This is a genomic window from Massilia scottii, from assembly GCF_030846495.1.
Taxonomy (GTDB): domain Bacteria; phylum Pseudomonadota; class Gammaproteobacteria; order Burkholderiales; family Burkholderiaceae_D; genus Telluria_A; species Telluria_A violaceinigra.
Window position 1 is genome coordinate 1 of the sequence record NZ_JAVCWM010000027.1, and the last position, 57,671, is coordinate 57,671.

The 57,671-nt window shown below is 65.4% G+C and carries 45 protein-coding genes (1 of these 45 running past the window's edge); 23 read left to right on the forward strand and 22 right to left on the reverse strand.

Going from position 1 to position 57,671, the window contains the following annotated elements; translation table 11 throughout:
• On the reverse strand, nucleotides 1-1,561 hold a 1,561-nt coding region (aceB, locus tag RBA41_RS26930; RefSeq protein WP_306627434.1), incomplete at its 3' end, for a malate synthase A.
• Between the two features lie 164 nt (nucleotides 1,562-1,725).
• Between aceB and RBA41_RS26935 the strand changes: the two genes are divergently transcribed.
• Nucleotides 1,726-2,628 carry a LysR family transcriptional regulator gene (locus RBA41_RS26935; RefSeq protein ID WP_306627436.1) on the forward strand — a complete coding sequence of 301 codons (903 nt, stop codon included), beginning with the start codon at nucleotides 1,726-1,728 and terminating at the stop codon, nucleotides 2,626-2,628.
• 101 nt (nucleotides 2,629-2,729) lie between these two features.
• On the opposite strand, the gene RBA41_RS26940 is transcribed toward RBA41_RS26935, so the two are convergent.
• The 4 genes from RBA41_RS26940 to RBA41_RS26955 all read right to left on the reverse strand — a co-directional run bounded on the left by RBA41_RS26940 (nucleotide 2,730) and on the right by RBA41_RS26955 (nucleotide 6,201).
• Nucleotides 2,730-2,933: a cold-shock protein gene (locus RBA41_RS26940; RefSeq protein WP_010398811.1), complete on the reverse strand. Its 204-nt coding sequence runs from the start codon at nucleotides 2,931-2,933 to the stop codon at nucleotides 2,730-2,732.
• A gap of 457 nt (nucleotides 2,934-3,390) precedes the next feature.
• Complete coding sequence (locus RBA41_RS26945) at nucleotides 3,391-3,762, reverse strand: Hpt domain-containing protein (protein ID WP_306627437.1); 372 nt, start codon at nucleotides 3,760-3,762, stop codon at nucleotides 3,391-3,393.
• A gap of 10 nt (nucleotides 3,763-3,772) precedes the next feature.
• Nucleotides 3,773-4,423 carry a uracil phosphoribosyltransferase gene (gene upp, locus RBA41_RS26950; RefSeq protein WP_054267939.1) on the reverse strand — a complete coding sequence of 217 codons (651 nt, stop codon included), beginning with the start codon at nucleotides 4,421-4,423 and terminating at the stop codon, nucleotides 3,773-3,775.
• A 98-nt stretch (nucleotides 4,424-4,521) separates the two neighbouring features.
• Complete coding sequence (locus RBA41_RS26955; protein ID WP_306627439.1) at nucleotides 4,522-6,201, reverse strand: isovaleryl-CoA dehydrogenase; 1,680 nt, start codon at nucleotides 6,199-6,201, stop codon at nucleotides 4,522-4,524.
• Between the two features lie 354 nt (nucleotides 6,202-6,555).
• Here RBA41_RS26955 and RBA41_RS26960 point away from each other — a divergent pair, with 354 nt between their 5' ends.
• Nucleotides 6,556-8,280, forward strand: a complete 1,725-nt coding sequence (locus tag RBA41_RS26960) for a putative bifunctional diguanylate cyclase/phosphodiesterase (RefSeq protein ID WP_306627441.1) — start codon at nucleotides 6,556-6,558, stop codon at nucleotides 8,278-8,280.
• Nucleotides 8,277-9,791 carry an HDOD domain-containing protein gene (locus RBA41_RS26965; RefSeq protein ID WP_306627443.1) on the forward strand — a complete coding sequence of 505 codons (1,515 nt, stop codon included), beginning with the start codon at nucleotides 8,277-8,279 and terminating at the stop codon, nucleotides 9,789-9,791. Before RBA41_RS26960 ends, RBA41_RS26965 begins: the two co-directional genes overlap by 4 nt.
• Here the strand turns inward: RBA41_RS26965 and RBA41_RS26970 are convergent, their stop codons facing one another.
• The 5 genes from RBA41_RS26970 to ggpS are packed head-to-tail and all read right to left on the reverse strand — an operon-like array spanning nucleotide 9,792 to nucleotide 16,158.
• Nucleotides 9,792-10,844, reverse strand: coding sequence for a mechanosensitive ion channel family protein (locus RBA41_RS26970; RefSeq protein ID WP_306627444.1), 1,053 nt, complete (start codon nucleotides 10,842-10,844; stop codon nucleotides 9,792-9,794). It abuts the gene before it with no gap.
• Nucleotides 10,831-11,703 (reverse strand): PIG-L deacetylase family protein, encoded by an 873-nt coding sequence (locus tag RBA41_RS26975; protein WP_306627445.1) that lies wholly within the window; start codon nucleotides 11,701-11,703, stop codon nucleotides 10,831-10,833. The genes RBA41_RS26970 and RBA41_RS26975 overlap by 14 nt, the downstream gene beginning before the upstream one ends.
• On the reverse strand, nucleotides 11,700-12,977 hold the full coding sequence (locus RBA41_RS26980; RefSeq protein WP_306627446.1) for a family 4 glycosyl hydrolase: 1,278 nt from the start codon (nucleotides 12,975-12,977) through the stop codon (nucleotides 11,700-11,702). Before RBA41_RS26980 ends, RBA41_RS26975 begins: the two co-directional genes overlap by 4 nt.
• Nucleotides 12,974-13,843, reverse strand: coding sequence for a carbohydrate kinase family protein (locus tag RBA41_RS26985; protein WP_306627447.1), 870 nt, complete (start codon nucleotides 13,841-13,843; stop codon nucleotides 12,974-12,976). The genes RBA41_RS26980 and RBA41_RS26985 overlap by 4 nt, the downstream gene beginning before the upstream one ends.
• Nucleotides 13,840-16,158, reverse strand: a complete 2,319-nt coding sequence (gene ggpS / locus RBA41_RS26990) for a glucosylglycerol-phosphate synthase (protein ID WP_306627449.1) — start codon at nucleotides 16,156-16,158, stop codon at nucleotides 13,840-13,842. Before ggpS ends, RBA41_RS26985 begins: the two co-directional genes overlap by 4 nt.
• Before the next feature lie 316 nt (nucleotides 16,159-16,474).
• On the opposite strand from ggpS, the gene RBA41_RS26995 reads away from it, so the two are divergent.
• The gene (locus RBA41_RS26995) at nucleotides 16,475-17,038 is read left to right on the forward strand and encodes a hypothetical protein (protein ID WP_306627451.1); all 564 of its coding nucleotides are present in this window, start codon (nucleotides 16,475-16,477) and stop codon (nucleotides 17,036-17,038) included.
• Between the two features lie 73 nt (nucleotides 17,039-17,111).
• Here the strand turns inward: RBA41_RS26995 and aroC are convergent, their stop codons facing one another.
• Nucleotides 17,112-18,206, reverse strand: a complete 1,095-nt coding sequence (aroC, locus tag RBA41_RS27000; protein ID WP_306627453.1) for a chorismate synthase — start codon at nucleotides 18,204-18,206, stop codon at nucleotides 17,112-17,114.
• Between the two features lie 305 nt (nucleotides 18,207-18,511).
• Here aroC and RBA41_RS27005 point away from each other — a divergent pair, with 305 nt between their 5' ends.
• The 3 genes from RBA41_RS27005 to RBA41_RS27015 all read left to right on the forward strand — a co-directional run bounded on the left by RBA41_RS27005 (nucleotide 18,512) and on the right by RBA41_RS27015 (nucleotide 24,578).
• On the forward strand, nucleotides 18,512-20,773 hold the full coding sequence (locus tag RBA41_RS27005) for an EAL domain-containing response regulator (RefSeq protein WP_306627455.1): 2,262 nt from the start codon (nucleotides 18,512-18,514) through the stop codon (nucleotides 20,771-20,773).
• Entirely contained in the window at nucleotides 20,770-21,270 is a 501-nt protein-coding gene (locus tag RBA41_RS27010) for a YcxB family protein (RefSeq protein WP_306627457.1), read from the forward strand. The genes RBA41_RS27005 and RBA41_RS27010 overlap by 4 nt, the downstream gene beginning before the upstream one ends.
• 176 nt (nucleotides 21,271-21,446) lie before the next feature.
• Nucleotides 21,447-24,578: a ligand-binding sensor domain-containing diguanylate cyclase gene (locus RBA41_RS27015; RefSeq protein ID WP_306627459.1), complete on the forward strand. Its 3,132-nt coding sequence runs from the start codon at nucleotides 21,447-21,449 to the stop codon at nucleotides 24,576-24,578.
• A gap of 46 nt (nucleotides 24,579-24,624) precedes the next feature.
• Here the strand turns inward: RBA41_RS27015 and RBA41_RS27020 are convergent, their stop codons facing one another.
• Nucleotides 24,625-25,512, reverse strand: coding sequence for an MBL fold metallo-hydrolase (locus RBA41_RS27020; protein WP_306627461.1), 888 nt, complete (start codon nucleotides 25,510-25,512; stop codon nucleotides 24,625-24,627).
• 36 nt (nucleotides 25,513-25,548) lie between these two features.
• Between RBA41_RS27020 and RBA41_RS27025 the strand changes: the two genes are divergently transcribed.
• On the forward strand, nucleotides 25,549-26,607 hold the full coding sequence (locus RBA41_RS27025) for a GlxA family transcriptional regulator (RefSeq protein WP_306627463.1): 1,059 nt from the start codon (nucleotides 25,549-25,551) through the stop codon (nucleotides 26,605-26,607).
• A gap of 51 nt (nucleotides 26,608-26,658) precedes the next feature.
• Here the strand turns inward: RBA41_RS27025 and RBA41_RS27030 are convergent, their stop codons facing one another.
• The 4 genes from RBA41_RS27030 to RBA41_RS27045 all read right to left on the reverse strand — a co-directional run bounded on the left by RBA41_RS27030 (nucleotide 26,659) and on the right by RBA41_RS27045 (nucleotide 30,063).
• The gene (locus RBA41_RS27030) at nucleotides 26,659-27,516 is read right to left on the reverse strand and encodes a PEP-CTERM sorting domain-containing protein (protein ID WP_306627464.1); all 858 of its coding nucleotides are present in this window, start codon (nucleotides 27,514-27,516) and stop codon (nucleotides 26,659-26,661) included.
• 119 nt (nucleotides 27,517-27,635) lie between these two features.
• Nucleotides 27,636-28,511: a PEP-CTERM sorting domain-containing protein gene (locus tag RBA41_RS27035; RefSeq protein WP_306627466.1), complete on the reverse strand. Its 876-nt coding sequence runs from the start codon at nucleotides 28,509-28,511 to the stop codon at nucleotides 27,636-27,638.
• Nucleotides 28,512-28,718: 207 nt separating this feature from the next.
• Nucleotides 28,719-29,609: a PhzF family protein gene (locus tag RBA41_RS27040; protein WP_306627467.1), complete on the reverse strand. Its 891-nt coding sequence runs from the start codon at nucleotides 29,607-29,609 to the stop codon at nucleotides 28,719-28,721.
• A gap of 1 nt (nucleotide 29,610) precedes the next feature.
• Nucleotides 29,611-30,063, reverse strand: coding sequence for a CBS domain-containing protein (locus RBA41_RS27045; RefSeq protein WP_099879471.1), 453 nt, complete (start codon nucleotides 30,061-30,063; stop codon nucleotides 29,611-29,613).
• Between the two features lie 221 nt (nucleotides 30,064-30,284).
• On the opposite strand from RBA41_RS27045, the gene RBA41_RS27050 reads away from it, so the two are divergent.
• Genes RBA41_RS27050 through RBA41_RS27060 form a run of 3 tightly spaced genes read left to right on the forward strand, consistent with a single transcriptional unit; the run spans nucleotide 30,285 to nucleotide 32,730 of the window.
• Nucleotides 30,285-31,595 carry an O-acetylhomoserine aminocarboxypropyltransferase gene (locus RBA41_RS27050; protein WP_306627469.1) on the forward strand — a complete coding sequence of 437 codons (1,311 nt, stop codon included), beginning with the start codon at nucleotides 30,285-30,287 and terminating at the stop codon, nucleotides 31,593-31,595.
• 1 nt (nucleotide 31,596) lies between these two features.
• Entirely contained in the window at nucleotides 31,597-32,406 is an 810-nt protein-coding gene (locus RBA41_RS27055) for an alpha/beta fold hydrolase (RefSeq protein WP_306627470.1), read from the forward strand.
• Between the two features lie 18 nt (nucleotides 32,407-32,424).
• Nucleotides 32,425-32,730, forward strand: a complete 306-nt coding sequence (locus RBA41_RS27060) for an Mpo1-like protein (RefSeq protein WP_306627471.1) — start codon at nucleotides 32,425-32,427, stop codon at nucleotides 32,728-32,730.
• A gap of 240 nt (nucleotides 32,731-32,970) precedes the next feature.
• Here RBA41_RS27060 and RBA41_RS27065 read toward each other — a convergent pair whose 3' ends face one another.
• Nucleotides 32,971-33,255 carry a CopG family ribbon-helix-helix protein gene (locus tag RBA41_RS27065; RefSeq protein WP_306627473.1) on the reverse strand — a complete coding sequence of 95 codons (285 nt, stop codon included), beginning with the start codon at nucleotides 33,253-33,255 and terminating at the stop codon, nucleotides 32,971-32,973.
• Between the two features lie 222 nt (nucleotides 33,256-33,477).
• Nucleotides 33,478-34,833 carry a YihY family inner membrane protein gene (locus RBA41_RS27070; RefSeq protein ID WP_306627475.1) on the reverse strand — a complete coding sequence of 452 codons (1,356 nt, stop codon included), beginning with the start codon at nucleotides 34,831-34,833 and terminating at the stop codon, nucleotides 33,478-33,480.
• 119 nt (nucleotides 34,834-34,952) lie between these two features.
• On the opposite strand from RBA41_RS27070, the gene wrbA reads away from it, so the two are divergent.
• The 9 genes from wrbA to thyA all read left to right on the forward strand — a co-directional run bounded on the left by wrbA (nucleotide 34,953) and on the right by thyA (nucleotide 45,527).
• Nucleotides 34,953-35,564 (forward strand): NAD(P)H:quinone oxidoreductase, encoded by a 612-nt coding sequence (wrbA, locus tag RBA41_RS27075; RefSeq protein WP_306627477.1) that lies wholly within the window; start codon nucleotides 34,953-34,955, stop codon nucleotides 35,562-35,564.
• Nucleotides 35,564-35,968 carry a DUF2069 domain-containing protein gene (locus RBA41_RS27080; RefSeq protein WP_306627479.1) on the forward strand — a complete coding sequence of 135 codons (405 nt, stop codon included), beginning with the start codon at nucleotides 35,564-35,566 and terminating at the stop codon, nucleotides 35,966-35,968. The genes wrbA and RBA41_RS27080 overlap by 1 nt, the downstream gene beginning before the upstream one ends.
• Nucleotides 35,965-37,398 carry an FAD-binding oxidoreductase gene (locus RBA41_RS27085; RefSeq protein WP_374709611.1) on the forward strand — a complete coding sequence of 478 codons (1,434 nt, stop codon included), beginning with the start codon at nucleotides 35,965-35,967 and terminating at the stop codon, nucleotides 37,396-37,398. The genes RBA41_RS27080 and RBA41_RS27085 overlap by 4 nt, the downstream gene beginning before the upstream one ends.
• Before the next feature lie 17 nt (nucleotides 37,399-37,415).
• Nucleotides 37,416-37,868 carry a DUF4124 domain-containing protein gene (locus RBA41_RS27090; RefSeq protein WP_306627481.1) on the forward strand — a complete coding sequence of 151 codons (453 nt, stop codon included), beginning with the start codon at nucleotides 37,416-37,418 and terminating at the stop codon, nucleotides 37,866-37,868.
• Nucleotides 37,865-40,405, forward strand: coding sequence for an FtsX-like permease family protein (locus RBA41_RS27095; protein ID WP_306627483.1), 2,541 nt, complete (start codon nucleotides 37,865-37,867; stop codon nucleotides 40,403-40,405). The genes RBA41_RS27090 and RBA41_RS27095 overlap by 4 nt, the downstream gene beginning before the upstream one ends.
• Nucleotides 40,402-41,472 (forward strand): lipocalin-like domain-containing protein, encoded by a 1,071-nt coding sequence (locus RBA41_RS27100; protein WP_306627485.1) that lies wholly within the window; start codon nucleotides 40,402-40,404, stop codon nucleotides 41,470-41,472. Before RBA41_RS27095 ends, RBA41_RS27100 begins: the two co-directional genes overlap by 4 nt.
• A 26-nt stretch (nucleotides 41,473-41,498) precedes the next feature.
• Complete coding sequence (locus tag RBA41_RS27105) at nucleotides 41,499-43,337, forward strand: ABC transporter transmembrane domain-containing protein (RefSeq protein ID WP_306627487.1); 1,839 nt, start codon at nucleotides 41,499-41,501, stop codon at nucleotides 43,335-43,337.
• Nucleotides 43,338-43,618: 281 nt separating this feature from the next.
• Complete coding sequence (locus RBA41_RS27110; protein WP_306627488.1) at nucleotides 43,619-44,707, forward strand: threonine aldolase family protein; 1,089 nt, start codon at nucleotides 43,619-43,621, stop codon at nucleotides 44,705-44,707.
• Between the two features lie 25 nt (nucleotides 44,708-44,732).
• On the forward strand, nucleotides 44,733-45,527 hold the full coding sequence (gene thyA / locus RBA41_RS27115; protein WP_306627490.1) for a thymidylate synthase: 795 nt from the start codon (nucleotides 44,733-44,735) through the stop codon (nucleotides 45,525-45,527).
• Between the two features lie 49 nt (nucleotides 45,528-45,576).
• Here the strand turns inward: thyA and RBA41_RS27120 are convergent, their stop codons facing one another.
• Genes RBA41_RS27120 through carA form a run of 3 tightly spaced genes read right to left on the reverse strand, consistent with a single transcriptional unit; the run spans nucleotide 45,577 to nucleotide 52,324 of the window.
• Entirely contained in the window at nucleotides 45,577-47,319 is a 1,743-nt protein-coding gene (locus RBA41_RS27120; RefSeq protein WP_306627491.1) for a methyl-accepting chemotaxis protein, read from the reverse strand.
• Between the two features lie 18 nt (nucleotides 47,320-47,337).
• Nucleotides 47,338-51,174, reverse strand: coding sequence for a carbamoyl-phosphate synthase large subunit (gene carB / locus RBA41_RS27125; RefSeq protein ID WP_306627493.1), 3,837 nt, complete (start codon nucleotides 51,172-51,174; stop codon nucleotides 47,338-47,340).
• Nucleotides 51,167-52,324 carry a glutamine-hydrolyzing carbamoyl-phosphate synthase small subunit gene (gene carA / locus RBA41_RS27130; RefSeq protein ID WP_306627494.1) on the reverse strand — a complete coding sequence of 386 codons (1,158 nt, stop codon included), beginning with the start codon at nucleotides 52,322-52,324 and terminating at the stop codon, nucleotides 51,167-51,169. Before carA ends, carB begins: the two co-directional genes overlap by 8 nt.
• Before the next feature lie 370 nt (nucleotides 52,325-52,694).
• On the opposite strand from carA, the gene RBA41_RS27135 reads away from it, so the two are divergent.
• From RBA41_RS27135 to RBA41_RS27145, 3 genes are all read left to right on the forward strand, one after another.
• Complete coding sequence (locus RBA41_RS27135; RefSeq protein WP_306627496.1) at nucleotides 52,695-53,192, forward strand: dihydrofolate reductase; 498 nt, start codon at nucleotides 52,695-52,697, stop codon at nucleotides 53,190-53,192.
• A 248-nt stretch (nucleotides 53,193-53,440) separates the two neighbouring features.
• A complete protein-coding gene (locus RBA41_RS27140) occupies nucleotides 53,441-55,693 on the forward strand; it encodes an arginine/lysine/ornithine decarboxylase (RefSeq protein WP_099882760.1) in 2,253 nt (750 codons plus the stop codon).
• 146 nt (nucleotides 55,694-55,839) lie between these two features.
• Entirely contained in the window at nucleotides 55,840-57,234 is a 1,395-nt protein-coding gene (locus tag RBA41_RS27145) for a hypothetical protein (protein WP_306627498.1), read from the forward strand.
• 13 nt (nucleotides 57,235-57,247) lie between these two features.
• On the opposite strand, the gene dcd is transcribed toward RBA41_RS27145, so the two are convergent.
• Nucleotides 57,248-57,671 carry the 3' portion of a dCTP deaminase gene (gene dcd / locus RBA41_RS27150; protein ID WP_099879511.1) on the reverse strand. Its footprint extends 146 nt past the window's final position, so 424 of the gene's 570 nt are visible here — the last part of the coding sequence; its start codon lies off the right edge, out of view — the gene reads right to left on this strand; its stop codon occupies nucleotides 57,248-57,250.

Consider the following 57,671-nt stretch of genomic DNA (forward strand, 5'->3'; position numbering starts at 1 on the left):
AGAACTCCGCAAACGATTCCGACGTCGACATCTCTTCAAATATCACCGCCGCGCGCACATAGGTCGGGTTGTCGCCATTCGGCGCGACTTCCTTCACCTTGGCCAGCTCCTCCGGAATCATCGCACGCACCATATCGGCGGTGACCTTGCGGCCGTCGTCGAGCACACCCTTGGTCGAGCGAATCCACTGCCACACCTGCGAGCGGCTGATCTCCGCCGTCGCTGCGTCTTCCATCAGGTTATGAATCGGCACGCAGCCATTGCCGGCCAGCCAGCTGCCCAGGTAATGAATACCCACGTTGATGTTATAGCGCAGGCCCGCTTCCGTGATCGGCGCTTCCGGCTTGAAGTCCAGCAGTTCGGCCGCCGTCACCGCGATATCGGGACGCTGCTTGTCGATCTGGTTTGGTTTGTCGCCCAGGACCTTCTTGAATTCGCCCATCGCCAGTTCCACCAGGCCCGGATGCGCAACCCAGCCGCCGTCGTAGCCGTCGGTCGCATCGCGCGCCTTGTCGTTGCGCACGCCGCCCATGGCGATCTCGTTTTTCTCCGGATCGTTCTTGATCGGGATCAGCGCCGCCATGCCGCCGATCGCCGGGGCGCCGCGCTTGTGGCAGGTTTTCAGCAGCAGCAAGGCATAGGCGCGCATGAACGGCGACGTCATCGTCACTTTCGGACGGTCGGCCAGGCAGAAGTCCTTATCGAGCTTGAATTTCTTGATGCACGAGAAGATGTAATCCCAGCGGCCCGCATTCAGGCCGGCGCTGTGTTCGCGCAGCTCGTACAGGATTTCATCCATCTCGAAGGCGGCCAGGATCGTTTCGATCAGCACGGTCGCCTTGATGGTCCCCTGCGGCAGTCCCAGTTCCTGCTGCGTCATGACGAAAATATCGTTCCACAGGCGCGCTTCGAGGTGCGATTCCATCTTCGGCAGGTAGAAATACGGACCGGCGCCGCGCGCCAGCTGCTCTTTGGCGTTGTGGATCATGAACAGCGCGAAGTCGAAAATACCGCCGGAGACGCGCTTGCCGTCGACCAGCACGTGCTTTTCATCGAGGTGCCAGCCGCGCGGACGCACGACCAGGGTCGCGATCTTGTCGTTGAGCTTGTACACCTTGCCGTTCTGCTCGAGCGAGATCGTGCGGCGCACGGCGTCGCGCATATTGATCTGGCCCGTGATCTGGTTGTCCCAGTTCGGCGTGTTCGAGTCTTCGAAGTCGGTCATGTAGCTGTCGGCGCCCGAGTTGAAGGCGTTGATGACCATCTTGCGCTCGACCGGACCGGTGATTTCGACGCGGCGGCATTCGAGTGCCGGGGGAATCGGTGCGATTTTCCAGTCGCCGGCGCGAATCTGCGCGGTTTCAGGCAAAAAGTCGGGACGCTCGCCGGCGTCGAGCCGCTTGGCGCGCGCCACGCGCGCAGCGAGCAGTTCCTGGCGACGCGGTTCGAACGCGCGCGTCAGGCGCGCCACCAGGGCCAGCGCTTCCGGCGTCAGGATCTGGTCGTAGCCAGGCTTGATCTCGGCGCTGATTTCCATGCCGGCGGGGATATTGATACTCATGCGTGCTCCTGTAGAAGTAAAGAATGCAAAAAAATCGGCTGCGGCCAGTATAGGCGACCGTTGGCGTTTCATCTGTCATCCAGTATATTCACTAACTGGTAGCTAAACGAGACAAAAAATACATTCATCTGTGCGTTTTTGTCACAGATGAAAGGGAGTAGCACGTGGGGCAGTTCCGTCAGATTTCCACCTTCGTCGACGTCGTCGCGCGCGGCAGCCTGTCGGCGGCGGCGCGCGCCGAGGGCATCGCACCGGCCATGATCGGGCGCCGCCTCGATGCGCTCGAAGCGCGCCTGGGCGTCAAGCTCCTGCAGCGCACCACGCGCAAACTGGCGCTCACCGACGAAGGCGCGGCCTTTCTGGAGGACTGCCAGCGCATCCTGGGCGAACTCGAAGAAGCCGAATCGGCGGTCGCCGAACGCAGCGCGCGCGCCAGCGGCCACCTGCTGGTGTCGGCGCCGGCCGGCTTCGGGCGCCAGCACGTCGCACCCCTGCTGCCCTCGTTCCTGGCCGAGCACCAGGATGTCACGCTCAACCTGAACCTGAACGACCGCGTGGTCGATGTGGTCGGCGAAGGGGTCGATGTGGCGATCCGCATCGCCAGCCTGTCCGATTCGAGCCTGATCGGCGTCAAGCTGGCCGACAACCAGCGCGTGCTGGTGGCCTCCCCCGCCTACCTGAAACGCCACGGCATACCGGAAACGCTGGCCGACCTGGCGCGCCACAACTGCCTGGCGATCAGCAGCGAAGGCAGCCAGCGTGGCTGGACCTTCCGCGACAACGGCAAGCTGGTGACCCTGAAAGTGGCGGGGAACATGGTCTGCAACGACGGCGAAGTGCTGCACGACTGGGCACTGGCCGGCAAGGGACTGGCGTGGCGCTCGATGTGGGAAGTGGGAACGGAGATCGAAGCGGGCACCCTGTGCAAGGTGCTGGACCGCTTTGCGGCGCCCGGCAACGACATTTACGCGGTGTTCGCGCAGCGCCGCCACCTGCCCTTGCGCATCCGCGCCTTCGTGGACTTCCTGCGCCGCACCTACGCGCAGCCCGATTACTGGCGCACCTAGGCAACCCCAGGAACGCCATCGGCCCGCGCGAGGCGGGCCGACGAAAATCCGGACAAAAAAAATCCCCGGAAACCGAGGATTTTTTGTCGTTGACTCAGCGATTAGATTGGCTGAATGTTCGAAGCTTGCTTGCCTTTAGGGCCAGCGGTTACTTCGAAAGAGACGCGTTGGTTCTCTTGCAAAGATTTGAAGCCGTTCGACTGAATCGCCGAGAAGTGAGCGAACAGATCTTCGCCGCCTTCATCAGGAGTGATAAAGCCAAAACCCTTCGAATCATTGAACCATTTTACGATGCCAGTTGCCATTACAATTTCCTATTTCAGTTAAGTTGGGCTTACGCCCGTTTTAGATCGTTTGACGAAGCAAGAAAGAAATGACAGACAGACTGCACAACTACCTCGAATCACAACGATCCCGCATTATACCGAATAAAACACAAAAAACACGTCCTCTGCAAAATAAACTTCCCGGAAGCCGTAAAAATTCAGAATATCAACTTTTACGGCACCGGATTTGCAGCGGCAGTACGACGAATATAGAACATCGACACCGCCGAAGTTTGCGTTAGATCAAACGATACGCCCACTTGACCTTGCATGCGCGCACAATTGGCAAAAAAATACGTGCGCTGTCGTTTTCTTGCGGTTTCACAGAAATATCGACAAACGGTAGCTATCCAGGCCAGTGCCGTCGCCAGGGGCAGCCGCAGGCCGCTATGGCCAGCATGACAGGGGCACAGCGGCCGCGTTGCCGGCGTTCGCCTTACTCAGGCTGGCCCGGGTAGACAGCCGCCTTGGGGTCAAGCCGCGCCCACGCGATGTATTCGTCGAGCGCGTGCAGCCAGTCGTTCCAGTCCTTGGGCGCGATCAGCTCGAAGGCCATCAGCACGCGCAGGCGCTGCTCGAGCTGGCGCGCCTGGGCGCCGAACACGCGGAACCCGAACGTCGCCGCCGAGCCGGCGATGGTATGCAGGCTCTGATGCAGCTCCTTGACCAGGGCCGCATCGGCGGCGGCCGGGTCGAACCTGGCGCGCAGCTCCTCCAGGCGCGCCAGCGTGGCCGGCACGCTGGCGGCGAACTTCTCGTTGAGCGCGTGCAGGCGCGCAAAGAACTCCTGGTCGATCAGCGTGGCCATCGCGCGCGGCTTACTTGGTGCCGAAGATGCGGTCGCCCGCGTCGCCCAGGCCCGGCACGATGTAGGCATGCTCGTTGAGGTGCGAATCGAGCGAGGCCACATACAGCTTCACGTTCGGATGCGCATCCTGCACCACCTGCACGCCTTCCGGCGCGGCCACCAGGGCCAGGAAGATGATCTGTTCGTCGGTCACGCCGCGCTTTTTCAGCACGTCGATCGCATGCACCGCCGAATTGCCGGTGGCGACCATCGGGTCGCACAGGATGAAGATGCGGTCGGTGGTGTCGGGCAGGCGCACCAGGTACTCGACCGGCTTGTGCGTTTCCGGGTCGCGGAACACGCCGACGTGGCCCACGCGCGCCGACGGCACCAGTTCCAGCAAGCCGTCGCTCATGCCGATACCGGCGCGCAGGATCGGCACGATCGCCAGTTTTTTACCGGCGATGACGGGTGCGTCGATGGTCACCAGCGGGGTTTCGATCTGGCGCGTGGTCAGCGGCAGGTCGCGCGTGATCTCGTAACCCATCAGCAGCGTGATTTCCTTGAGCAGCTCGCGGAACGTGCGCGTGGACGTGTCGCGTTCGCGCATGTGACTGAGCTTGTGCTGGATCAGCGGGTGGTTGAGGATGAACAGGTTGGGAAAGCGAGGATCTTGTTTCATGGAGTTCGATTCGGTTATCGTTGTTGTGGCTTGTACCCGTATTATCCCGCAAACCGAGCGCTTGTCCGCATTTCGCGGGAATATTGTCGGGCCAGGTGTCAGAGCGGCAGCGCGCGCGCCAGGATCGCCGCGCAATCGACGCCGTCCGGCAGGCGCCCGAAAGCCCCGCCCACATCGAGCGCCACGCGCGAAGCGACGAAGGCCGCGCTCACAAAACCCGGCGCGTGGCGCAGCAGCAGCGCGGCCTGCACCGCGATCACGATGCGTTCGGCCAGGCGGCGCGCGCCATACTCGTCGCCCTGGGCGCCATCGAGGCCGGCCAGCAGGCGTTCGGTGAAAGCGTTGAATGCCGCGTTGGCGCTGCCGGCCAGCGCCAGCTCCCCCGCCAGCGCCGCGCGCGCCGCCGGCGTCTTGCCGAAGGCGCGCAGCAGGTCCAGGCACATCACGTTGCCGGAGCCTTCCCAGATCGAATTGACGGGAAACTCGCGGTACAGGCGCGCCAGCGGACCGTCTTCCACGTAGCCGTTGCCGCCCATGACTTCCATCGCCTCGGCGCCGAATGCGGGGCCGCGCTTGCACAGCCAGTATTTGCCGGCCGGGGTCAGGATGCGGCCCAGCAGCGCTTCGGCCGGATCGGCGGCGTTGTCGAAACAGCGCGCCAGGCGCAGCGCGAACGCGGTGGCCGCTTCCGATTCGAGGGCCAGGTCGGCCAGCACGTTCTGCATCAGCGGCTGCCCGGCCAGCGGGCGCCCGAAAACGGCGCGTTCGCGCGCGTGATGCAGGGCGTGCGTGAGGGCCGCGCGCATGATGCCGGCGCTGCCGATCACGCAATCGAGCCGGGTGTGCCCGCCCATCTCCAGAATCGTCGGAATGCCGCGTCCCACCTTCCCCACCGGCCAGCCGACGGCGTCGCAGAATTCGACTTCGGACGAGGCGTTCGAGCGGTTACCCAGCTTGTCCTTGAGGCGCTGCACGCGGATCGCATTGCGGCTGCCGTCGGGCAGGTAGCGCGGGACAAAGAAACAGGTCAGGCCGGCGCTGCCCGCGTCGTCGGTCCGGGCCAGGATCAGGTGGGCGTCCGACTGCGGCGCCGAAAAGAACCATTTATGGCCGACGATGCGCCAGGCGTCCGCGCCCTCCTCCCCGAAACGCGCGCGCGCCTCGCCCGCATCGAGCAAGGTGGCGCGGGTGGTGTTGGCGCGCACGTCGGTGCCGCCCTGCTTCTCGGTCATGCCCATGCCGATCAGGGCGCCGCTCTTTTGTTCGATCGGCAGCGAGCGCGGATCGTACTGGCGCGACAGGATCTTGGGCAGCCATTTGGCGCCGATGGCGCCGGCCTGGCGCAGCGCCGGCACCGAGGCGTAGGTCATCGTGACCGGGCACTGGGCGCCGTTTTCGACCTGCCCGAACAGCATATACTGGGCCGCGCGCGCCACCTGCGCGCCGGGCCGCGCCGCCTCCCACGGCGTGGCGTGCACGCCGGCCCCGATCATCAGCGCCATCAACTGGTGCCAGGACGGATGGAACTCGACTTCATCGATCCTGCGCCCGCTGCGGTCGACATGATGCAGCACGGGTTTATTCACATTGGCCTGGCGCGCCAGGTCGAGCACCTCGGCCCGCCCCAGCTGTCCGCCCAGCGCGTGCAGGGCATCGCCCGCCCACGCCGCCCCTTCGCGCACAAGCGCTTCCTGCAGCGCCGGATCGCAGCCGTACAGGTTGATATTCTCGAATGCGCTTGCCTGATTGAAAATGTCGTGGGTATCGTAGGGGTTCATGGTTCTCAACGGGTGCGGGCCCCGAAAATATTGCGCAAAAGCAGCATAATCCAAGTGCGCGCACCCCCGAAAAGCTCAGGGTGAGCGACAATAGCAATCCGGGCCGGAAAAACGGCGGCGTGTCGCGCTACAGCCTAGCCCAAAGGCGAAAACGGGGCAAGAGTTGCTTTCCCGCCCGTCTGGCACCCCGCTATTTGCGTTCGCTCAAGCAACATTAAATGATGCACCGCACCGGCGATTTTTGATGCATCCTAGAATCTTTCCGTGCCACATTGGATAGCGATTTGTTAAACTAGACCAGGCCGGCACCCGGCCACCGGCGGCAAGCCACACTACGAAGGTAACGATTTCACAATGCGCTCCAGTGCCCCATCAGTTCTCCACGGCGATACGGCCACCGAGCTTGACCAGTTCATGGAAGCGGCCGGCGACATCGTGTTCCGGCTCGACGCGGCGGGCCGGATCGTCTCGGCCAGCGAGCGCACCCGGTCCCTGTTCGCGCTGCAGGGCGCCGCTGCCACGCTGCTGTCGCTGGCGCCCGAAGTCGACCGGGCCGCGCTGCGCGCCGCACTGCTCGATGCCGGCGCCGCGGCCCAGCCCACCCGGCTCGACGTGCGCCTGCACGCCGGCAGCAAGGATGTCTGGTTCGAGCTGCGCCTGGGCCGCCTGCAACGATGCGGCGACGCCGCCCTGCTGGTGGTGGGGCGCGATATCTCGGCCCAGCGCGACACCGAGGAACGCCTGCGCCACCTGGCCACCCACGACTCGCTGACCGAACTGCCCAACCGCCTGCTGCTGTCGGACCGGATCCGCATGGTGATCGCCCACGCGCGCCGCTCGGGCCAGAATTTTTCGGTCGCCACGATCGGCCTCGATGGCTTCAAGAAGGTCAACGATGGCCTGGGCCACCCGGTCGGCGACGCCGTGCTGCGCATCGCCGCGGCGCGCCTGCGCAAGACCCTGCGCGACAGCGACACGCTGGCGCGCATCGGCGGCGACGAGTTTGTCGCGGTCCTGCCGGGCACCTGCACCGAGGCCCAGATCAAGCTGGTCACGGGGCGCCTGCTGGCCACCCTGCAGGCGCCGTTCGAGGTCGACAAGCACACCATCTACATCGGCGCCTCGATCGGCCTGGCGCTGTTTCCCGAGCACGCCGAAGATGAAGTGCAGCTGGTCGCACTGGCCGACGCCGCCATGTCGCGCGCCAAGGAAACCGGCAAGGCGCGCTGCCTGGTCTACAGCCCGCGCACCAGCGGCCCGCCGGAACACGACATTTCGCTCGAAGCAGCCATGTTCCAGGCCGTGCGCGAAGGCGAATTTTTGCTCTACTACCAGCCCATCGTCGACGCCCCCACGCGCCGCATCCAGGGCTTCGAGACCCTGATGCGCTGGAAGCACCCGACCCTGGGCATGGTGCCGCCGGTGCGCTTCATCCCCATCGCCGAGACCAATGGCCTGATCAACCTGCTCGGTGCCTGGGCCCTGAAGGCGGCCTGCGTGCAGCTCAAGCAGTTCGAGGAAGTGGCCAAGCGACCGCTGTACATCTCGGTCAACATCAGCCCGCGCCAGTTTCGCAACGATAAATTCCTCGAGGTGCTGGACCATGCGCTCGCCTTTTCCGGCATGAGCGGCAGCCAGCTGGTCCTCGAAATCACCGAAGGAACCCTGATGATCGACCCCGTGCACGCAGAATCGATCCTCGTCAAGATGGCCGAGCGACAGGCGCGCATCGCCATCGACGATTTCGGCACCGGCTATTCCTCGCTGGCGTACCTGAAACGCTTCCCCATCTCGGTGCTGAAAATCGACCGCGCCTTCGTCAAGGACTTGCCCGACGCGCCCAAGGATGGCGCGATCTGCAACGCGGTGCTCGACCTGGCCAAGCACCTGGGCCTGTCGGTGGTGGCCGAAGGCGTGGAAACCGAGGCGCAGCTCGACTACCTCGACCAGCGCGGCTGCCAGTACATCCAGGGCTACCTGACCGGCAAACCGATGCCGGCCCACGCGGCCATGGCCGCCCTCAGGGAAGACCTGTACGCGTCCCTGATGCCGATCGAACCGCAGGCGGGGATACGATGACTGCCGGCGCACTGCTCCATCCCGCTGCGCCCGGCCCGGCCAGCGCCGACGCCACCCTGAACCAGTTGTGGGAACGGGTGCGCCGGCGCGGCGACATGCCCGGCTTCGCCAAGGCCATCAGTTCCATTCTCGGCGCCATGCGCGGCGAGGACGAGCATCAGTTCAGCATGGCGCAAACGGTGCTGTCGGACCCGGTCCTGACCCAGAAGGTTCTGCGCCTGGCCAACAGCGGCATGTATTCGGCCTTCGGCCAGCGCATCAACACCGTCACCAAGGCGGTGCTGGTGCTCGGCACCGAAGCGATCGGCCACCTGGCGCTGGGCCTGAAGCTGATCGAGGAACTGACGCGCGCCTCGCCCGATTCGGCCATCGCCCACGTGGAGATGGAAAAGGCGGTGCTGGCCGGGATGGTGGCGCAGCAGGTCGCCGCCAGCGCCGCCGCGCGCGACTCCGAAGAAGCGGTGGTGTGCTCGATGCTGCACACGCTCGGGCGCATGATGATCACCTTTTACATGCCGGAACGCTGGACCGCGCTGCAGGCGGTCGGCGGCACCGGCGGCGAAGACGCCGCCGCGCCGCCGGTGCTCGGCCTGACGATGGAAGCGATCGGGCGCGCCGCCGCCGAACACTGGGGCTTGCCGAAAAATCTGATCAACGGCATGCGCCGGGTCGAGCCGGCCGAGCGCGGCGACGCGTTCACGCACGAAGACTGGCTGGCCGCGGTGTCGACCATGTCGTCGCAATGCGCCAGCTCCCTGTGGAACGACGACGAAGCGGGCGCCGCCAACGTGCGCGCGCTGGCCAGCAGTTTCTCGTCGATGCTGGGGGTCGCGCCGGACCATCTGATGAGCGCCATCGAAAAAGCCAAGGAGACGGCCGCAAGCGACCTGTCGATCGCGCCGCTGGCCAAGCCGGCCGAGAAGCGCGAAGCCGACATCGCCACGCGCCGCATGCGCGCCGAGGGCAACAAGGTGCTCCTGTCGGGCGTGTCCGACATGCGCGACGTCGTCGCCACGGCCAACCCGGGCCAGATGATGTCGATGGCGCTCGAGACGGTGTACCAGGGCCTGACCTTTTCGCGCGCCGTGGCCTTCCTGCGCAACCGCCGCGAGAACAGGTACGTCGCCAAGATGGGACTGGGCGACGGCGTCAAGGACCTGATCGGCGGCCTCGGTTTCGACGATACCTACAGCGCCAACGTGTTCCATGCCTCGCTCGGCAGCGACCGCGTGATCTTTGTCGAAAACGCGCACGACACCAAGTTCGCGGCCAAGCTGCCGCAGTGGTGGAAGGATGCGCTGTCGGGCGGGCGCAGTTTCGTGATCCTGCCGCTGTCGTCGAATGGCCAGCCGGTCGGCTTCATCTACGGCGACTGGGACGACAGCTTCCCGGCCATCCACCTGAGCCAGACCGAATTCGCATTGCTCAACGACCTGCGCGCGCTGATCGTCAAGACCGTGGTGCGCCGCCAGCAGGTGGAAACGGCCGCCGCGGCAGCCAAGCCGCGCTGATCAGGCCGCCTGCCTGCGCGCCAGGTGCAGGGTCTGGGTCGGGTAGGCGAACTCGATTCCCTCCTGGGCGAAGCGCCGGAACAAGGCCAGGTTGATGCCCTGCTGGATATCCATGTAGGCATCGTAATCGGCGCTCAGCACGTAGTACACGATTTCATAGATCAGCGCCGAGTCGCCGAACTCCTTGAAATGGGCGCGGTCGAAACGGGCCTCGGCCTGGGCCCCGACGGCATCCTCGACGATCTTCGGAATCGCCTGCACCTGCTGCTCGGTGCTCTGGTACGTCACCCCGATGGAAAAGGCGATCCTGCGCGTCTGCATGCGCTTGTAGTTGTGGATCCGGGCCTTGAGCAGGTCGCTGTTGGAAAAAATGATCTGCTCGCCGCCCAGGCTGCGCAGGCGGGTGGTCTTCAGGCCCACGTATTCGACCGTCCCGGCGCTGCCGTCGACGATGATGAAGTCGCCGATCACGAACGGCTTGTCGAGTACGATCGAGAGCGAGGAAAACAGGTCGCCCAGGATATTTTGCAGCGCCAGGGCCACGGCGATGCCGCCGATGCCCAGACTGGCGATCAGGGTGGTGATGTTCACGCCCAGGTTATCGAGGATCATCAGGGCGATCACCAGCCACAGGGCGGTGCGCGCGATGAAGCCCAGCGCCGCGGTCGAGGTGGTGGCCGCCACGTCGTCGCCGCTGCGGCGCTGGCGGTAATGCTCGAGCCACTCGCGCACCCCGGTGTCGCCCCAGCGCGCGATCTGCAGCAGCAGCACCACCACCGCCGCATGCGAGACGATCGTGATGGCGCGCGGCGGCAGCGCCAGGGTCAGGCTGCCCAGGTACAGGCCGGCCAGGATCAGGAACACGGGGTGGGTCGCGGCCAGCACGGCCACGGCCACGTCGTCGAGATAGGTGGCGGTGCGTACCGCGATCGCGCCCAGGCGGCGCACGAGCAGCGCCTTGAGCGCGCCCAGCAGGGTCGCCGCCAGCGCCGCCACTGCCAGCGCAATGCCCCAGGCCATCAGGCCAATGCCCCAAAAACTAATTGTCAACATGCATCGATTCCTTTCCCTGAATTGCCGTTTGCAAGGCGCGCTTGCGCGCCGGCGCGGGGCGCCAGTAGAATTCGCACGGCTGGCCCTGGTACTGGTGGCCGACGATGGCCGCGCGCATGCGCTCGTCGTCGCCGAACAGCACCGGCACCTGCGAGGTGTAGTGGCGCAGCAGGCGCAGCTTGCCTTCGACGTCGACCGGCACCGAGAAGCGCTCGGCCGGTGCCAGCTGCAGGCGCGCCATGGCCGCCTGCGGGCCGTCGGCGTCGCCGCGCCCCATGGCCGGATCGGCCACGTAGGGGAAATCTTCGTAGAACAGCAGGCCGGCCCCGGCCGCCGCCAGGCGCAGCGCCACGCGCGCCGTGATCTGGTGGTCGACATGGTCGCCGATGCCCAGCGGACTGACCAGCAGGATCGGCCCCAGGTCCAGGCAGATGCGGCGCAGCAGCAGATACAGTTCCTCGATATAGGCGGCGTCGTCGGTGTGCGGCGCGATCCAGCGCTCGCGCGCGCTGCGGTAGATCAGCTTGTTGGTGTGCGCGCTGCGCCGGTAGATCGAGTCCGGAAAGCTCAGGTGCACGAATTCGGCCCGGATCGAATGCATCGCGGCGATATCCTCGCTGCGGCGGATGCGCGGGCTGACGTGGCCGCGCCGCGCCGGCACCTTGCTGACGCTGCCATCAGGCGCAACCGGCGCCGGCGGGTTGCCGCTGCAGATGGTCACCACCAGGGTCGAGACCCCCTGCAGCGCGTGCAGCAAGCCGCCGCAGCTCAGGGCCGCATCGTCGAGGTGGGGCGAGAGGATCACCACGCGTTCGTAGGCATCGAAGTCGAGGCCGTCGAGCAAGGCGCGCGCGCTCATGCTTCCCACCCGATCAGGTCGCCGTAACTGGTGCGCGCACGCGCCAGCATGCGCGCCGCCAGCGCGGCGTCGCCCACCAGCGGATTGGCGGCCAGCGCGGCGATGCGCGGTGCCAGGGCCGCGCTGGCGGCGGCGCCGGCGGACAGGCGCTGGTAGCGTTCGAGCGCGCCCATCAGCGGCGCCAGCGAGGCCGGCATGGCCGGCACCGGCGTGCGCGCGATGCCGTCCTTCGACAGGCGCACCCGGGTCTCGATCACGGTGTCGTCGGCGAACTGGGCGGTGGCGCCGCGGTTGGGCAGGTTCAGCACCAGTTCCAGCGGTTCGGCCGCGAAGAGCGCACGCATGACCTTGACCGCCATGTCGCCGAAGCCGGCCGAGCCGCGGTAAAAACGCAGCTGCGGCCGGGCCGCTTCGGCCTCTTCGGCGAAGTGCGCGTAGTAGCGGCCCAGCGAGGCGGCCACCACGTCGCTGCGCGGGCCGACCCGGCGCGCCTGTTCGACGAACGCCTGCGGGTACAGGTAATACGGCAGGTAGGAGTTGGGCCAGCCCCGCCCTTCGGCGCGCGCCATCTCGAGCGCGTACGTAAAGCGCAGCTGGTGTTCCTCGTCCAGTCCGGGCGGGGCGGCCAGGCCGGGCCCCAGCGCGCCACATGGTTCGGCGCCGAAGCCGACGTCCTGGTACCAGGTGGCGTGATTCAAGCCGTTGCAGGCAAAGCCCGGCGTGCCGGCGGCGCCGAGCGCGTGGCCGAGCGCTTCGAGGTCTTCGTCGGACTGGTCGCACATGCCGATCACCGGCACCAGCGCCTGGTCGGCCAGGGCCTGGGTGACGATGTTGCTCGGATTGGTATAGTTGAGCAGGATCGCGCCGGGCGCCAGGCGCGCCATCGCCGCCCCCACCCGCAGCGCCTCGGGCACCGAGCGCAGGGCATAAAAGAAGCCGCCCGGGCCGACCGTTTCCTGGCCCGGGATGTCGAATTCGAGCGGCAGCGTCTCGTCGATGCGGCGCGCCGCCAGTCCGCCCGGCCGGGTCGAATTGAGCACCAGGCCGGCCCCTTCGAGGGCTTGTTCGAGCGTGGCCGCCGGCGTGACCGTGAACGGGGCGCCGGCGCTGCGCGCCAGGTTGGCGCACAGGCGCGCCACCACGTCGAGCCGCCCGCCATCGGTGTCGTACAGGCGTACCGCGCGCAGCGGCAGTTGCGCCGCCTGGGCAATCAGGGCCTGCATCAGGCCCGGCGTGTAGGCGCTTGCTCCGCCCAGTACTGTCAATATCGTCATTGCATCTCCCCGGCCATGGCCGCGATGCGGGACGGCTCCTCGAGCACGCCTCCGCGTTGGTTCATCATGCGCGCCGCCGCCGCCGTCGCCAGGCGCAGGGCCGGCTCGGGCGCGGCGCCACGCGACAGGGCCGCCAGCAGGCCGGCGCAAAAGGCGTCGCCGGCGCCGGTGGCGTCGAGCGGCTCGGCCGGCGCGGCGGCCACGTGCAGCGGCGCGGCGCCGAAATAGCCGCTCGCGCCGGCCGCGCCGCACGTGACCACCAGCGCGCGCGCCGCCCCGGCCAGGCGCACGGCAGCTTGCGGCACCGAGCCGCACGCGGCCTCGGCCTCTTTTTCGTTCAGTACCAGCACATCCCAGGGCGTGCCGTCCAGCTGCGCCAGGGCCGCCAGGCGCTGCGGGGCCCAGCTGCCGCTGACGCAGACCTTCGCCCCCTCGCGGCGCGCGGCCGCCAGCGGCGCGGCCAGCCGCGCCGCTTCTTCCAGGCCGGGCACGTGGATCCAGGCCGCCTGCGGCAGGCGCGCGACCCGGTCCAGCGCGGCGTAGGCGGCGCTGCTGAGAAAGGCGCGCTCGCCGGCGCTGGCATATACCAGCGAGACGGCCGGATTGTCGGGCGCGCCCCAGCCGTGCAGGGTGATGCCGAGGCGCGCGGCCAGCGCGCCCAGCGCCAGGTCGGCCAGGCCGGCGCCCACGGGCGCCGCCAGGCTCACGCGCAGCCCCAGGGCGGCGGCCACGCTGGCGCTGTTGACGGCGCCGCCGAAGCGAAGCGCGATGGCGTCGACGAACACCTCGGTGCCCGGCGCCGGCGGCGCCGACGGCGGCACGAAAATGTCGAGATAGGCCATGCCGGCCACCAGCAGCTCGCTCATGCGGCCGCCAGGGCCGGGGCCAGCGCCGGCGCGTCCGCGCCGCTGCGCGCCACCGCCGTGATGAATTCGTCGCCCCAGCGCGTCACGTCGTGCTCGTCGACGATGGCGGCCATGCGCGCGGTGCGGTAGGCCGCCTCGTCGCCCCCCATGGTCAGCGCCTGGTGCAGGGTGGCCGTCATCGAGGCCTGGTCGTAGGGATTGGTCAGCAGCGCGCCATGCAGCTCGACGGCGGCGCCGGCGAACTCGGACAGGATCAGCACCCCGCTCTTGCCCTGGGCGCGCTTGGTGGCGACGAATTCCTTGGCCACCAGGTTCAGGCCGTCGCGCAGCGGGGTGATCCAGGCGATGTCGCAGGCGCCGTAGTGGGCCACCACCTCGGCGAACGGCAGCGAGCGGTAGAAATAGCGCACCGGCACCCAGTTCAGGGTCGAGAAGCGGCCGTTGATGCGCCCCACCGTGCGGTCCACTTCCTCGCGCAGGCTCTCGTAGATTTCCATGCCCGGCGCGGCCGGGGTAATGATGTTGAGCAAAGTGACGCGCCCGGCGTGTTCGGGATGCTGTTCGAGCAGGCGCTCGAAGGCTTGCAGCTTTTCCAGCGACCCCTTGACGTAGTCGAGCCGCTCGACCGAGACGATGCCGGTGACCCCGTTCAGGTAGGCGTCGATCTCGGCCATCCCGGCTTGCACCTCGGCGCTGGCGACCAGTTCGCCCACCAGCGCGGCATCGGTGCCGACCGGATGGGCGCCCAGGCCAACCTGGCGCCCGCCAACGTCGATGCAGGTGGCCATCTTGTCGACCCCGAGCGCGCAACCGTAGGTCAGAAAGCGCGGTGCGCACGACACCGTCTCGAGTACTTCCATGGGCGCGAACGAGCGCACCGCGTCGACGAAGTTCTCGACGTAGCGCGGGATGTGAAAGCCGACGTAATCGCATTGCAGCAGGCTGCCGATGATGTCGCGCCGCCATGGCAGAATATTGAATACGTCGCTCGACGGAAAGGCGGTGTGGTGGAAAAAGGCGATCTTCAGGTCCGGGCGCAGCGGGCGCAAAAAGGCCGGCACCATCCACAAGTTGTAATCATGAATCCAGGCCACGGCACCTTCGGCCGCCTCGCGCGCGGTCTGCTCGGCGAACAGGCGGTTAACTTCCAGAAAGCGCTCCCAGTGCGCCTGGTTGAACTCGGCCTTGTCGGGAAAGGAAAAGATGATCGGCCAAAACGCTTCCTTGGAAAACTTTTTGTAGAACAGGTCGATATCTTCCGCGCTCAGGGCGATGCGGGCCGCGTCGAGCTGGGGATAGCGGGCCGGATCGACCCTGGCCCGGCTGACGAAACCGTCCGGATTGCGGCTTTCCTGCTGCGACCAGGCCACCCACGCGCCGGGCCGGCCATCGGCGAAAAAGCGCAGCAGGGTCGGGATGATGCCGTTGGGGCTTTTCGGGCGTTGCTGGCGCACCACGCCGTCGACGCACACTTCATCGTACGGCAGGCGGTGATACACCATCACCAGTTCGGCCTGGCCGCGCTGGTCGATGCGCGCCTGGGCCGCCGCCATGGTCTCGACCAGGGTGCCGTGATGGGCCAGTCCCTGCAGGATGCCGCCGCAGCCCTCGTGCGAGGCGAGGTGCACGCGCGCCATCTTGCGCACCCGCTCGGCCAGGGCCGGTTCGGCGCCGCCGACCACGATGCCGCGAAAACCGGCTTCGAACATCGACAAATCGTTCAGGGTGTCGCCGGCGACGACCACCGAGGCCGGGTCGATGCCTTCAGCCTGCACCAGGCGCGCCAGCGCGGGGCCTTTGCCGACGCCGCGCGGCAGCACGTCGAGGTAGCGTCCGGCCGAAAACAGCAGGTCGCAGCCGAGCGCCTCGACCGCCTCGCGCAGCGCCGCCGTGATGCCGCCTTCGTTGACGAAAAACGAGCAGCGCCGTTCCTGCGGCACCTGTTGCAGCTGCAGATGGGGAAACGCCGCCAGCGCCTTCATCACCACCTGGGCACCGGGCCAGTGGGCGGCGATTTCATGGTGCAGCGGCTCGACCGGACGCAGGTCGCCGTGGACGATGGTGGCGCCGACGTCGGCGATGATGTAATCGGGCAGCGGGATGGTCGGATCGCTCAGCAGGGGAATCACCGATTCGAGGCCGCGTCCGGTAATGAAGACCAGCTTGGCGCCGTCCAGGCCGCCGCTGAACAAGTCGCGCACGCGGCGCCGGGCGGCGGCGGTGCCTGCCAGCAAGGTGCCGTCGAGGTCGGTTGCCAGCAGCAAGGGCCGGGAAATTGACGGGGAGGTCCACTGAAGTGGCGATAAGATAGACATGGCAAAGCATCCTTCGAAACGATGTGTCCGGCGCATGGGTTGGGTAGCGGCGAACCAGGGTCGAAGCGCGAACATCAGGGGCAAGGGGCCCGATTCGCGCGGGGCGGAGGGCAAGAGTCGGGACGCGCGGCGCCGCCGGCATCTTGCCAGGCGATGAGAGCAAACAACGGCCAGGATGGCACGCCGCCTTGCCTGAAGAACTACTACAGCAAGATTAAGCGGCGCTTAACTCTCGGAAAGCTTGCGAATTATATCACGCCGCCGCACGCCGCATTTCAATCGTGCGCCCCGTTGCGCGGGCAGCCGCCCTGCGCGTGTGCGCTACAACCGCATCGAAACGGGCGCCCGCGCGATCGACCTGGTCGAAGCGGAAGACTTCCCCGTCACCGCCATGCGCGATCCGGCTTACCGTTCGACCTTCGTCTACGGCAATGTGATTGTCAAGAACGGCGACCATGGCAGCGTCATCCACTACGGCGGCGACCACTTCTATAGCGCTGCTGGCAATACCTGGGGCGAGCCGATTTTCCGCAAAGGCACCTTGTACTTCTTCAATAACACGGTGCACATGACGGGCGCGAATGTGTCGCTGTTCCAGTTGTCGGCCACCGAAGAGACGGCCGAAGTGCGGAATAAGGTGTTTGTCGCCGCGCCAAGCGTGACGGCCTTCAGGATGCGTTCGAATTCGGGCGTGGGTCCGGGCTGGACCGCGGGCGGCATCGTCAACCTGGGTAAAAACTGGGCGACGACGGGCTGGCGCGACGGCGCCGTACCCGGCCAGCTGAACGGCCAGGGCAATATGCTGTCGGGCAGCGCCGCGCCGCAACGCGCTGGCCCATCCGGTCCGGTGGCAGCTCAAGCCAGGCATCGCCCCGCGTGAGGTCAATGGCGCCGCGATCGACCTGGGCGCGGTCGAAAAATAAGACCGGCCCGTGTGCGCCGGCGGCGCGGCCTTACGCGATGTCCGGCGTATCGACCCGCACGTCGCCGCACTGGGCGCGGTGCATCAGCGCATGGTCGATCAGCACCAGGGCCAGCATGGCTTCGGCGATCGGCGTGGCGCGGATCCCCACGCAGGGGTCGTGCCGGCCGAAGGTCTCGACCATCACCGGATTGCCCGCCTTGTCGATCGAACGGCGCGGCGTGCGGATCGACGAGGTCGGCTTGATCGCAATCGACACCGTAATATCCTGGCCGGTCGAAATGCCGCCCAGTACGCCGCCGGCATTGTTACCGACAAAGCCTTCCAGGGTCAGCTCATCGCCATGCTCCGAGCCGCGCTGGGCCACCGAGCGGAAACCGGCGCCGATTTCCACGCCCTTGACCGCGTTAATGCCCATCATGGCGTAGGCGATGTCGGCGTCGAGCTTGTCGTAGATCGGCTGGCCCAGGCCCACCGGCACGTTTTTGGCCACCACATCGATGCGCGCGCCGATCGAGTCGCCATCGCGCCGCAGTGCATCCATGGCCGTTTCCATGCGCGCGATCAGGCCGGCGTCGCCGCTGGCGGCAAAGAAGGGGTTGTTCGGCACGTGTTCCCACGCCTCGAACGGCACCGGAATGTCGCCCAGCTGGCTCATGCAGCCCATGAAGACGGTGCCGTACTGCTCGTGCAGCCATTTCCTGGCGATCGCCGCCGCCCCCACCACGGGCGCCGTCAGGCGCGCCGAGGAGCGCCCGCCGCCGCGTGGATCGCGCACGCCGTACTTGTGCCAGTAGGTGTAGTCGGCGTGGCCGGGCCGGAAGCTCTCGACGATATTGCCGTAATCCTTGCTGCGCTGGTCCTGGTTGCGGATGATCAGCATGATCGGCGTGCCGGTGGTCTTGCCTTCGTACACGCCGGACAGGATCTCGACCGTGTCGGCTTCCTGGCGCTGGGTGACGTGGCGCGAGGTGCCCGGTTTGCGGCGGTCGAGGTCGGGCTGGATGTCGGCTTCGGACAACACCAGGCCGGGCGGGCAGCCATCGATCACGCAGCCGATGGCCGGTCCGTGCGACTCGCCAAACGTTGTAACGGTAAACAGCTTGCCAAAAGAATTGCCGGACATGATAGGAAAGTGAGTGGCGGAAAAGCCAATTCTACCAGCCCGCGCGCTTTTGCTGGCGGCACCGGCCAACCGCCGCCCGGTCGCTGCCGAGCTGACTGAGCATTTTATCAACCCGCTTGGTGCGTTGTGCAATTTCTTTTTCTTATCGTTAATAGATACAGTCAGCCGAATTCGTGGCATCCTGTTGGAAAGCAGTGCTTGTTCCGCAATCTGTGTCGCCCTGTCCGCATGGATATGCGTTACTGTAACAATTGGACGTATACTGGCGACGCGTCATTACCGAGAAACGCCTGGAGAAGCGACACATGCCCCCATCGAGCACGCCCTTGGACCACCTTGAGGACGACCACGACGACCTGGTATTTTTGGAGGAACATCCCGCGGCGCCGGTAGCCGGGGGTGAGAACGGTGTTTGGCGCGTGATGATCATCGACGATGACGAAGACGTGCACTCGACCACCACCTTCGCCCTCGGCAACCTGGACATGCAACAGCGTCCGCTCGAATTCGTGCACGCCTACTCGGCCGGCCAGGCGCGCGAAATGCTCAAGCACGAACACGACATCGCCGTCATCCTGCTCGACGTGGTGATGGAACAGGACGACGCCGGCCTGCACCTGGTGCGCTACATCCGCGAAACGCTCAAGCTGGCCGACGTGCGCATCATCCTGCGCACCGGGCAGCCGGGCTACGCGCCCGAAATCGACGCCATCCGCGATTTCGACATCAACGACTACAAGACCAAGTCCGAACTGACCCGCATCAAGCTGTTTACGACGGTGACGGCGGCGATCCGCTCGTACCAACAAATCCGCGCGATCAGCGCCAACCGGCGCGGCCTGGACCTGGTGGTGCGCGCCAGCACCGAGCTGATGGCGTTGCACGGGGTGCAGAACTTCGCCGCCGGCGTGCTGGCCCAGATCGCCGACATCCTGGGCGTGGAGCCGAACGGCGTGCTGTGCGTGCAGGAGTGCCCGGACGGGCGCTGCCGCGAACTGCACATCATCGCCACCGCCGGCGCCTACCGCCGGCTCGGTGCCGGCAACCTGACCGCGCTGGAGGACGCCACCGTCGCCACGGCCATGGAGCGCACCCTGGCCCAGCGCCGCAACATCTACGAGCCAGGCACCGTCACCCTGTTCTTCGCCGGGAAATCGAGCCGCGATTTCGTCGCCTGCCTGGCGCCGGGCCGCGCGCTCGGCGAGATCGACCAGCGCCTGCTCGAAGTGTTTTGCAGCAATGTCGCCGTGGGGCTCGATAACGTCGAACTGGTGACCCACCTGCACAATGCGGCCTTCTACGACCAGCTGTCCAAGCTGCCCAACCGCACGCGCCTGGTCGAGATCCTCGACGCCACCATGGCCGGGCCGGCGCGCAACGACGCCACCCTGTCGCTGGTCGACCTCGACCACTTCGCCGAAACCAACGACGCGCTCGGGCACCAGTTCGGCGACATGCTGCTCGTCGCCGTGGCCACCCGCCTGCAGCAGCGCCTCGGCCAGCAGCTCACCGTGGCGCGTATCGGCGGCGATATTTTTTCCGTGCTGGGCGACGCCGAGGCGGTCAATCCGGTCCGGATCCTGGAGCTGTTCGAAACGCCCTTCTCGATCGACGGCCAGGATGTGCAGCTGTCGGCCACCCTGGGCCTGGTGCGGCTGTCGGAACACGACGGCAGCGGCGCCGATGCGCTCAAGGATGCCGACATCGCCCTCAAGCGCGCCAAGAGCCAGCAGCGCGCCGGCCACTTCTATTTTTCGCGCAGCATGGGCGTGGAAATCCGCGAACGCGTGCGCATGATGCACGCGCTGCGCACCGGCTTCGCCAAGGGCGAGCTGTTCGTCGTCTACCAGCCGCAGATCGACCTGGTGGCGCGCCGCCCGGTGGGCGCCGAAGCGCTGCTGCGCTGGCAGACCGCCGACGGCACCTATATTTCGCCGGACCGCTTCATTCCCATCGCCGAGTATTCGGGCCTGATCATCGACATCGGCGAGTGGGTGCTGCGCAGCGCCTGCCACGAACTGGTGCGCCTGCGCGAAGCCGGGCACCGCCAGTTCACCATGTCGATCAACGTCTCGCAGGTGCAGTTCCGCCATCCGTATTTTCTTGACATGCTGCGCTCCGCGCTGGAAGAAACCGGGGCGCCGCCGGAATTCGTCGAACTCGAAATCACCGAATCGATGGCGATGGAAGAGCCGGACCTCCTGATCAAGATGCTGGCCCAGATCAAGCACACCGGCGTATCGATCGCGATCGACGACTTCGGCACCGGTTTTTCGTCGCTCTCGTACCTGCAGCGACTGCAGGTGGACCGGCTCAAGATCGACCGCGCGTTCGTCACCGAAATCACCAATTCGGCGCGCGGCAGCAGCATTGCCGAAATGGTGATCCAGCTCGGGCGCAACCTGGGCCTGTCGGTGATCGCCGAAGGGGTCGAGGACGAACGCCAGGCCGAGATACTGCAGTCGCTCGGCTGCCCGCTGGCGCAGGGCTTCCTGTTCGCCCGGCCGATGGCCACCACGGCGCTGTACGAGTGGCTCAACGACGAAGCCCTGCCCGGCTGCGCATGATGCAGGTGACGGTCGACATCACCAAACGCGATGTGTTCCTGGTTTCGCTGGCGATGATTCCGCGCCTGAAGGGCAACTGGATTTTCATGGGCGTGCTGGCGCTGGCGATCTTCGTGCTGGTGCTGGTGACGCGCACGCCGGACAATCTGTACTCGCTGGGCGTGGCGGCGGTGGCCGCGCTCGGGGGCGCCCTGGGCGGGGGGCTGTCGGCCCTGACCATCAATATCGCGACCATGCTGCTCAAGCTCGATGCCGGCAATCCGATGCTGGGGCGTCACCACTATGCGCTGACCGACGCCGGGCTGGAGCGGCGCGCGGGCAACCAGGACAGCATGCGGCCATGGGCGGCGATTGCCTCGGTGGGCCGGCTGGGGGGATATATCCTGTTCCGGCTGGAGGGGAACGGCATTTTCGTGCTGCCGCGCCGCGCATTCAGTAGCGGCGAGGCGTTCCAGGCGTTCTGGGAACGGGCCGGGGCGCTTAAAGCTGCGGCCTGAACGGCAAGCACCCGCCCACCGTCGCCTCCGAAGTATCCTAGCAGCAAGCAATCGTTGCACGTCGGCAACAGCGCCCCTTCCCCGCACCGTAATCGCACCGTGCGCGCCTGCGTTCACGTAATATCGACTCCATGCTTTGCAATGGATGGGGCGCCAACTTGAATGAATGCATGAGGATGAACACTTCGCGGTGCTCCCCAAGCCTGGCGCGGCGCGCCTGGCGCGGCTGTGCACTGCTCTGGCTCGCCTGTCTCGCCCTGAGCGGACCGGCCCTGGCGCTCGATCCCGACAAAGCCTTCCACCACTTCGTGCGCACCAGCTGGTCGATCCAGAACGGCTTGCCGCAGATCAGCGTGCAAGCCGTCACCCAGGATCAGCAAGGCTACATCTGGGTTGCTACCCAGAATGGCCTGGCGCGCTTCGACGGCGTGCGCTTCACCACCTATTCGCCGGAGAACCAGCCGGGCCTGGCCGGCGTGTGGATCCGCAGCCTGATGGCCGACAGCGCCGGGCGCGTCTGGATCGGCACCTACAAGGGCCTGACCCTCTACGAAAACGGCGTGTTCCGCATCATCCCCGCCGCCGATAGCACCCAGTTCCCCATGCTCGACATCCATGCCGTGGCCGAAGACCAGGGCCGGCTGGTGGTGGCCACCACCAGCGGCGTGTTCGACTACGAGGGCGGCAAGCTGGTGCATCGTCCCGGCAGCCCGGCGCCGGCCACCGCCCTGCTCAAGAGCGCCGACGGCATCTGGATCGGCGGTACCGGCGGCATCTTCCACAGCAGCGGCAAACACACCGAACTGATACCGCTGCCGGCCGGCCTGCGCCATGGCGTGGTCACGCGGCTGGCCGAGGCGCAAGGCAAAATCTGGGCCGGCACCAGCGTCGGCCTGTTTGCGCGCGCCGGCGGCGTGCTGGAAGCGGCGGGCACCGAGCCCGTCTTGCAAAACTCGCCGACCACCATGCTGTACCAGGACAGCGACCGCAACCTGTGGGTTGCCAGCAACGCCGGCATGGCGCGCATCCGCAACGGCAAGACCACCGAAGTCATTCCCGACAAGAACCCGGCCGCCTTCAAGGGGGTGCTGGCCGCCTTTGAAGACCGCGAGCGCAACCTGTGGCTGGGCAGCCAGTGGCAGGGCCTGGTGCGCCTGTGGAACGGCTCGACCCGGCGCCTGGCCGCGGCGGAAGGCTTGACCGAACCGATCGTCTGGTCGCTGGCACGCGCGCCGGACGGGCGCACCTGGGTCGGCACCAGCGACGGCCTGAGCGTGTTCAGCGACGGGCGCTTCCGCCATGTGCTGTCGGGCAGCGAGCTGCCGCATCCGCACGCCTACAACCTGCTGGCCGACGCCGACCGCATCTGGATCGGCACGCGGCGCGGCCTGGCGCTGTGGCGCGACGGCAAAGTCGAGACGCCGGCCCTGTTCGCGCCGATGGCCGCGGCGCAGATCAACGGCATCGTGCGCGACCGCACGGGCGTGCTCTGGTTTCCGACCAGCGAAGGCGTATTCCGGCTGGAAGGCGCCACGCTGACCAAATACGGCAAGAACGAGGGCCTGCGCGACGTGCGCGCGCGCCAGGTGCGCGAACTCAAGGACGGACGCATGCTGGTGACCACCCAGGACGGCTTGTACGAACTGCGCGGAGAACGCATGGTGCAGATCGGCCTGGACAGCGGCTTGCGGCCCGGGATGGACATAACCGCCATCACCGAGCTGAAAGACGGCGCGCTGGTGCTCGGCACGCTGACCGAGGAAATCTACCTGTTCAACGGCCGCCGCTGGCACAAGTTCGGCAGCGCCGAGGGTTTTCCGCCGAATGCGTCGTTCTTCCTGACGGAGGACGCGGCCGGCTATCTGTGGTCGGCCGGCCTGCGCGGCATCCTGCGCGCCCCGCTGGCCGACATGCGCCGGGTCCAGAACGGCCAGGCCAAAACCGCCTCCGGGGAGATGCTTCTCAACGAACGCGGCGACCGGCGCAGCGGCGAGCAGGGTTTCTGCTGCAACGGCGCCGGCACTTCCAAGGGCTTCATGGACCCGGCGGGCACCCTGTGGCTGCCCAGCCGCGATGGCGTGGTCACGCTCGACACCATGGGCATGACCAAGAACATGACGGCGCCGACGGCCGTGATCGAACGCGTGCGCGTGCTCGACACCTGGCGCGACATCCGCCACGGCCAGGGCGGCGCCCTGCGCATGCGCGAAGATGCGCGCGACCTGGCGTTCGAGTTCACCGCCCTGAGCTTCCAGGACCCGGCCAGCGTGGTGCTGCGCTACCGCCTGCACGGCTACGACAAGGACTGGCGCGAACTGCAGGCGGGCGCACCGCGCTCGGTCAACTACACCAACCTGCCGGCCGGCTCGTATAGTTTCGAGGTCAAGGCCAGCAACAATGCCGATGTCTGGAACAAGCTGCCGGCGCGCCTGGACTTCCTCATCGCGCCGCATTTCTACGAGACCAGCTGGTTTTACGGACTGCTGCTGGCCTGCCTGGGCGGCACCGTGTACGGGGGCTTTCGCCTGCAGCGCCATGCTCACGAAAAGCAGCGCGCCGCGCTCGAGCAGCAGGTGGCCGAACGCACCGAACAGCTGCATGTGGCCAACCGCGCGCTCGAACTGGCCAGCCAGACCGACCCGCTCACCGGGCTGCACAACCGGCGCTACCTGAGCAACCAGATCCCGGCCGACCTGGCCTTCTACGAGCGCGAAAACAAGCGCACCGGGTCGAGCGACAACACGCTGCTGTTCGCGCTGGTCGACATCGACCACTTCAAGCGCATCAACGACACCTACGGCCACCGCGCGGGCGACCGCGTCTTGCAGCAAGTGTCGGACGTGCTGCGCGCCCAGGTGCGGGTGGGCGACTACATCGTGCGCTGGGGCGGCGAAGAATTCCTGCTGGTATGCCGGCCCAGCACGCGCCAGTTCGTGCCGGTGCTGGGCGAGCGGATCCGGCGCGCGGTCGCCAACCACGTCTTCGACCTGGGCGACGGCATCCAGGTGTCGCTCACCTGTTCGGTGGGGCTGGCCGAGAGCGGCCTGTATCTGGACGACAGCAAGGGCGTCAGCTGGGAACATCTGGTGGAACTGGCCGACGCCGCGCTGTACTGGGTCAAGGCGAATGGCCGCAACGGCTGGAGCGCACTGCGGCCCAAGCCCGATGCCGACAACCGCGAGCTGATCGAAAAGCTGCACCTGGGCGCGCAGGCGATGTTAGACACCGGCCGCGCGACCCTGATCAGTTCAGGCGACCAGCTCACGCCGGCGCAGGCGGCACTGGCCGAGTCGAACGACCCGGCGTGAACAGCTTGATCGTTTAGTGAGCATCGACGCGCGTCGATGCAGGCGTTCAGAACTTCAGGATGTCGCCATCGGCCGGAATGCGCACGCGGTCCCCGATGCCGTGTTGCTTGACATGCTCCCTGAGTTCTTTCCTGCTCACCGTCATGTGGTTGATCGCATCCATATGCGTGGCAATAATGGTCGCGTTCGGCATGAGCTGGTAGGCGTGAAGCACATCGTCCTTGCCCATGATGATGGACCCGCTGTAGCCGACCATGCGGGCGTCGCCGGCATTGATAATGATGATCTCGGGCTTGAATTTTTCCAGGGTCTGGTCGACCTCGGCGCGCCATACGGTGTCACCGACGATGTAGACGGTTTTCGCGCCAGGCGCCTGGAAGACAATCCCCATCGCTTCACCGAGCGCTTCGGCCACCGGCGCCTTGGCGTACATCTCGTCGGTCCCGTGCTTGCCGCCGGTCCTGGTCAACTGCACGCCTTCGAACACGGTGTCCTCCCCGAGGATGCGGACATTGGTGAAGCCCTGTCCGCGAATCAGTGTCGCATCGGCTTCATGCTGTACGAACAGAGGCAGCGTTTTAGGAATGAACTGGTGAGCGCCGCCGTCCCAATGGTCGAGGTGAGTATGACTGACGATCACCGCGTCGACGCCCTTCATGATCTCTTTCACCGATATCGGCAGCTCGACCAGCGGGTTGCGCAGCTGGCTGTTGAACGTTCCCGCGAAGCCGGGGTAGGTGCCCTTCCTGGCCAGGAACGGGTCGACCAGGAAGGTCTTGCCTGCAAAGCTGATCTTCGCGGTGGCGTTACGGATTTGCTGCACCTGCACCGTTTGCGTGGCCGCTGCCGAGGCGCCGCTGGCGGCGTGGGCGGGTACGGTTGCCGTGCCAAGGGTCAAAGCCAGGGCGATCACTAGGGTTTTTACTCGTTGCATTTTGCTACTCCATGTAGGTGGTGTTCGGTAGGCGTATTGTGGACGCATCGCCTTCCCTATAAAATTGACCCACAAGCCATTTATCGACACTTTCGGGCCACCACCGCCATTCTGCTCATCATGACCACAAAAACGCCCGTCGTCGCCCTGATCGCCTATCCCAACTTCAGCCCGTTCCACTTCGCCGTGCCCTATCTGGTATTCAACGCGGAGTTGCCTGAAGGGCGGCTGTTCGACCTGAAGATCGTCTCGCCGGGCGCCCGGCCGTTAACCGCCGAACGCGCACTGACCCTGCACCCGGACGGCGGACTGGAGCTCACGGAAGCAGCCGATATCCTGGTGGTGCCGGGCTGGGACGACTTGAACGCGCATCCGGAACCGGATCTGGTGTCGGCACTGTCGCGGGCCCATGCACGAGGCGCCCATGTGGTCGGACTGTGCTATGGCGCGTATGCGCTTGCCTATGCCGGGCTACTTGACGGCAAAAGTGCCTCGACCCATTGGATGGCCGAAAAGGATTTCAGCGCCCGTTTTCCGCGCGTGAAACTCGATATGAATGCCCTGTACGTGGATGAGGACAAGCTGATTACCTCCGCGGGCACCGGTGCCGGGCTCGACTGTTGCCTGTACATCGTGCGCGCATACTACGGCCCCAAAATCGCCAACAAGGTTGCCAGAACCATGGTCATCCCCCCGCACCGCGAGGGTGGGCAGGCGCAATTCATCGAGCAACCGATGGCGGTATCGACGCAAGACGCCCAGGTCAACCGTCTGCTCGATTATTTGCGGGAACATCTGGGCCAGTCGCACCATATCGATGAACTGGCGGCGCGCACGTCGATGAGCCGGCGCACGTTCACGCGGCACTTCAGCAAGGCGACCGGCATGACCTTGGTCGACTGGCTGGTCAACGAGCGCCTGCAATGCGCGCGCGACCTGCTGGAAACGACATCCCTGTCAGTCGAGAAAATTGCCGATCTTGCAGGGTTCCAGACGCCGATTTCATTGCGCCAGCACTTCAAGAAGCGTTTTCAAGTCAGTCCCAGGGACTGGCGCAGGACGTTCGGGCAGAAAATGGCAACGGCGGCGCACTGAAGGCTGCCCGGGCATGCGCCGCCTGTGCACGCGCCGGCATGCAACATCGGCTCAGCCAACCCGCTTGCGGCGGGCCGCGCCAGCGACCAGCGCCAAACCGGCAAGTAGCATTCCATAGGTCGCCGGTTCCGGCACCGGACTGGTCGACGGCGTCGTATCGCGCGATTCAGCTTCGGCCCACAAGCTGATCGACAGCTTCAGGTTCTGCGTGGTCGATTTGGTGTTCTCGAACATGATCGACAAACGCTCGCTTGCCGACTGCGAGAACGGCAAATTCGGGTCGCTACTCCAGGTCGGCGCAGTCAACTTGAATTGCGTCGTCGTAGTCGGGTACCAGTCGGGCGCGGCGCTTTCGAAGCCCATGCTGGCCTTGAGGGTTGAATTTTCCCTCAGTACATTTGTACGTGGCAGTGACGTTGCCACACTGCCACTCGCGTCGGCAAAGAACGTGATCTGCGTGCCAGGCGAGAGGACGAATTCTTCGATGAACATGAAGTTCGACGCGGTCGCCGACCGGTTATAGCCGACACTGCCCGTGGTCGAAGCGGCCGCACTCAAGGCCAGGCTCTGGAAATGTCCTCCGCTGATGGTCGAGACCACGCTGCCCTGGGGGACGGACATGCTGGCATCGAGATCGCGGCTATACAGCGCGCTCGTCCTGTCCTCGCTGCTGTTGCGCGTGGCACGTAGTCCGCTCTCGATGATATCGCCGCCCGCCCGCGTGCCAGGGTAGCTGGCATAGTGCGGCTTGACGATCGAGAGCGATGGCGCGATGCCGTCGTTTGGCAGCAGGTCTACCAGCGAGTACGAAAAATTGTTCAATGTGCCTTGTGCGCTCACTTGCGCGCCGGCGGACAACGGGACGACGAGCGCTGCGGTCAATGCCAGCGTGTTAACAATTGTGTTCATAAAAATCCTGGGTGAATAGTGAGCGTGTTTAACACGGCATGCGGCAAGCCGGTGCAGCACTTGCACTTGGGCAGGCGCGTCCACCGTCAGGACGCGCCCATCGCGGCGCCGTCCGGCAATCAGTCTTCGCCCCGGAGCTTGCGTCGGCGACGGACGGCACCGGCGACCAGGGCCAGTCCGGCAGCCAGCATGGCCGTGGTGGCCGGCTCAGGCACAGGGCTTGGCGGCACCACGGTCGCTTTCACAGCTTGCACAGACGCGTGCAAGGAGTACTTCAGATCCAGGTTCCGTGAAAACGCCGAGTTGTTGTCGAGCGTAAGCGAGAAGCGCTCACTGGCAGGGCTTTCACCTGCATGGCCGTTCCATGCTTTCAGGGTGATGAAATTTGATTCATATACATAATCACCCGGCCCATTTGGTCCATAGGCATTTAAAGACACCTCAGCCTGGATTTCCGCATAGTCCTGATATGCCTGATGTACCTCGCCTTCTGGCAGCGTGACCGAGGCGCTTCCGGTGAAGTCTGCGAAAAACGACACCCGCGTACCCGGCGAGAGCACAAACTCGGTGATGTTCAACCCGGCATACCCACCCGCCTGGCGGCTTGCCGCGGGGGCGCTGGTCGTCGAGGCCACGGAGCGCAATTGCAATGAATGAAAATCAGTACCCGTCAAGCTCGCGCCGCCCGTGCCGACAGGGGTGTCGAGGCTAACGTTGAGGCCGCGGCTATAAGGCGCTGTCGATTGGCTACGGCTGTCGTCAAACCATGGCTCAACGCTCTCGTACTGCCTGAGCGAGCCCGACACCCAGGCGCCACCGGCATAACCCTGGGGCGTGACGATGCTGAGCGACGGGGCAATGCCATCGTTGGGCAGCAAGTCGATCAGCGTGTACGAGAAATTGGTCAGGCTACCTTCAGCGCGAACCTGTGCGTGGGCCAATAGCGGTGACGCGAGCGTGACCGCCACCATCACACCTGCGGCGAATTTGTACATGGATTAGCCTTAAATTAATGACAAGATTATGGAACGCCAGAATATACCAGACAGCGCTGCGCGCGCGATGAGCAGTTGCTAACTTTACACAATTTCTGCCTGCGCTCGATTCATGCTTGCCACCGGGTGCGCTGCGGCTGACTGCAGACGCCATCGCGAAGCCGGCCATGCCCGCCGATATGCACCAGCATGCGTAGCGGTCAACGCTTAAACGCGCACGACGCCATCGATCACCGTGATCGACTGGCCGCCGATCCACGGTTCGCCATCGACGTAGGTGACCGCGATGCGGCCGTCGCATTGCACACAGGTGCCTTGGCGCGCGCTGTAGGCGCGGCTGGTTTCGCCGCCGTCGGGAAAACCCTGGGCCTGCAGCACGCGTGCGATGCAGGCGTTGGCGCTGCCGGTGACCGGGTCTTCGACCAGCGTGCCGTGCTCGGTAAGCAGCGCCCGGACTTCGTAATCGGCCGGCCCGTCGGCGTCATGCGGGCCGTAGAGCGCCACGCCGGTCATGCCCAGGCGCGTCAGTTCCTGCAGCGCGGCGCCGTCGATGCGCGCATCGAGGCAGGCTTGCGCGCTCGCCAGACGCACCACCAGCCACGCAATGCCCATCGTGGCGATCAGCGGCGTGCATTCGGCGTCAACTGTGGTCCCTGGCAACACCCGCGCCAGCAATGGCAGGTGCTGCAGTGCGAGCGGCACCAGGCTGGCCGTGGGCGACCTGAACGCCAGCATGGCGGCGGCGCCACGTTCGATCGGCACCAGCCCCACGCCGCACTCCTGCACCAGCGTGCCGGCGCGGCGCGGCACCAGGCCCGCTTCGAGCAAGGCGTGCGCCGTGCCCAGGGTGGGATGGCCGGCGAAGGGAAACTCGGTATCGGGAGAGAAAATACGGACGCGGTAATCGGCCTGGGCGTCGCGCGGCGTCAGCACAAACGTGGTTTCGGACAGCTTGGTCCAGCGCGCCATGGCTTGCATGTCGGCGTCGGACAGGCCGTCGGCATCGAGCACGACAGCCAGTGGATTGCCCTTGAACGCGACGCTGGTGAATACATCCACCTGCCTGAAGCGGCGCGCCACGCCCGGGGGCACGCTCACATCAGTCTTCCTGGACGGCTTCGGCCGGCCAGTCGCGGATGTAGGCCTTGAGCATGCGGTTCTCGAAGCTCTGCGCTTCCAGCACCGCGCGCGCGACGTCGTAGAACGAAATGACGCCGAGCAGGGTCTTGGCGTTCATCACCGGCAGGTAGCGCGCGTGCTTTTCGAGCATCATGCGGCGCACTTCATTGACTTCGGTGTCGGGGGTAACGGTGATCGGATGATCGTCCATGTGCTTGCGCACCGTGCCCGCGCCGACCGCGCCGTTGTTCTTGTGCAGCACCTTGATGACTTCGCGGAAGGTCAGCATGCCGACCAGATCGCCGAACTCCATGACCACCAGCGAACCGATGTCCTTTTCGGCCATGGTGTTGACGGCGTCCACGAGCAGCATCTCGGGCGTTGCGGTGTACAGGATGTTGCCCTTCACTTGAAGGATTTCTGAGACTTTCATGGTGGCCGCCTTGTCTGGTGAGGTTATAAGTAGCTGTCTTTTATAAGCCCTAGCTCCGACTGTAGCGTAAGCTTGGCAAAAAATCCAGCATTGCGAATAATCAGGACACTGCAGAGAGCGCCCGATTGGCATTTGCACTATTTTAGCGAGCAAACCACGCTTTTGTGCAAGGCATGCGTGCTACGATTCGGCCCATCCCTTTTCTAACTGATGAGCCCACCATGAGCGGACCTCAATACCCCGGCTTCGACACCCTGTCGCTGCACGCCGGCGCTGCGCCCGACCCGGCCACCGGCGCGCGCGCCACTCCCGTCTATTTCACGTCCTCGTTCGCGTTCAAGGACTCCGACCACGCGGCGTCGCTGTTCAATATGGAACGCGCCGGCCATGTGTATTCGCGCATCTCGAACCCGACCAACGCGGTGCTCGAAGAGCGCATCGCCGCGCTCGAGGGCGGCGTGGCCGGCATCGCCACCGCCAGCGGCCAGGCCGCCATGCATCTGGGGCTGGTGACGATCGCCGGCGCCGGCTCGCACATCGTCGCCTCGCGCGCGCTGTACGGCGGCTCGCAGAACCTGCTGGCCTACACGCTCAAGCGCTTCGGCATCGAGACCACGTTTGTGGACCCGCGCGCCGCCGACGCCTGGCGCGCCGCGATCCGTCCCAACACCAAGGTGCTGTTCGCCGAAACGCTGGGCAATCCGGGGCTGGACGTGCTCGACATCGCCACCATCTCGGCCATCGCGCACGACCATCACCTGCCGCTGATGATGGATTCGACCTTCACCACGCCTTACCTGCTGCGCCCTTTCGACCATGGCGCCGACCTGGTGTTCCACTCGGCCACCAAGTTCCTGTGCGGGCACGGCACCGCCATCGGCGGCCTGCTGGTCGACGGCGGCACCTTCGACTGGCAGAGCGCCTACGACAAGACCGGGCGCTTCGCCGAGTTGTGCGAACCGTACGAGGGCTTTCACGGCATGGTGTTCGCCGAAGAGTCGACCGTGGCGCCGTTTTCGCTGCGCGCGCGGCGCGAGGGCCTGCGCGATTTCGGCGCGGTGATGAGCCCCCACAACGCGTTCGCCGTGCTGCAGGGGATCGAGACGCTCAGCCTGCGCATGGACCGCCACGTGGCCAACACGCGCAAGGTGGTCGAGTTCCTGCTGTCGAATCCCGCGGTGGAGTCGGTGTCGTATCCGGAACTGGAATCGCATCCCGATTACGCACTGGCCAAGCGCCTGCTGCCCAAGGGCTGCGGCGCGGTGTTCTCGTTCAGCCTGAAAGGCGACCGCGCCGCCGGCCGGCGCTTTGTCGACGCGCTCAAGATCTTCTCGCACCTGGCCAACGTGGGCGATGCCAAGTCGCTGGTGATTCATCCGGCGTCCACCACCCACTTCCGCGTGCCGACCGAACAGCTGGCCGCTTCCGGCATCAAGGAAGGCACGATGCGCCTGTCGATCGGGCTGGAAGACGTGGACGACCTGATCGAAGACCTGGCGCGCGGCCTGAAACTGTCGCAGAAGGGAGCCTGACATGATCTGCACCCTTCCCGGCTTCGACGCCTACTGCTACACCGGCGGCAAGGCCTTCAACGCGGCCCAGCCGACCATCGTGTTCATCCATGGCGCCCAGAACGACCATTCGGTGTGGGCCTTGCAGTCGCGTTATTTCGCGCACCACGGGTTCAACGTGCTGGCGGTGGACCTGCCCGGCCACGGACGCAGCAAGGGCGCGGCCCTGCACAGCGTGGAAGAAATGGCGGCCTGGCTGCTGGCGGTGCTCGATGCCGTCGGCGTCGAACGCGCCGTGCTGGCGGGCCACAGCATGGGCTCCCTGATCGCGCTCGAAGCGGCGTTCCAGGCGCCCGGGCGGGTGAGCCATCTGGCGCTGCTCGGGACAACCTACCCGATGAAGGTGTCGGACGCGCTGCTGGACACCGCCAGGAACAACGAGCAGGCCGCGATCGACATGGTCAACATCTTCTCGCATTCGTCGATGGCGCAAAAACCGTCCTGTCCCGGACCGGGGTTTTACACCATGGGCGGCGCGCGGCGGCTGATGCAGCGCATGTCGGTGATCAATCCGGACCAGTTGTTCCACACCGATTTTTACGCCTGCAATGCGTACGCCAACGGCCAGGCCGCGGCGGAGACGGTGCGCTGCCCCACCCTGTTCATTTTCGGCAGCAAGGACATGATGACGCCGCCGCGCTCGACGAAACTGCTGACGGGCGCGATCGCCCATGGCAAAATCGTCCAGGTCGATGCCGGCCACCAGCTGATGGCCGAGCAGCCCGACGCGGTGCTGGACGCGCTGTTCGGGTTCGCCACCACGCCCGCGTAAATCCGCCAGGAGAGCCGCATGTCGACCCGCCACGCCAGCTTTGCCGAGTTCTATCCTTACTACCTGACGCAGCACGCGACCGTGCTGTGCCGGCGGGCGCATTTTATCGGCAGCTCGTCGGCGCTGGCGGCGCTGGTGCAGTATGCGGACAGCATGAATCCGTGGTGGATCCTGGCAGCGCTCGTGTCGGGCTACGGCGGCGCCTGGATCGGGCATTTTTTCTACGAAAAGAACCGGCCGGCCTCGTTTTCACGGCCTCTGTATTCGTTCATGGGCGATTGGGTGATGTACTGGCAGATGCTGACCGGGAAGCTGAGCTGGTAGGGCCATCACGTACCAGCTTTATTGCGGCGTTTCCTTTTGATGCCTCACCGACAAAATTGTGACCTCACCTTGATTGTGACGATAGCGAGCGATGTAGCCGGTATTGCCGAAGGACATAAGCAACTCATAGTAATTCTCCGGCATGTTCGGTATCGGACGTCCGATTCCCGGCTACTCGCTTAGCACCTGGATGGGCCTCAGGATCGCTACGATGGAGCGCTTTCGCATCAGCAATCATCCTCACTTGTGACACTCCGGCGCGGGAAGCTCCGCTTCGTCGCCCCACCTCTCAAGCCAGGCGATTACCTCCTCGCCGTTTACGTGCAAACCGGTGGCCTGATACTCATTCCAAGAGTCGACGGTTTCCTGCCAAGATGTTTCGCGTTTTTCTTCACGCTCAAGATATTGAACAATCGCGTCTTTCATCATCAAATGCGGCGTCTGCCGGCACAATCCGGCCAAACGTTCCAGACGCGCGTGCGTTTCCTGATCAAGTTCAAGCGCAAGCAAAGTGCGTTCAGACATAGCTAACTCCAGCAAGCAAATACGGCGGAGTGAACGGAATTATCGTAGGAGACTTGCATCACCTCCGGCGCACACTATCTGGAATTAACTTCCAGTCAAATGATGGGGATCGCTGGTTTAGAGCGGCCGTCAGGCGACAAGTTCCCTGCAAAGCGCAAGCCGACAGCCACGGTGTCGAAGCGCAGCTGGAAAAATCGGCCAGATCCCGGGGCCTGGGGTCTTTCAGGCGCGCGCCGCAGGGGCAAGCGGCGCGGCAAAATGCTGCGCCAGGGTCTGGTTCAAGCCATCCTCCACCGCGCACTCGACCTGGCGCGCCAGGGCGCTGCCGTCGAGCGTCATCGGCGAATTCCTGTCGAGCTCGGTATCCTTGTCGAGGTCGATAGCCACGGCCGCCTCGATCGCGGTGCGCCCGAACACGAACAGGCGGTACACGTCGGCCAGGCGCAGTTTTTCCACATTCACCAGCAAGACCCAGTTCTCGGCGCTTTCGATGGCGCGCTTGCCCCAGCGCGAGCGCGTCGTCACGTTCGCCTGCACCCGCCCGACCCAGCCCACGGCCAGCATCTGTTCGAGCAAGGTGGTCATTTCATCGTAGCCGATGCGCGTATGCGCGCGGATCGCGGCGGAAGACACCAGCGCCGTATCGCTCACCTGGGCGCGGCCGTGCAGCACCTTGAGGATCGCCATGGCGTCGACGAAGGCGCCGCCCGGCACCGGCTCATACCACCAGCGTTCATACTTGACGATCGGCAGCGCCGCGGTCAGCAAGGCGCCGACCAGGGTGATCATCCAGGACAGGTAAATCCACACCAAGAACAGCGGCAGGGCCGCCAGCGCGCCGTAAATGATCGCGTAGGTGGGAAACTGGCTGACGAACATGGCGAACAGGCGCTTGGCGACCTCGAAGGCGACCGCCGCCACCAGGCCGCCCCAGACCGCATCGCGCCAGTCGACGAAGCGGTTCGGCACCGTCATGTAGAGCAGCGTGTAGGCGCCGGTGGTCAGCCCGACCGAGGCCGCCGTGTAAAACAGGGTGCTCAAAAACGGCAGGTTGCTGGTCAGCGCGCTGGTGGCCATGAACAGTTGCGAAGTCGCCGTCAGGGACAGCCCGAACAGCAGCGGTCCGAGCGTCACCAGCGCCCAGTAAATCGTCACGCGCTGGGCGATCGGACGCACTTCGCGCACGCGCCAGATCTGGTTGAAGGCGCGCTCGATCATGTTCATCATGGCCGCCGACGTCAGCACCAGCGCGATCGCGCCGACCGCCGACAGGCTCTTGGCCTTGCTGGCGAACTGGGTCAGGTTGCCGGTGATGGTGTTGGCGATGGCCTTGGGCATCAGGGTCTGGGCGAAATACGCTTCCAGTGCTACCCGGAAATTACTAAAGACGGGGAAGGTCGTGAAGATGGCCAGCACGATGGTCAGCAGCGGCACCAGCGCGAGCGTGGTGGTGAACGTGAGGCTGCCTGCCACCTGGGGCAATTTTTCTTCGTTGAGGCGGCGCCGCGCGAAGCGAAGCAGGTCGCGCGCTTCGCTCCAGGTCAGGCCACGCACCATATCGACGCTGCTGTTGATCATTTCACTGGTGGATCGGGAAATCGAATGGACTGTTTTTGAAAGCATGTATCGTGAAAAACGCGTGAAAAACGCGCCGGCTGCGCCGATGTAACCCTGTAAAGCGCCCTATAATACCAACGATGAACCAAACCAACCCGATTATTCTCGTTTTGTACTACTCGCGCCATGGCGCCACGCGCAAGCTGGCCGAACTCATTGCCCAGGGTATCGAGAGCGTCCCCGGGGTCGATGCGCGCCTGCGCACCGTGCCCGCCATCTCCACCGTGGCCGAGGCCACCGAACCGGCCATCCCGCCGGCTGGCGCCCCCTATGTGGAAGCCCAGGACCTGGCCGAGTGCGCCGGCCTGGCGCTCGGCTCGCCCACGCGTTTCGGCAACATGGCATCAAGCCTTAAATATTTCCTCGACGGCACCGCCGCCGAATGGCTGGCCGGCACCCTGTCGGGCAAGCCCGCGGTCGTGTTCACCTCCACCGGCAGCCTGCACGGCGGCCAGGAATCGACCCTGCTGTCGATGATGATCCCGCTGCTGCACCACGGCATGATGATCATGGGCCTGCCTTACAGCAACCCGGAACTGATGACCACCACCAGCGGCGGCACGCCCTACGGCCCGACCCACTGGGCTGGCGTCGACGGCAACAAGCCGGTCAGCGAAGATGAAAAACGGCTCGCCATCGCCATGGGCCGGCGCCTGGCGGAAACCGCCGCCCGCCTGCACGGAGTTTTCTGATGCAAGCGCCCAAGTACTTTCACATCGGCGCCATCGCCAGCCTGGTGGTGCTGATCGCCTGGCTGCTGGCCTGGGAAATCGTGGTTGCGCCCTTGCGCCCCGGCAGCTGGATCCTGGCGCTCAAGGCCCTGCCCCTGCTCATTCCCCTGGGCGGCGTGATCAAGCGCGACATTTACACCCTGCAATGGTCGTCGATGGTGATCCTGCTCTACTTCACCGAAGGCGTGGTGCGCGCCTGGAGCGACAAGCTGCCCGAATCGCGCATCATGGCGCTCGGCGAAATCGTGCTCGTGTTCGTCTATTTCGCCTGTGCGCTGCTGTACCTGCGTCCGTACAAGAAGGCGGCGAAAAAGATGGCCAAGGAGTTGCTCGACAAGGTGAACTCGACCAAATCGACGAAGTGACTGCCTTGAATCACCCCGACTCCGGCACCGGCTTCCTGGAGCGCTGCCGCGCCATCGCCGGCGCGGCGCACGTGCTCACCAGCGACGCCGACATGGCGCCCTTCCTCACCGACTGGCGCGGCCGCTTCACCGGACGCGCGCTGGCGGTGCTGCGCCCGGCCGACTCGGACCAGGTGGCGCAGCTGGTGCAAGCCTGCGCCGCGCACCGCGTGCCGCTGGTGCCACAGGGCGGCAAAACCGGCCTGGTGCTGGGCAGCGTGCCCGACGCCAGCGGCAGCACCGTGGTGCTGTCGCTGGCGCGCCTGAACCGGGTGCGCGCGCTCGACACGGTCAACCGCACCATCACGGTCGACGCCGGCTGCATCCTGCAAACCATCCAGGAAGCGGCCGCGGCCGTTGGCTGCCTGTTTCCCCTGTCGCTCGCGGCCGAAGGCAGCTGCAGCATCGGCGGCAACCTGTCGACCAATGCCGGCGGCACCGCGGTGCTACGCTACGGCAACACGCGCGAACTGTGCCTGGGCCTGGAAGTGGTCACCGCCCAGGGCGAACTGTGGAACGGCCTGCGCGCCCTGCGCAAGGACAACACCGGATACGACCTGCGCGACCTGTTCATCGGCGCCGAAGGCACCTTGGGCGTGATCACCGGCGCCGTGCTGCGCCTGTTCCCGCAGCCAAAAGCGTCGATCACGGCCCTGGTCGCCATTGCGGCGCCGCGCCAGGCGCTCGAGCTCTTGAGCCTGGCCCAGGACCGCTGCGGCGCCAGCCTGACCGGCTTCGAGCTGATGTCCGACTTTTGCCTGCGCCTGGTCGGCACCCATTTCCCCAGCCTGACGCAGCCCTTCGTCACGCGCCACGCCCAGTACGTGCTGCTGGAACTGTCGAGCAGCGAATCGGAAGAACACGCCGTCGGCCTGCTGGAAGAAACCATTGCCGACGCCATCGCCCAGGACATCGCCGACGACGCCGTGGTCGCCACCTCGGTGGCCCGGTCGCTGGCCCTGTGGCAGCTGCGCGAACACATTCCACTGGCGCAGGCGGCGGCCGGCAAGAACATCAAGCACGACATCGCCCTGCCGGTGTCGTGCATCGCCGACTTCATCGACAGCACCGACGCCAGCGTGCTGGCGGCCTATCCCGGCTGCCAGCTGGTCTGCTTCGGCCATGTGGGCGACGGCAACCTGCACTACAACGTGGCACCGCCGCCCGGCACCGCGCACGAGGACTTCCTGGCGCACCAGGACGCGATCAACCGCATCGTGCACGACAGCGTGGCGTCGTACGGCGGCTCGATTTCGGCCGAGCACGGCATTGGCGCCCTCAAAAGAGACGAGCTCAGGCGATATAAGACGGATGTGGAACTGAACATGATGCGTGCCATCAAAGCGGCACTCGACCCGCTCGGCATTATGAACCCTGGAAAAATCCTGTGAATCCGGAGCGAGCAATCATGTTACATCCCATGCACATCCTGGCGCTGTGCGCCCTGAGCGGCGCCGCCCATGCCGGCCCCATCTATAAATGCACGACCGGCGGCAAGGTCAGCTACGGCGACCAGCCCTGCGCCAACGGCAGCGCCACGCAATTGGACGCGGCGCCCGCCCCAGCGCCCGATCCCAACGCGGCGAAGGAACTGCAGCGCCAGAAGGATTTGCTGGCCCGCTTGCTGAAGGAGCGCGCCACGCACGACACAAGGCAGGCGCAGGCGGCGCGGTCGGACGCGCGCGCCTGGCAGGCGGCCGCCGCGCGGCAAGCGAAGTGCGCCGGCATGCAGCAGCAACAGTCGAAGGAACAGCAGCGCCTGGCCGCCGAAGCCGCCAAGGCCGGCGGCATGGGCAAAGCCGAGCGCGACCAGCGCGCGCTGCACATGGCCCGGACGGTCGATGCCGCGTGCCGCCGATGAAGACACTGTCACGCTGGCTGCTCCTGGGCGAATGGCGCGCGCACCCGGTGCGGGCCCTGCTCGCGGTGGCCGCGATTGCCGTCGGCGTGGCGATGGGCTTTGCCATCCACCTGATCAACGCATCGGCCTTCAATGAGTTTTCGGCGGCCGTCAAGAGCTTGTCGGGCCAGGCCGACATCCAGGTGTCGGCGCGCGAAGGCGGCTTCGACGAAACGATTTATCCGCGCCTGGCCCAGCATCCTTCGGTGGCGGTGGCCTCGCCCGTCCTGACCCTGAACGCCGGCGTGCCCGGCGCCCAGGGCAGCCTGAAGATCATCGGCCTGGACGCCTTTCGCGCCGGTTTCGTTTCGCCGGGACTGCTCGGCGCCACCGACGGCGACAACATGGTCGACATGATGGCCGACGACGCCGTGTTCCTGTCGCCGGCGGCCATGAGCTGGCTCAAGACGCAGCGCGGCGGCACCGTGCAGCTGCGCTCGGGCACGCGCGACTTCACCCTGCGCGTGCCCGGCGGCCTGCAAGAGGCACGGCCCGGCCAGCGCATCGGCGTGATGGATATCGGCGCGGCCCAGTGGCGCTTCGACAAGGTCGGCACGCTGTCCCGCATCGACCTGCGCCTGCGCGACGGCGTCGACCGCGCCGGGTTTCAGGGCGACCTGGCGCGCGAACTCGAACGCGAGTTCCCCGGCCGCTTCAACGTCGGCCAGCCCAACGACGACGATGCCGAAAGCCGCAACCAGGGCATGAGCCGCGCCTACCGCGTCAACCTCACCGTGCTGGCCCTGGTGGCCTTGTTTACCGGCGCCTTCCTCGTGTTTTCGACCCAGGCGCTGTCGGTGATCCGGCGCCGCAGCCAGTTCGCGCTGCTGCGCGTGCTCGGCGTCGAACGCGGCCAGCTGCTGCGCCAGGTGCTGCTCGAAGGCGCCAGCCTGGGTGTCATCGGCGCGCTTGCCGGCATCGGCGCCGGCTACGCGCTGGCCGCCACCGCGCTGCATTTTTTCGGCGGCGACCTGGGCGCCGGCTACTTTACCGGCGCGCGTCCGGCGGTGCAGTTCACGCCGGTCGCGGCCGTGGTCTTCTTTGCGCTGGGCCTCGGCGTAGCCTTGCTCGGCTGCCTGACGCCCGCCTGGGAGGCCTCGCGCGCGGCGCCCGCCGTCGCCCTCAAATCGGGCACCGACGAAGTCGCGCTGGCGCGCCTGGCGCGCGTGTGGCCATCGGTGCTGTGCATCGCGCTGGCCGGCGCGCTGGCTTTTGCGCCGCCCGTGTTCGAGCTGCCGCTGTTCGGCTACGCCGCCATCGCCCTGCTGCTGATCGGCGGTATCGGCCTGATGCCGCGCCTGGCAGCCTCCCTTTTCGGCCTGGTCAACCGCGTGGCGATGCGCCGCAACGTGCGCCACCCGGTGCTGGCGCTGACCATGGCGCGCCTGGCCAACGCCTCCGGCCAGGCCGCCATTGCGCTGGGCGGCGTGCTGTCCAGTTTCAGCCTGATGGTGGCGATGGCGATCATGGTGTCGAGCTTTCGCGTCTCGCTCGACGACTGGCTGGTGCAACTGCTGCCGGCCGACCTGTACGTGCGCATCGCCAGCAGTGGCAGCGCCGGCGGCCTGGGTCCGCCCGAGCAAAGGGCGCTGACCGCCTTGCCGGGCGCCGCGCGCATCGACTTTTTGCGGTCGCGCCAGATTTCGCTCGACCCGGCGCGGCCCGACGTGCTGCTCATGGCGCGCAGCATCGACGCCGCCGACCCCTCGCGCACGATCCTGATCCGCGGCGAGACCGCCCCGGTGCCGAACGGCGCGGTGCCGGTCTGGGTATCCGAAGCGGTGGTCGACCTGTATGGCGTCAAGGCCGGCGGCACGCTGCGCATGCCGCTCGCCGGCCGGCTGCGCGACTTTTTCGTGGCCGGGGTGTGGCGCGACTACGCCACCCAGGCCGGCTCGGTGCAGATGCGCCTGTCCGACTACCGCGCCCTGACCGGCGACACGCAAGTGAACGATGCCGCCATGTGGGTCGCCAAAGGCGTCACGGCCGACCGGCTGGAACAGCAGATCCGCGCCCTGCCCTTCGGGCGCACCCTCGATTTCGCCAAGCCGGGCGACATCCGCGCGCTCAGCATGACCATTTTCGACCGCAGCTTCGCCGTCACCTACGTGCTCGAAGCGATCGCCATCGCCATCGGCCTGGCCGGCGTGGCCGCCACCTTCTCGGCCCAGACGCTGGCGCGCGCCAAGGAATTCGGCATGCTGCGCCACGTGGGCGTCACGCGCGGGCAGGTGCTGCGCATTCTCGCCCTGGAGGGCGGCGCGCTGACCGCGCTGGGCGTGGCCTGCGGCTTCGCGCTCGGGTTCATCATCAGCGTGATCCTGGTCTACGTCGTCAACCCGCAGTCGTTCCACTGGTCGATGCGGCTGCACGTGCCGTGGACGCTGGTGGGTGCCGTGGCGGCTGTGCTGCTGGTGGCATCGGTGGTGACGGCGCTGGTGTCGGGGCGCTTCGCCCTGTCGGGCGGACCTATTCGAGCAGTCAGGGAGGACTGGTGAAACGATTCATTTTCGCGCTGCTGCTGGCGGCGGCGCACATCTGCCAGGCGGCCCCGCCGGCATTCGGCGCGGTGACGCCCGGACGCGCGCTGACATTCCCGCATGATTACGGCGCCCATCCCGACTACCGTACCGAATGGTGGTACGTCACGGGCTGGCTCAAGACCGCCGACGGCAAGCCGCTGGGCTTCCAGGTCACCTTCTTTCGGCGCGCCACCGACCATGACCGCGCCAATCCGAGCGCGTTCGCTCCCAAGCAGCTCGTGATCGGCCATGCCGCGCTGTCCGACCCCGCGCTCGGCAAACTGGTACACGACCAGCGCACGATGCGCGAAGGCTTCGGCCTGGCGCACGCCAAAACCGGCACCACCGACCTGAAACTGGACGACTGGCGCATGGTGCGCACGGCCGACGGCACCTACCAGGTGAGCATCGCCTCGCCGCAGCTGAACCTGAACCTGACCCTCGCGCCAACCCAGCCGGTGCTGCTGCAGGGCCAGGACGGCTACTCGCGCAAGAGCGCGCAAAGCCGGTACGCGAGCTACTACTACACCGAACCGCAGCTCAAGGTACGCGGCACCGCCGCTGCCGGCGGCAGCGCCGCGCGCGCGGTCGAAGGGACTGCCTGGCTCGATCACGAATGGTCGACCGAAGCGCTGCCACCCGACACCCAGGGCTGGGATTGGATCGGCGCCAATCTCGCCGACGGCTCGGCGCTGATGGCTTTCCAGATCCGCAGCAAACAAGGTGGTAAACTATGGGCACACGCGACGGTGCGCGACGCGGCCGGCAAAGTGACGCAATACGCGCCCGACGAGGTGGTATTTACGCCGCAGGCTCATTGGACGTCGCCGCGCACGAAAGCCGTCTACCCGGTGGCGACCAGATTAACGACGGGCGCCACGCACTGGCAGATCACCCCACTGCAGCAAGACCAGGAGCTCGACTCGCGGCGCTCGACCGGCGCCGTGTACTGGGAAGGCGCGGTGACGATCAAGCGCGATGGGGTGCAAGCCGGCCAGGGGTACCTTGAAATGACCGGTTACGACCGCGCGATGAAACTTTAAAAAACGAACACTGAAGCACTGACACGATGACCAACAGCTCCACCAGCAGTTCCAGCAGTAGCAACTCGTCCGACTCGAACCGCAAAGGCAGTCTCGCCGCATTCAAGGGCCTGTTCCCGTTCCTGCGTCCGTACCGCCGCCAGTTCCTGATGGCCGGCGTCGCGCTGGTGGTCGCCGCCTGCGCCACCCTGGCGATTCCGGCCGCCTTCAAGCAGATGATCGACCTTGGTTTCGGCGCCTCGGCCGGACCCAAAAGCATCCGCCATGTCGACGCCACCTTCCTCGCCCTGTTCGGCGTGGCCGCGGTACTGGCCGTGGCCACCGCCGCGCGTTTTCTGACCGTATCGTGGCTGGGCGAGCGCGTCACCGCCGACATCCGCAGCGCCGTGTACAAGCACGTGGTCGAGCAGAGTCCCGAATTTTTCGAAACCACCCAGACCGGCGAAGTCCTCTCGCGCATCACCACCGACACCACCCTGATCCAGGCGGTGGTCGGCACCAGCATCTCGATGGCGCTGCGTAACGTGCTGCTGTTCGTGGGCGGCCTGGTGATGCTGTTCGTGACCAGCGTCAAGCTCTCCGCCATCATCCTCGGGCTGCTGGTGCTGGTGGTGGTGCCGATCGTGCTGTTCGGACGGCGCGTGCGCAAGCTCTCGCGCGACTCGCAAGACCGCATCGCCGACGCCTCCGCCATGGCCGGCGAAATCCTCAACGCCATGCCGACGGTGCAAGCCTTCACGCACGAAAAAATCGAATCGGCGCGCTTCGGCAAGTCGGTCGAAGGCGCCTTCCAGACCGCCATGCGGCGCATCCGCGCGCGCGCGCTGCTGACGTTGATCGCCATCGTGCTGGTATTCGGCACCATCGTTTTCGTGCTGTGGCTGGGCGCGCATGCCGTCCTCCAGGGCACGATGACGGGCGGCGACCTTGGCCAGTTCATCCTGTATGCATCGATCGTTGCCGGATCGATCGGCGCGCTGTCGGAAGTGATGGGCGAAGCCCAGCGCGCCGCCGGCGCCACCGAGCGCCTGCTCGAACTGCTGTCGGTACAATCGTCGATCCAGAACCCGGCCAAGCCGGCGGCCCTGCCCGCGCGCACCGCCAGCGGCGCCGCGCTGGCCCTGAACGACGTCACCTTCTCGTATCCGTCGCGGCCTGAAACGGCGGCGCTGGGGCACCTGACGCTGTCGATCGCGCCCGGCGAAACGGTGGCCGTGGTCGGCCCCTCGGGGGCGGGCAAGACCACCCTGTTCCAGCTGTTTTTGCGCTTTTACGACCCGCAAAGCGGCACCATCACGCTCGACGGCGTCGACATCAAGCGGCTCGACCTGCACACCCTGCGCGACGCGATCGGCATCGTCCCGCAGGACACGGTGATCTTCTCGGCCGACGCCATGGAAAACATCCGCTACGGACGCGCCGGCGCCACCGACGCCGAAGTGATCGCCGCGGCGCGCATGGCGGCCGCGCACGAATTCATCGAACGCCTGCCGCAGGGGTACAAATCGTTCCTGGGCGAGCGTGGCGTGCGCCTCTCGGGCGGGCAGCGCCAGCGCATCGCGATAGCGCGCGCGCTGCTCAAAAACCCGCCGCTGCTGCTGCTCGACGAAGCGACGAGTGCCCTCGACGCCGAATCGGAGCGCCTGGTACAAAGTGCGCTGGAAGCGGCGATGGTCGGCCGCACCACGGTCATCATCGCGCACCGGCTGGCGACGGTGCAGCGGGCCGACCGCATCATCGTCATGGAAGACGGGCGGATCGTCGAAACCGGCACGCACGCCTCGCTGGTGGCGCTGGGCGGCATCTACGCCAACCTCGCCGCCCTGCAGTTCCACAACATCCACATCGCCCACGAAGCCGCCTGATCCCAAACCGGGGTCAGACCTCTGATTCGAAACATTTCCTAACCGGGGTCAGACCTCCGATTCGAAATATTTCCTAACCGGGGTCTGACCTCTGATTCGAAATTTTTCATTGGTGCAACACAATGACGGAGAAAAGCGCGAAAATACGGTGTTTTAACGCGATGCGATGGCTAAAGAATTGTGAAAAGAAATTTTGTGAACTGTGCCTCTCGCTGGTTTTGCACTGTTTCGAGTCAGAGGTCTGACCCCGGTTAGGAAATTAGTTGCCGAAGGAGAGTGTTTTGACGGATGCCGAGTTGTTTCTACACTGCCATACGGTGCTGCCGGGCCATCGGGCGCGTACGCCGGCCGAGACGTTCCGCGCCATGGCCGCGTGGTGCGAGGATAATCATGTCGCCCATGATGTGTACGGCAACGGCGCGCTGATCGAGCAGTTCGAGGAGAAAATCGCCAGCCTGCTCGGCTTCGAGGCCGCCGTGTTCTGCATCAGCGGCACCATGGCCCAGGTCACGGCGCTGCGCCTGGCCTGCGAGGACCGCGCCAGCACGCTGGTGGCGCTGCATCCGACATCCCACATCATCGTCCACGAAAAATCGAACTACCAGCTGCTCGGCCACTTCCACGCACTGCTGGCGGGCGAGCGCCATCGCCCCTGGACGGCGGCCGACCTGCGTGCCCTTCCCGATAAACTCGGCGCCGTCGCCATGGAAGTGCCGATGCGCGAAATCGGCGGCCAGAATCCGAGCTGGGAACAGCTCGATGCGATCAAGGCCCATTGCCGCACCCGCAACGCGCACCTGCACATGGACGGCGCCCGCCTGTGGGAGGCAGCCGCCGGCTACAAGCGCACGCCGCGCGACATCGCCGCCGGCTTCGATTCGGTCTACGTGTCGCTGTACAAGGGCATCGGCGGCCTCGGTGGCGCCATGCTGGCCGGCAGCCGCTCGTTCGTCGAGCGCGCGGCCGAGTGGTTCCGGCGCGAGGGCGGAAATATGATCCACCGCTCGCCCTACGTGGTATCGGCCGCGATGCAGTTCGATGCGCGCATCGCCGCCATGCCGCACTACTTCCGCCGCACCGAATGGCTGTACGAGGTGCTGCGCGATTATCCGGCCATCCGCGTCAATCCAGCCCGCCCCCAGGCCAACATGCTGCATCTGCACCTGCCGGTGAGCCGCGAACGCGCCATCGAGGTCCGCAACCGCGTCGCCAACGACCACCAGGTGTGGCTGTTCGGCCGCGCCGCACCGGGCGCGCTGGCCGATACCAGCATCGTGGAACTGTACGTGGGCGAGAACCTGGCCGCCCTGCCCGACCAGCGCGTGCGCGACAGCATCGAGCTGCTGGCCAGGGGCCTGGCCGGCCAGTGATCATATATAATCAGGAGTTTTAGCGATGCGCCAATACCTCGACTTCATGCGCCATGTGAAAGACCATGGCACCGAAAAAACCGACCGCACCGGCACCGGTACGCGCTCCGTCTTCGGCCACCAGATGCGCTTCAACCTGCAGGACGGTTTCCCGCTGGTGACGACCAAGAAGGTGCACCTCAAATCCATCATCCATGAGCTGATCTGGTTCCTCGCGGGTTCCACCAACATCGGCTACCTGAAGGACAATGGCGTGAGCATCTGGGACGACTGGGCCGACGCCAACGGCGACCTCGGTCCCATCTACGGTTACCAGTGGCGCAGCTGGCCCACCCCGTGCGGGGAGCATATCGACCAGATCACCCAGGTGCTCGACCAGATCAGGAACACGCCCGACTCGCGCCGCATGATCGTCTCGGCCTGGAACGTGGCCGACATCGCGAACATGAAGCTGCCGCCTTGCCACGCGCTGTTCCAGTTCTATGTCGCCGACGGCAAGCTGTCGTGCCAGCTGTACCAGCGCAGCGCCGATATCTTCCTGGGTGTGCCGTTCAATATCGCCTCGTACGCGATCCTGACCCACATGATGGCGCAGCAGGCCGGCCTGGAAGTGGGCGACTTCGTGTGGACCGGGGGCGACTGCCACCTCTACTCGAATCACCTGGAGCAGGTCGACCTGCAGCTCTCGCGCGAACCGTTCGCGCTGCCGCGCCTTGTCATCAAGCGCAAGCCGGACTCGCTGTTCGACTACAAGTTCGAGGACTTCGAGGTCCTCGGCTACGAGTCGCACGCGCATATCAAGGCGCCGGTCGCGGTGTAAGACGCCGGGACGCGCCGTTCAAGCGGCGCGCCACGGGCCTGCAACTGCGTCAGAACTCTTCCCAATCCGATTCGGCGGCCGTGCTGGCAGTGCGCTTTTGCGGGGCCGGCTTGGGCGCAGCGGCCTTCCTCGGGGCCGCTGCGCTCTTGCCGGCCAGGCGCGGTGCCACGGGGGCGGCCTTGCGCTGCGGCGCGTGGCGCGCTGGCGCTGCCGGCGCGCGGCTGCCATCGAGCTTGAACACGCTGACCACCTGCGTCAGCGTGCCGGCCTGCTCCTGCAGCAGTCCGGCGGCCGCCGCCGCTTCCTCGACCAGGGCCACGTTCTGCTGGGTGATCGAGTCCATCTGCCCGACCGCTTCGTTGATCTGGTCGATGCCGGCCGTCTGCTCGGCGCTAGCGGTGGTGATCTCGCCCATGATGTCGGTGACGCGATGGATGCTGGTGACGATTTCCTGCATCGTCAGGCCGGCCTGGTCGACCAGCTTGGCGCCGCTGTCGACTTTTTCGACCGAGTCGCCGATCAATTCCTTGATTTCCTTGGCGGCGCCGGCCGAGCGCTGCGCCAGGTTGCGCACTTCGGACGCCACGACCGCAAAGCCGCGACCCTGTTCGCCCGCGCGCGCCGCTTCGACGGCGGCGTTGAGCGCCAGAATATTGGTCTGGAACGCGATGCCGTCGATGACGGCGATGATGTCGACGATTTTCTTGGACGAGGCATTGATCGAGCCCATGGTCTCGACCACCTGCGCCACCACCAGGCCGCCCTTGGTGGCCACTTCCGACGCCGACAGCGCCAGCACGTTGGCCTGGCGCGCATTGTCGGCGTTCTGGCGCACGGTGGAGGTCAGCTCCTCCATCGAGGCGGCGGTCTGCTCCAGCGAACTGGCCTGGGAGCTGGTGCGGTCCGACAGGTCGGTATTGCCGGCCGCGATTTCGCTCGACGCGCTGGAAATGGTGTCGGTACTGCTGCGCACCTCCGATACGATGTCGGCCAGGTTCGATTTCATCTTGGCCATCGCGCCCAGCAAGGCGCCGATTTCGTTGCGCCCGTGCGATTCGATCTGCCCGGTCAGGTCGCCGTCGGCCACGCGCACGGCGATCCGCATGGCTTCCTGCAGCGGCACCGAAATGGCCTTGACCAGCGCCCAGCCAACCGCCACGCCAAGCACCACGCCGACCAGCAGGATGCCCATCATGCCGTAGGCGATGCGCGCAAGGCTGGCGTTGACCATCTCGTCATCGGCCTTGACGCGCTTGTCGGCCAGTTCCTTGAGCGTGGCCAGGGTGGCGTCGCCGATGCGGTAGCCCGGGTTGATCTTCTTGATCAGGACCGTCTCGGCGTCGTCCCACTTCTCGGCCTTGATGAAGGCGGCGGCCGCGCGCACGTTCTCGATCCCCAGTCCGTCGCTCTTGGCGTACCACTCCTGCGCCAGGCGCTTTTCTTCGGGCGACCTGACGCTGGCGATGTACTCTTCCCAGCGCTTGGCGGTGCGTCCGGCAATCGCGTCGATCTGGTCGAAGTGGACCGTCAGCGGGTGGTCGTGCAGCTGCGACCAGCTCAGGACCGGATTGTGCTGGAGCGCCTGCAGGATCTGGCTGCGGTTGAGTTCCATTTCGAGGCGGATGGACGTTTGCACGGTGGTGTTGCGCTGGTCTTCGACGGTGATGTCGCGCACCAGCCCGACCGAATGGCGTCCGCTGTAAATACCCATGGCGCCAATGGCGACCATCAGCACGATCAGGAATCCGAGGACTCCGATCACGAGTGTCCTGATTTTCATGTTATCGAACATGCGTTCCTCCTTGTGTGACTAGTAATTGGTGGTGTTGCTTGCGCCGTGCCGGATAGTGCTGAAAAATGCGTGGATGCCCTTGCGCAGCTCGTCGACGTGCTCGAATTCGAGGTAGGTGACATCGCACAGGTCCTGCAGCTCGCGGATCAGGGTGGTCTTGATCGGTGCGTGCTTCCATACCAAAAACAGAACGGGCGAACAGCGGCCCTTGAAGATGTGGTATCCCAGCTCGAAGGCGCTGCTCTCGCTCATGCCGACCCGGATGTTGACCACCGCATCGGCATGGTCGAGCAGCCCGAGACGGTGGTCGCGGAAGTTCTTGGGCGTGAACGGCAGGTGGTAATCGCGCTCGAACGACTTCTTGAAGGTGTCCGCGCTTTCGGCGCGGGTGCCGGTCAGGTAGTCGAACGGATGCGGCATGCCGTTGGCGCTGTCGATCAGGTCCATGATGTCGCCGATCAGGCGCTGCTGCTCGGCGTCCGATTCCGTGAACGGCTGGCGGATGAACAGCTTGAGCGGCGTGCCGCCGGCCGTGCGTTCGCGCAAACGGGCGCGCCGCTCGGGCAGGATGGTGGACGCGGCAGCCAGGTCGGCGGCGCTGGGCAGCGCGCGTGCGTGCGGCGCCGGTGCGGCCTCGGGATGCTTGGCGTGCAGTTCCTGGAGCGAAGCCAGGCTGTAGCTGTCGGCGTGGCGGGCCGCTTCAAACATGCATTCGGCGGCGGCGATGGTGGTGCACACCACCGTGCCGGCCGCCAGCGCCGCCACCCGCAGCGGCCGCGATGCCACCACGGCGCTGCGCTTTTCATCGACCGTCAGGACCATCAGGGCGATCGCGCGCGCGGCCAGGCGGTCCATGATGACGGCGTCGTCGATGTCCTCGACCGCCAGGTCGGCGGCGCGGATGACGGTCGCCGTCACCAGGCTGGCGCACAGGGTGAAGCCGGCGCCGCTCAGCTGGCGCGCCAGCACCACCGCGCGCGCCTGGTCGCCACGCTTGACGCGCAGGTACACCAGGCCCGCGCGCGGCACCTTGACCGAGGCGCCCAGCTGGGCCTTGAAGTAGGCTTCGCCGAAGGTCGAACCGACACCCATCACTTCTCCTGTCGATTTCATTTCGGGACTGAGGATGGTGTCCACGCCAGGGAATTTTGCGAACGGGAATACCGCTTCCTTGACGCTGAAGCACGGCGCCACCGCTTCTTCAAGCATGCCCTGGCTCTCCAACGACTGCCCGGCCATGCAGCGCGCGGCGATCTTTGCCAGCTGCATGCCGGTGGCCTTGGACACGAACGGCACGGTGCGCGATGCGCGCGGGTTCACTTCAAGGACGTAGACCACGTCGTGCACGCGTCCGTCGACCCGCTTTTGCTGGACCGCGAACTGCACGTTCATCAAGCCGACCACCTTCAGTTCGAGTGCCATGAGCGCGGTCTGGCGCTTGATCTCGGCCACCGTGGCGGCGCTGAGCGAGTGCGGCGGCAGCGAACAGGCCGAGTCGCCCGAGTGGATGCCGGCCTGCTCGATATGTTCCATCACGCCGCCGATCAGGGTACGCACGCCGTCGCACACGCAGTCGACGTCGACCTCGATGGCGTCGTTCAAAAAGCGGTCCAGCAGCACCGGCGAATCGTGCGAAACGGTGACCGCTTCACGCATGTAGCGTTCCAGGTCGGCCTGCTCGTGCACGATTTCCATCGCGCGACCGCCCAGCACATACGATGGACGCACCACCAGCGGGTAGCCGATTTCCTCGGCCAGGCGCACCGCTTCCGGTTCGGTGCGCGCGGTGCGGTTCTGCGGCTGGCGCAGGTCCATCTTTTGCAGGAATTGCTGGAAGCGCTCGCGGTCTTCGGCGGCGTCGATCATGTCGGGCGAGGTGCCGATGATCGGCACGCCGGCCGCTTCCAGCGCCAGCGCCAGTTTCAAGGGGGTCTGGCCGCCGTACTGCACGATCACGCCGGCCGGTTTTTCGAGGGCGACGATTTCGAGCACGTCTTCCAGGGTCACCGGCTCGAAATACAGCCGGTCGGAAGTGTCGAAGTCGGTCGAGACGGTTTCGGGATTGCAGTTGACCATGATGGTTTCGTACCCATCGGCGCGCAGGGCCATGGCCGCGTGCACGCAGCAGTAGTCGAATTCGATACCCTGGCCGATGCGGTTCGGGCCACCGCCCAGCACCATCATCTTGCTGCGCGAACTGGGCGCCGCTTCGCATTCGTCGTCGTAGGTGGAGTACAGATAGGCGGTACTGGTCGAAAACTCGGCCGCACAGGTGTCGACCCGCTTGTACACGGGCCGCACGCCGAGCGCGTGGCGCGCTTCGCGCACCGCCTGTTCGGTGGCGCCCAGCAGCGCCGCCAGGCGCCGGTCGCCGAAGCCCTGCTGCTTGAGGCGGTACATCACCGGCTTGTCGAGCGCGGCGAGGGTTTGCTGTTCGAGCCACTGCTCGACCGCGACCAGGTCGTGGATCTGCGCCAGGAACCATGGGTCGATGGCGCTGCAGGCGTGCACTTCCTCCTGGGTCAAGCCCTGGGCGAAGGCTTCGCCGACGTACCAGATGCGGTCCGGTCCCGGTTTCGACAATTCTTCCTCGATCACGGCGCGTCCGGTCTGCATGCCGTCGCGGCGCACGCCGTCAACGCCGATGTCGAGGCCGCGCAGGGCCTTCTGGAACGATTCCTGGAAAGTGCGGCCGATCGCCATCACCTCGCCCACCGATTTCATCTGGGTGGTCAGGTGATCGTCGGCGCCGGCGAATTTTTCGAACGCGAAGCGCGGGATCTTGGTGACCACGTAGTCGATCGAGGGCTCGAACGAGGCCGGCATGGCGCCGCCGGTGATTTCGTTGCGCAGTTCGTCGAGGGTGAAGCCGACCGCCAGCTTGGCGGCCACGCGCGCAATCGGAAAGCCGGTGGCCTTGGAGGCCAGCGCCGACGAACGCGAGACGCGCGGATTCATTTCGATGACGATCATGCGGCCGTCAAGCGGATTGACCGCGAACTGCACGTTCGAGCCGCCCGTATCCACGCCCACTTCGCGCAGCACCGCCACCGAGGCGTTGCGCATGATCTGGTATTCCTTGTCGGTCAGCGTCTGCGCCGGCGCCACGGTGATCGAGTCGCCCGTGTGCACGCCCATCGGGTCGAGGTTTTCGATGGAGCAGACGATGATGCAGTTATCGAGCTTGTCGCGCACGACTTCCATCTCGAACTCTTTCCACCCGAGCAGCGACTCTTCGATCAGCAGCTCGTTGGTGGGCGACAGTTCCAGCCCGCGCTGGCAGATGGTGTGGAACTGCGCCGCATCGTAGGCGATGCCACCGCCGCTGCCGCCCATCGTGAACGATGGCCGGATCACCACCGGAAAGCCGAGCGGACCTTGCGCTTCCCATGCTTCGGCCATGCTGTGGGCCACACCGGAGCGGGCCGAGGCCAGCCCGATGCTGGTCATGGCGGCCTTGAACTTGGCGCGGTCTTCGGCCTTGTCGATCGCTTCAGGCGTGGCGCCGATCAGTTCGACCCCGAATTCGGCCAGCACGCCGTGGCGGTGCAGGTCGAGCGCGCAATTGAGCGCGGTCTGCCCGCCCATGGTCGGCAGGATGGCGTCGGGACGCTCCTTGGCCACGATGCGCGCCACCACTTCCCAGGCGATCGGCTCGATGTAGGTGACGTCGGCCATCTCGGGGTCGGTCATGATGGTGGCCGGGTTGCTGTTGACGAGGATGACCTTGTAGCCTTCCTCGCGCAGCGCCTTGCAGGCCTGGGCCCCGGAATAGTCGAATTCGCAGGCCTGGCCGATAACGATCGGGCCGGCGCCAATAATCAGGATGCTACGGATATCTGAGCGCTTAGGCATGTTGACGGCTTTCCATCATGGTGACGAATTTGTCGAACAGACCGGCCAGGTCGTGCGGGCCGGGTGAGGCTTCGGGGTGGCCCTGGAAGCAGAAGGCGGGACGATCGGTGCGCTCGAACCCCTGCAGCGTGCCGTCGAACAGCGACACGTGGGTGACGCGGCAGTTGGCCGGCAAGGTGGCCGCATCGACCGCGAAGCCGTGGTTCTGGGAGGTGATGGCGACCTTGCCGGTGGCCAGATCCTGCACCGGGTGATTGGCGCCGCGGTGGCCGAACTTCATCTTGACCGTGCGCGCGCCCGAAGCGAGCGCCATGATCTGGTGCCCGAGGCAGATGCCGAAAACCGGCGTGCCGCTGTCGATCAGGGTGCGCGCGGCCTCGATGGCGTAGTCGCAGGCTTGCGGGTCGCCCGGGCCGTTGGACAGGAAGATGCCATCGGGGGCCAGCGCCAGCGCTTCCCGCGCGCCCGCTTGCGCGGGCAGCACGGTGACGCGGCAGCCACGCCCGGCCAGCATGCGCAAAATGTTGTTCTTGACGCCGTAGTCGAAGGCCACCACGTGCAGGTGCGGCGCCGGCGCCGGCGCAAAACCGGCGCCCAGCTGCCACGGGCCTTCGTTCCATTGGTAGGCCGCTTGGGTGGAGGCGACGCGCGCCAGGTCCATGCCTTCAAGGCCGGGGAAGGCGCGCGCCAGGGCCAGCGCCTGTCCCGGCTCGCCGCCGACGACAATGGCGCCGTTCTGCGCGCCCTTCTCGCGCAGCAGACGGGTAAGCTTGCGGGTATCGATATCGGCAATCGCCACCACGCCCTGCTGGGCGAGATAGTCGGACAGGCTCTGGGTCGAGCGGAAATTCGAGGCCAGCAAAGGCAGGTCGCGGATGATCAGGCCGGCCGCCTGCACCCGCGCCGATTCGCCGTCTTCCGGGTTGATGCCGGTGTTGCCGATGTGGGGATAGGTCAGCGTGACGATCTGGCGCGTGTAGCTCGGATCGGTCAGGATTTCCTGGTATCCCGTCATGGAGGTATTAAAAACGACTTCGCCGCTGGTCTGGCCGGTGGCGCCGATGGCGCTGCCTTCGAACAGCGTGCCGTCCTGCAAGGCCAGCGTCGCACGCGGGTGGGCGCCGTTGCTGTTACTAAGTGGGTGCTTCATGTGGTCTCCAGACTGTAGGTCACCCGCAGCCCGGTCCAAGCGACGTTTTCCCTTGCAATCCGATCAGAAAAAATTGCTATTTCCATCTCTGTTGCGGCGAGTGTTCAAGTACGATACAGCAAACAAAGCAGTTGCCATACAGAAATTAATCTGTGACGTTTTATCCCAACACTTAGTTTCGACTTTGCCAATTTCCCCTTTGTAATTAAGGATATACGGCAAAACAATAGTGTGAGAGTTTGTTACTTTTCATCCGGAAACTATCCGGGCGCACGCCGGGCGCAACGTCGTTTTCGCCGGATCAAGATCGTCCAAACGGGCGAATTTCGATGATAATGGCGACATTCTGATTTCTTTGAAACCAAGCTTTATGACAACACTCTCACTCATTGTTGCAATGGACGCGGCGCGCGGCATCGGCATTCACAACACCCTGCCCTGGCGCCTGCCGGAAGACCTGGCGCACTTCAAGCGCCTGACCACCGGGCACCCGATCATCATGGGCCGCAAGACGTTCGATTCCATCGGCCGCCCGCTGCCGAACCGGCGCAACATCGTCATCACCACCAATCCCGACTGGCGTCATGAAGGCGTCGAACGCGCCGCCTCGGTGCCGGAGGCGCTCGCGCTGGCGGGAGGTGGAGATGGCGATGCGCCGGCCTTCGTCATCGGCGGGGCCCAGATCTATGCGCAGACCATGGCCCTGGCGCAGCACGTGATCGTCACCGAGATCGCGGCCAGCTTCGCCTGCGACGCCTTCTTTCCGGCGCTCGACCCGGACGAATGGATCGAGACGGCGCGCGAATCGCACCATTCGGCCGGCAACGGCTTCGATTACGCCTTCGTCACCTACAGCAAAGCGGGTTGATTTCCCGGGCGGGACGCACTGGCCAGGCCGGACCGGCAAAGCCTGGCAAGACGAGCCTGCGCACGTGCGCGCGCGTGTGCGCATGTTGTGCGACACTAGCACCCGCATGTAGTTAATCTAGCAAAAGTTTTTTCACCGGATTGCCGCCATTTCTGCGAAAATCCGCTTCTTATTTTTTATCGGTGCCGCGAGCGGCGTCCCGCAACAGGCGCGGACTTCCCTCGCGGCGCTTCGCTTTGGAGCTGTCCATGAAATTTCGTTTCCCAATCGTCATTATCGACGAGGATTTTCGTTCCGAGAACACCTCCGGCCTCGGCATCCGCGCGCTCGCCGAGGCGATGGAAAAAGAGGGCATGGAGGTACTCGGCGTCACCAGCTATGGCGACCTGTCGCAGTTCGCGCAGCAGCAGTCGCGCGCCTCGGCCTTCGTGCTCTCGATCGATGACGAGGAATTCGGCTCCGGTTCGATCGAAGACACCGATTCGGCCCTGATCGCGCTGCGCGCGTTCGTGAAAGAGATCCGTCACAAGAACTCGGACATCCCGATCTACATCTACGGCGAAACGCGCACCTCGCGCCACATCCCGAACGATATCCTGCGCGAGCTGCACGGCTTCATTCACATGTTCGAGGACACGCCCGAATTCGTGGCGCGCCACATCATCCGCGAAGCCAAGTCCTACCTCGACGGCCTGGCGCCGCCGTTCTTCCGCGCGCTGGTCAACTACGCCAACGACGGTTCGTATTCGTGGCACTGCCCCGGCCACTCGGGCGGCGTGGCCTTCCTGAAGTCGCCGATCGGCCAGATGTTCCACCAGTTCTTCGGCGAGAACATGCTGCGCGCCGACGTCTGCAACGCGGTCGAAGAACTCGGCCAGCTGCTCGACCACACCGGCCCGGTCGCCAAGTCCGAACGCAACGCGGCGCGCATCTTCAATGCCGACCACTGCTACTTCGTCACCAACGGCACCTCGACCTCGAACAAGATGGTGTGGCACTCCACGGTCGCTCCCGGCGATATCGTCGTGGTGGACCGTAACTGCCACAAGTCGATCCTGCACTCGATCATCATGTGCGGCGCGATTCCCGTGTTCCTGATGCCGACCCGCAACCACCTCGGCATCATCGGCCCGATTCCGCTCGAAGAGTTCACCCCCGAATCGATCGCCCGCAAGATCGAAGCCAATCCGTTCGCGCGCCAGGCCGTCAACAAGAAGCCGCGCATCCTGACCATCACCCAGTCGACTTACGACGGCGTGGTGTACAACGTCGAGACCTTGCGCGAAATGTTGGACGGTAAGATCGACACCCTGCACTTCGACGAAGCGTGGCTGCCGCATGCGACCTTCCACGACTTCTACAAGAACATGCACGCGATCGGCAAGGACCGCCCGCGCGCCAAGGAATCGATGATCTTCTCGACCCAGTCGACCCACAAGCTGCTGGCCGGCCTGTCGCAGGCCTCGCAGGTGCTGGTGCGCGAATCGGAAACGGTCAAGCTGGACCAGGATGCCTTCAACGAGGCCTACCTGATGCACACCTCCACCTCGCCGCAGTATTCGATCATCGCCTCGTGCGACGTCGCCGCGGCCATGATGGAAGCGCCGGGCGGCACCGCGCTGGTCGAGGAATCGATCTTCGAGGCGCTCGACTTCCGCCGCGCCATGAAGAAGGTCGACGCCGAATTCGGCAACGACTGGTGGTTCCAGGTATGGGGCCCGGACACCTTCTCGGAAGAAGGCATCGGCACCCAGGACGACTGGATGATCCGCGCCGAGGACGACTGGCACGGGTTCGGCAACCTGGCCCCGGGCTTCAACATGCTCGACCCGATCAAGGCAACCGTGGTCACCCCCGGCCTGTCGCTCGACGGCGTGTTCGGCGAGTCCGGCATTCCGGCGTCGATCGTCACCAAGTACCTGGCCGAACACGGCGTGATCATCGAGAAGTGCGGACTGTACTCGTTCTTCATCATGTTCACCATCGGGATCACCAAGGGCCGCTGGAATACGCTGGTGACGGCGCTGCAGCAGTTCAAGGACGACTACGACAAGAACCAGCCGATGTGGCGCATCCTGCCGGAGTTCGCCGCGGCCAATCCGCGCTACGAAGCGATGGGCCTGCGCGACCTGTGCCAGCAGATCCACGACTTCTACAAGACCTACGACGTGGCGCGCCTGACGACCGAGATGTACCTGTCCGACATGATCCCGGCCATGAAGCCGTCCGACGCCTTTGCCAAGATGGCGCACCGCGAGATCGAGCGCGTGGCGATCGAGGAGCTGGAAGGCCGCATCACGGCGATCTTGCTGACGCCTTACCCGCCGGGCATTCCGCTCTTGATCCCGGGCGAGCGCTTCAACAAGACCATCGTCGACTACCTGCGCTTTGCGCGCGACTTCAACGAGCGCTTCCCCGGCTTCGAGACCGACGTGCACGGCCTGGTCAAGCGCGAAGTCGATGGCAAGCGCGGTTATTTCGTCGATTGCGTGCGCCAGTAATCACCAGCCCATGCAACACGCATGAAAGGAACCTTCGGGTTCCTTTTTTTATGGACAGGAACAGGACCCGTGACAATTGAGGAGTATTCGCGCATCCGCGTCATGGCAAGCTTGCGGGCATAGCAAGCTCATCCAAAGGAATTGTCATGCACGAGATCCTCGTCAAGCGCGTCCAGCACCCGGTCGGCCAGGGCGGTTTTCACATGGCGGACATGCTGGTGGGGGACGAACCATTCCGCTATATCTACGATTGCGGATCGGGCAAACCGGGCGCGATCGAAGCGGTGCTAGCGGGCCTGCATCGTGAAGACCACGAGAAATCGTTCGACTGGCTGGTCATTTCCAGTTTCGACATGGACCACTTCATCGGCGTGAAGCTGCTGATCGATGCCGGCTATACATTCAAGCGGGTATTCCTGCCCCATCGCCTGGACAAGAACCTGCTGGTCTGGTTGTTGTGCTGCTATGTGTTGGACAAACGTAGCCAGGCCGAGATTGTCGCTGCCATCGACGCGCTGCGCGTCATCCGTGCGCTGGACATGGAGCGGCCGGAGGAACCCGACGGCGATAATCCGCACGCTGTGCTGGAACCGCTCGACCCGGCGCTGGTTAAAGCCGGCAAGATCAACGTCACCTATTATGTCGAGGATGCCGACTGGATGTTCCGTTTTTACTCGCTGGAGACAAATTTCGCGCCGCTTGTCAAAGCCATGTTCAAGCGCCCTGAATTTGCAGAGCTCAAAGCGATCATGGAGCGTGCCGCGGACACCGTGACCGGAACGGCGCAGAATCCGGATACGGCAAAGATTCTGAACGAACTTTTTGAGGCGCTCGGCAAACAGCCCGGAAAACCATCGACCCAGCGCAAAGCGCGCGCCGCTAAAATCCCGACCGGCACGCCGGTCGCCGCCACCAGCTCATCTGCCACCACAACAGCGGACACCGTCAAACAGCTCCTCGGCAAAGCCTATGAAAGTTTGTCCGAGAATGGCGTACGCGTATTCGGAGACTACAACGAAGTATCGCTTTGCCTGTATTCCGGCCCCCGCACCAGGGTGCACACGGCTTACACTCGATTCACTGTCGAGTGCGGTTTGGAAAACCGTCCCATTCACCCTGTACAGGATTCGACCAGGCGCGTCGGTTGGCTGGGCGTTGGCGATATGGGCTTTGCCAATCAGCAGTTACTGGACCAGTTTGCGCTGTACTACGCGGCAGAGCTTGCGCTGGCGTGTACAAAGATGGTGCCGCATCACGGCGCGCAGAGTAACTACGGCAAGCTTCTCCCCATGCTGAAACCGTTCATCGGGCTCGATACCGATCAACCGCTGTGGGTCGCCGCCGCCCACCCGCTCACGCGGTACCGCCACCCTGCCGGCGTGGTGGTCATGGAATGCCAGAAGAATGGCCACTTCGCGATGGTGTCGGACGATCCCGGCTCGCGCATTGAAGAAACCATCAGCTCGGCATCGCGATCGGCAATCAGCGCCCCGACCGCTCGCCACTTGCTGAACCTTCTATACCATGCCGGTTATCGATAGCAGGCTGCGGCAATCAGGCCTTGGGAAGGGTAACGCCAACCTGCCCCTGATATTTGCCGCCGCGGTCCTTGTACGATACCTCGCACACTTCGTCCGATTCGAAGAACAGCACCTGCGCCACGCCTTCGTTGGCATAGATTTTTGCCGGCAGCGGCGTGGTGTTGGAAAACTCGAGCGTGACAAAACCTTCCCATTCCGGCTCGAACGGGGTGACATTGACGATAATGCCGCAGCGGGCGTAGGTCGACTTGCCCAGGCAGATCGTCAGCACATTGCGCGGAATCCGGAAGTATTCGACGGTGCGCGCCAGCGCGAACGAATTGGGCGGAATGATGCAGAAGCCCTTGCCCGAGACGTCGACGAAATTGTTCTCGTCAAAATTCTTGGGGTCGACGATGGTGGTATTGATATTGGTGAACAGCTTGAATTCATCGGCG

What these genes read in the sequence shown, in the direction of transcription:
- RBA41_RS27140 (WP_099882760.1), top strand. Translation starts at nt 53,441, where the DNA reads ATGAAATTTCGTTTCCCAATCGTCATTATCGACGAGGATTTTCGTTCC.
- RBA41_RS27120 (WP_306627491.1), bottom strand. Translation starts at nt 47,319, where the DNA reads ATGTTCGATAACATGAAAATCAGGACACTCGTGATCGGAGTCCTCGGA.
- upp (WP_054267939.1), bottom strand. Translation starts at nt 4,423, where the DNA reads ATGAAACAAGATCCTCGCTTTCCCAACCTGTTCATCCTCAACCACCCG.
- RBA41_RS26970 (WP_306627444.1), bottom strand. Translation starts at nt 10,844, where the DNA reads ATGTTGACAATTAGTTTTTGGGGCATTGGCCTGATGGCCTGGGGCATT.
- RBA41_RS27065 (WP_306627473.1), bottom strand. Translation starts at nt 33,255, where the DNA reads ATGTCTGAACGCACTTTGCTTGCGCTTGAACTTGATCAGGAAACGCAC.
- RBA41_RS27060 (WP_306627471.1), top strand. Translation starts at nt 32,425, where the DNA reads ATGTCGACCCGCCACGCCAGCTTTGCCGAGTTCTATCCTTACTACCTG.
- RBA41_RS27045 (WP_099879471.1), bottom strand. Translation starts at nt 30,063, where the DNA reads ATGAAAGTCTCAGAAATCCTTCAAGTGAAGGGCAACATCCTGTACACC.
- RBA41_RS27005 (WP_306627455.1), top strand. Translation starts at nt 18,512, where the DNA reads ATGCCCCCATCGAGCACGCCCTTGGACCACCTTGAGGACGACCACGAC.
- RBA41_RS26940 (WP_010398811.1), bottom strand. Translation starts at nt 2,933, where the DNA reads ATGGCAACTGGCATCGTAAAATGGTTCAATGATTCGAAGGGTTTTGGC.
- RBA41_RS27080 (WP_306627479.1), top strand. Translation starts at nt 35,564, where the DNA reads ATGCAAGCGCCCAAGTACTTTCACATCGGCGCCATCGCCAGCCTGGTG.
- RBA41_RS27090 (WP_306627481.1), top strand. Translation starts at nt 37,416, where the DNA reads ATGTTACATCCCATGCACATCCTGGCGCTGTGCGCCCTGAGCGGCGCC.
- RBA41_RS26965 (WP_306627443.1), top strand. Translation starts at nt 8,277, where the DNA reads ATGACTGCCGGCGCACTGCTCCATCCCGCTGCGCCCGGCCCGGCCAGC.
- RBA41_RS26975 (WP_306627445.1), bottom strand. Translation starts at nt 11,703, where the DNA reads ATGAGCGCGCGCGCCTTGCTCGACGGCCTCGACTTCGATGCCTACGAA.
- RBA41_RS26960 (WP_306627441.1), top strand. Translation starts at nt 6,556, where the DNA reads ATGCGCTCCAGTGCCCCATCAGTTCTCCACGGCGATACGGCCACCGAG.
- RBA41_RS27030 (WP_306627464.1), bottom strand. Translation starts at nt 27,516, where the DNA reads ATGAACACAATTGTTAACACGCTGGCATTGACCGCAGCGCTCGTCGTC.
- RBA41_RS27010 (WP_306627457.1), top strand. Translation starts at nt 20,770, where the DNA reads ATGATGCAGGTGACGGTCGACATCACCAAACGCGATGTGTTCCTGGTT.
- RBA41_RS27020 (WP_306627461.1), bottom strand. Translation starts at nt 25,512, where the DNA reads ATGCAACGAGTAAAAACCCTAGTGATCGCCCTGGCTTTGACCCTTGGC.
- RBA41_RS27145 (WP_306627498.1), top strand. Translation starts at nt 55,840, where the DNA reads ATGCACGAGATCCTCGTCAAGCGCGTCCAGCACCCGGTCGGCCAGGGC.
- carB (WP_306627493.1), bottom strand. Translation starts at nt 51,174, where the DNA reads ATGCCTAAGCGCTCAGATATCCGTAGCATCCTGATTATTGGCGCCGGC.
- ggpS (WP_306627449.1), bottom strand. Translation starts at nt 16,158, where the DNA reads ATGTCTATCTTATCGCCACTTCAGTGGACCTCCCCGTCAATTTCCCGG.
- RBA41_RS26945 (WP_306627437.1), bottom strand. Translation starts at nt 3,762, where the DNA reads ATGGCCACGCTGATCGACCAGGAGTTCTTTGCGCGCCTGCACGCGCTC.
- RBA41_RS27105 (WP_306627487.1), top strand. Translation starts at nt 41,499, where the DNA reads ATGACCAACAGCTCCACCAGCAGTTCCAGCAGTAGCAACTCGTCCGAC.
- RBA41_RS27035 (WP_306627466.1), bottom strand. Translation starts at nt 28,511, where the DNA reads ATGTACAAATTCGCCGCAGGTGTGATGGTGGCGGTCACGCTCGCGTCA.
- carA (WP_306627494.1), bottom strand. Translation starts at nt 52,324, where the DNA reads ATGAAGCACCCACTTAGTAACAGCAACGGCGCCCACCCGCGTGCGACG.
- wrbA (WP_306627477.1), top strand. Translation starts at nt 34,953, where the DNA reads ATGAACCAAACCAACCCGATTATTCTCGTTTTGTACTACTCGCGCCAT.
- RBA41_RS27055 (WP_306627470.1), top strand. Translation starts at nt 31,597, where the DNA reads ATGATCTGCACCCTTCCCGGCTTCGACGCCTACTGCTACACCGGCGGC.
- aroC (WP_306627453.1), bottom strand. Translation starts at nt 18,206, where the DNA reads ATGTCCGGCAATTCTTTTGGCAAGCTGTTTACCGTTACAACGTTTGGC.
- RBA41_RS27050 (WP_306627469.1), top strand. Translation starts at nt 30,285, where the DNA reads ATGAGCGGACCTCAATACCCCGGCTTCGACACCCTGTCGCTGCACGCC.
- RBA41_RS27015 (WP_306627459.1), top strand. Translation starts at nt 21,447, where the DNA reads ATGAACACTTCGCGGTGCTCCCCAAGCCTGGCGCGGCGCGCCTGGCGC.
- thyA (WP_306627490.1), top strand. Translation starts at nt 44,733, where the DNA reads ATGCGCCAATACCTCGACTTCATGCGCCATGTGAAAGACCATGGCACC.
- RBA41_RS27070 (WP_306627475.1), bottom strand. Translation starts at nt 34,833, where the DNA reads ATGATCAACAGCAGCGTCGATATGGTGCGTGGCCTGACCTGGAGCGAA.
- RBA41_RS26980 (WP_306627446.1), bottom strand. Translation starts at nt 12,977, where the DNA reads ATGACGATATTGACAGTACTGGGCGGAGCAAGCGCCTACACGCCGGGC.
- RBA41_RS27135 (WP_306627496.1), top strand. Translation starts at nt 52,695, where the DNA reads ATGACAACACTCTCACTCATTGTTGCAATGGACGCGGCGCGCGGCATC.
- RBA41_RS26985 (WP_306627447.1), bottom strand. Translation starts at nt 13,843, where the DNA reads ATGAGCGAGCTGCTGGTGGCCGGCATGGCCTATCTCGACATTTTCGTG.
- RBA41_RS26955 (WP_306627439.1), bottom strand. Translation starts at nt 6,201, where the DNA reads ATGAACCCCTACGATACCCACGACATTTTCAATCAGGCAAGCGCATTC.
- RBA41_RS27095 (WP_306627483.1), top strand. Translation starts at nt 37,865, where the DNA reads ATGAAGACACTGTCACGCTGGCTGCTCCTGGGCGAATGGCGCGCGCAC.